The sequence below is a fragment of the Flavobacterium salilacus subsp. salilacus genome, from assembly GCF_004634195.1.
Taxonomy (GTDB): Bacteria; Bacteroidota; Bacteroidia; order Flavobacteriales; family Flavobacteriaceae; genus Flavobacterium; species Flavobacterium salilacus.
Map to the genome: position 1 here is coordinate 576,714 of NZ_SKBP01000001.1, position 50,331 is coordinate 627,044.

Here is a 50,331-nt window from a genome sequence, read left to right on the forward strand (position 1 = left end):
GCACCACCCGTTTACCTCGCCAAAACCCGAAGATATGCCACTACTGGAAACAGACCCTGCAAAAGTAAGAGCCAATGCGTATGACCTTGTGCTGAACGGTAACGAGATAGGCGGTGGTTCGATAAGAATACATGATAAAGCTACACAGCAACTTATGTTTAAATACTTAGGTTTTAGCGAAGAACAAGCCAAAGCACAATTTGGTTTCCTTATGGATGCATTTCAGTATGGCGCACCGCCACACGGCGGGCTTGCTTTTGGTTTCGACAGGCTTGTAGCTATCTTAGGAGGTCAGGAAACCATAAGAGATTTTATTGCTTTCCCTAAAAACAACTCGGGTCGCGATGTGATGATTGATGCCCCTTCTGCTATAGATGATGCGCAGCTTAACGAACTGAACATAAAACTGAATTTATAATTTTAATTTTTTTTGAGTTTAGAAATTTTATTTAGAAAAAATTCAAATACCTGTAAATCAATTTATATTTATGTAAATTTTTTAATAATTTCTTTGCAGTGTCATAATAAAGTTTACCTTTGACAATTATTAATTATTTTTTTATTACAGAATGCGAACAGGCAAAGTTAAATTTTTCAATGAGTCCAAAGGTTATGGATTTATTACAGACGATGAAACAGGTAAAGACATCTTTGTACACGCTACAGGAATCAAAACGGAGGATCTTCGTGAAGGTGACAAAGTAAGCTACGAAGAAGAAGAAGGAAGAAAAGGTAAAGTAGCTGCTCAGGTAGTAGCTATTTAAGACAATATATAAATATTATCGCTTACCTCTTGAAGATTTGAAAGCCGCCCTTTTGGGCGGCTTTTTGTTTTAAGAAAATATAGCGATTATTCATAATTAATCACAACGATTATTAACAAATACTTAACAAAACAAACCTCTTAATAATAATTTAATAAATATATAAAAACGATTTGTTTTTATTTTTATTCGTTCTAAATAAAAATTAAAACAAATAATTCAATACTAAATGCAAACCTTGATTTAGTTTAAAAATTGACGTGTATATTTGTGAATTATTATTAAAATTTAAGGTGTTATGCAAACTACTCAGGTAGATTACTTCCCGATAATTATGCAGCTTTTACTTGCTGTTGGCTTTGTAGCCGGTACTATTGCAGTTTCAAACTTTTTAGGCCCAAAAAGACATTCTGTAAATAAAGATAAAAACTTTGAATGCGGTATCGAATCTATTGGTAATGCACGTATTCCCTTCTCTGTAAAATACTTTCTTGTTGCCATATTATTTGTACTGTTCGACGTAGAGGTAATATTCATGTACCCCTGGGCGGTAAACTTTAGAGCTATGGGCTTTGAAGGCTTAGCAAAGATGGGTATCTTTATGCTCTTGCTTGTAGTAGGGTTCTTTTATGTAATGAAGAAAAAAGGACTGGAGTGGGAATAATAAAATAATATCAGTATTTAGGTATGCTTTTTGCACCTAACTATTTGATAATCAAAATTAATAAGAATAATGAGCAAAACATCAGACATACAAATAGTTAATACGCCTGAAGGAATAGAAGGAAACGGATTTTTTGCCACCAAGCTGGACGCCGTGGTAGGACTTGCACGTGCCAACTCATTATGGCCGTTACCATTTGCCACCTCATGCTGCGGTATTGAGTTTATGGCAACCATGGGTTCGCATTATGATGTAGCACGCTTTGGTTCAGAGCGAATGAGTTTCTCACCCCGCCAGGCCGATATGCTGCTGGTAATGGGTACAATAGCCAAAAAAATGGCACCCATATTACGTCAGGTTTACGAGCAAATGAGCGAGCCGCGTTGGGTAATAGCCGTTGGAGCTTGTGCTTCATCAGGAGGTGTATTCGATACATACTCTGTACTTCAAGGAATAGATAAAGTAATACCCGTAGATGTTTATGTGCCCGGTTGTCCGCCAAGACCGGAACAAATACTGGATGGCATTATGCAACTGCAGGAACTGGTAAAATCAGAATCGGTACGCCGTAGAAGCTCACCGGAATACAAAGAATTATTAGCATCTTATAATATTTCATAAAGACAATATGGCTTTAGAAACACCTGTTATACAAGACAAGCTTACAAATAAATTTGGCGACAACGTTACCCAGTTTAACCAAATAAAAGATATTTTTACATTTGAAGTTGCACCCGAGAGCATGAACGATGTGATGCGTTTTCTGAAAGAAGACGCTGAGTTGCGCTTTAACTTCCTTACTGACCTTTGCGGAGTACATTATCCCGATAATGAAAAAGACAGGCAGTTTGCCGTAGTCTATCACATGCACAACTGGGTAGATAATGTTCGCATCAGGTTTAAAAGTTTCCTTAGCGGAGATAATCCTGAAATTGATACCGTTACCAACCTGTTTTTGAGTGCCAACTGGCAAGAGCGCGAAACGTATGATTTTTACGGAATCATATTTAAAGGGCATCCGCAGTTAAAGCGTATCCTGAATATGGATGAAATGGTATCCTTTCCGATGCGAAAAGAGTTTCCTATGGAAGATGGCGGAAGAACCGATAAGGATGATCGCTTTTTTGGAAGGACAACCGATAATTTCTAATAATGAACCTGAAATAATTGTAATATAAATGTCAGACCTGTTATTACCCCCGGAGCAACGCTATGCCGAAATGATTGCCAAAAGGCAAAATGAAGACGGCAGTGAGCTTTCTATACTCAACTTAGGCCCCACCCACCCCGCTACACACGGTATATTTCAAAATATATTGCTAATGGATGGCGAAAGGGTACTGGATGGCGAAGGTACAGTAGGGTACATTCACCGTGCATTTGAAAAAATCGCCGAAAACAGACCTTTTTACCAAATAACACCGCTTACTGACAGGATGAACTATTGCTCCTCCCCCATCAACAACATGGGATGGTGGATGACTTTAGAGAAAACATTGGATATAGAAGTACCAAAAAGAGTACAATATTTAAGGGTAATTATTATGGAGTTGGCACGTATAGCCGACCATATAATATGCAACTCGGTACTGGGTGTTGATACCGGTGCGCTTACAGGATTTTTATACGTATTTCAATACAGAGAAAAAATATACGAAATATACGAAGGAATTTGTGGTGCACGACTTACCACAAACATGGGGCGTATAGGCGGTTTTGAGAGAGACTGGAGTCCGGAAGTATTCAAAAAAATAGATGAGTTTTTAGAAGAATTTCCTGCCATATGGCAGCAGTTTGAAAACCTGCTTAGCCGTAACCGTATTTTTATGGACAGAACCATAGGTGTAGGACCAATATCTGCCGAAAAAGCTATGAGCTATGGTTTTACAGGACCAAACCTCCGGGCAGCAGGTATCGATTATGATGTGCGTGTGGCAAAACCCTACAGCTCCTACGAAGACTTCGAGTTTGATGTTCCCGTAGGACAATCAGGTGATACGTATGACAGGTTCTGTGTGCGTAATGCCGAAGTTTGGGAAAGTTTAAAAATAATCCGTCAAGCATTGGATAAATTACCAGAAGGTCCTTTCCATGCGGATGTGCCCGATTACTACCTACCGCCAAAAGAAGACGTTTACAATAACATGGAAGCACTCATCTATCACTTTAAAATAGTGATGGGCGAAGTGCCGGTACCAGTAACAGAAGTATATCATGCAGTAGAGGGCGGTAACGGCGAACTTGGTTTTTATCTAATTACCGACGGAAGCCGAACACCATACAGGCTGCACTTCCGCAGACCATGCTTTATATATTACCAAGCCTTTAACGAAATGATAAAAGGTCAAATGCTTTCGGATGCGATTGCAACATTATCAAGCCTCAATGTTATTGCAGGCGAACTGGATGCTTAAAAAGAATTATGAATGATAAATTTTAAATTTTAAATTTCCACAACGTGAATATTTATAATTTATAATTCAAAATTTAAAATAGAACAATGCAAATAGCGCATATAAAACAGGAAATAAACATTACCGATGCCTTAATGGCTCGGATAAATGAATTGCTTAGCCACTACCCTGCCGATAAGAAAAAGTCGGCATTGCTGCCCGTACTTCACGAAGTGCAGGATGCGCACGATAACTGGCTGAGTATTGAACTACAGGATAAGGTAGCCGAAATACTGGAAATTAAACCTGTAGAGGTTTATGAGGTGGTTACTTTTTATACCATGTTCAACCAAAAGCCAATAGGCAAATATATGTTCGAATTTTGCAGAACATCATGTTGCGCCATACGTGGTGCGGAAGACCTGATGGATTATACCTGCCAAAAGCTGGGCATTAAGGAAGGCGAAACCACCCCTGACGGCATGTTTACCGTAGTAGGTGTAGAGTGCCTTGGTGCCTGCGGTTATGCGCCAATGCTACAAATAGGCGACTATTATAAAGAGCACCTTACCAAAGAAAAAATGGATGCGCTTATTGAAGAATGCAAAGCAGGTAAAATAGATTTACACAAACAAGACCATTATACTGAGTAACAATGGGAAGAAAGATATTATTAGAACACGCAAATGTGCCGGGGATAAAAACCTATGAAGTGTATCGCAAAATGGGCGGTTATACTTCTGTGGAAAAGGCTATAAAAAGCATGACCCCCGATGAAGTGGTGGAAGAAGTGAAAACCTCAGGACTAAGAGGTCGTGGAGGGGCAGGTTTCCCTACTGGATTAAAATGGAGTTTCATCGATAAAAAATCAGGCAACCCAAGACACTTGGTTTGTAATGCCGATGAGTCGGAACCGGGTACGTTTAAAGACCGCTACCTTATGGAGTACATTCCCCACCTTTTAATTGAGGGAATGATAACATCGAGCTATGCTTTAGGTGCAAATCTATCCTACATATACATTCGTGGCGAATATATGTGGGTGTACCGCATACTGGAAAACGCTATTAAAGAAGCCTACGCAGCCGGGTGGCTGGGTAAAAATATATTAGGTTCAGGGTTTGATCTTGACCTTTACGTACACTGTGGTGCAGGAGCTTACATTTGTGGTGAGGAAACTGCACTTATAGAATCTCTAGAAGGTAAAAGAGGTAACCCAAGAATAAAACCACCTTTCCCTGCGGTTAAAGGTTTATGGCAAGAGCCTACTGTGGTAAACAATGTAGAATCTATCGCAGCAGTGCCATGGATTGTGAACAATAGTGGCGAAGAATATGCCAAAATAGGTGTTGGTCGCTCTACAGGAACAAAATTAATATCAGCTTCCGGACATATCAAAAACCCCGGAGTGTACGAAATAGATTTAGGCTTAAGTGTGGATGAGTTTATGAACTCTGACGAATACTTAGGCGGAATGATGGATGACAGACCTTTGAAGGCTTTAGTGCCGGGAGGTTCATCGGTGCCCATATTACCGGCACACCTCATTTACAAAAATGCTGAAGGGGGTGACAGGCTAATGACCTATGAATCGCTTAGTGAAGGTGGCTTTGCCACAGGATCTATGTTAGGTTCAGGAGGTTTCATAGTATATAATGATACCGCTTGTATTGTTAGAAACACATGGAATTTCAGCCGTTTTTACCACCATGAAAGCTGCGGACAGTGCTCGCCATGTCGCGAGGGTACGGGTTGGCTGGAAGGTGTACTGCACCGTATAGAAACAGGACACGGACGCGAAGAAGATATTGACCTGCTGTGGGATATACAAAGTAAAATAGAGGGTAACACCATATGCCCGCTTGGCGATGCGGCAGCATGGCCGGTGGCAGCAGCAATTCGTCATTTCCGTGATGAGTTTGAATATCACATTCGTTTCCCTGAGAGAATTAAAAATCGCGACCACTTTGTAGCCGAACCTTTTGAGAAGGTTAAGCATTTAGTAGCGAAACAAGAGATTTAAGTCAAAAGTTTAAAGTCGAAAGTCTTAAAGCCCCGAGCTTTTCCACTTTCAAACAGATAAAGAAATGAAAGTAACAATAGACGGTCAGAGTATAGAAGTAGAACCGGGGACAACCATCCTGCAGGCAGCTCGTATGATAGGCGGCGAATCTGTTCCGCCCGCAATGTGCTATTATTCGAAACTGAAAGGAAGCGGGGGCAAATGCCGTTGCTGCCTTGTAGAGGTTTCTAAAGGTAGTGAAGCTGACCCGCGACCGATGCCTAAACTTATGGCATCATGCGTAACAGGGGTTATGGACGGTATGGAGGTGAACAGTATCTCTTCGCAAAGGGTATTGGATGCAAGAAAATCGGTTACCGAGTTTTTGCTTATCAACCACCCGTTAGATTGCCCTGTGTGTGACCAAGCCGGTGAGTGCGACCTGCAAAACCTTAGCTTTAAGCATGGTACAGGCAAAACACGTTTTATTGAAGAAAAAAGAACTTTTGAGCCTGAAAATATAGGTGACAAGATACAATTGCACATGAACCGTTGCATACTGTGTTACCGTTGTGTAATGGTTGCCGACCAACTTACAGACAACAGGGTACATGGTGTGATGAACCGAGGCGACCACTCGCAAATATCTACTTGCATTTCTAAAGCTATTGATAATGAGTTTTCAGGAAACATGATTGATGTATGCCCTGTGGGTGCGCTTACGGATAAAACATTCCGCTTTAAGCAAAGAGTTTGGTTTAACAAACCGTTTAATGCACACAGAGATTGCGATAAATGTTGCGGAAAAACCACACTATGGATGTTTGGCGATGAAATACAAAGAGTTACTGCCCGTAAAGATGAATACCATGAAGTAGAGGATTTCATTTGTAACGAATGCCGTTTTGAACATAAAAATCCTGCTGACTGGGTAATTGAAGGACCGCGTAAGTTTGAAAAAGATTCGGTTATCAACCAAAATAATTATACCCGAAAACTGGAGAAAGTGACTATTAAAACTGAAAAGAATATTCTTTTAGGCAGGGATCAGGACAGAAATAAAATAAGTATGCCTGATGTACCACTTACGGAACAAGGAAAGAAAAAACTTAAAGAAGGTAACGTATAGATTATGAACGAAGCTATCATCATAGAGAAGAGCGTTATTATTATTGCAGTATTTGCCCTTACCATGCTAATGGCGATGTACTCTACGCTTGCCGAGAGAAAAATTGCAGCCTGGCTGCAAGACCGTATAGGTCCTAACCGTGCGGGTAAAGGCGGTATATTTCAACCGCTTGCCGATGGTTTAAAACTTTTCGCTAAAGAGGAATTTGTGCCGAATACCGAAAATAAATTCTTATTTTTTGTAGGACCTGCCGTATCAATGAGTGCCGCCTTAATGACGAGTGCTGTTATCCCGTGGGGTGACAAACTACACCTTTTTGGTCGCGATATTATACTACAGGCTACTGATATTGATGTAGCAATACTTTATGTATTCGGAGTACTGTCGGTAGGTGTATATGGTATCATGATAGGCGGATGGGCTTCTAATAATAAATTTTCCTTGATGAGTGCCATGCGTGCAGCATCACAAATGATATCGTATGAAGTGGCAATGGGTCTTTCTATCATTGCGCTTATCATGATGACGGGAACACTTAGCCTTCGCGAAATTGCTGCCGGACAGGAAGGGATGAACTGGAATGTGTTTTACCAACCTGTAGGTTTCCTTATTTTCCTGGTATGTTCCTTTGCTGAAACGAATCGTACACCGTTTGACCTTGCGGAATGTGAGGCAGAGCTTATTGGTGGTTACCATACCGAATATTCTTCTATGAAAATGGGCTTTTACCTGTTTGCAGAATATGCGAGTATGTTCATATCGTCAACCATCCTTGCGGTGCTTTATTTTGGCGCATACAATTATCCGGGTATGAACTGGATGGAAGAAAATGTAGGCGTTAACATTGCCAATGTAATAGGTATGCTTGCCTTGTTTGCAAAACTGTGTTTCTTCATATTCTTTTATATGTGGGTACGATGGACGGTGCCAAGATTCCGCTATGACCAGTTGATGCGCTTAGGATGGAAAGTATTGATACCCTTATCTATAGCAAACATCATCATTACAGGTGTTATTATATTACTAACGGAATAGCCTGAAGATAAAACTGAATTACAACTACCTGTGTAATAAACAGGTTAATAAAAATAAAAATGTCAATAGAAACCATATCATTATCGGGAAGAAAAAAGGAGGTTTCCAATAAAAAGATGACTTTTATGGAAAGCCTTTACCTTGTGGCGATATTTAAAGGATTGATGATCACCATAAAGCACTTGTTTACCAGAAAGGTAACAATTAAATACCCGGAGCAAACCAGAGAGCTTAGCCCCGTGTACAGAGGGCAGCACATGCTGATGCGTGATGATCAGGGCAGGGAGCGTTGCACGGCTTGCGGGCTTTGTGCATTATCATGCCCTGCGGAAGCTATCACTATGAAAGCCGAAGAAAGAAAACCGGAAGAAAAGCACTTGTACAGAGAAGAAAAATATGCGTCGATATATGAAATAAATATGCTTCGTTGTATTTTTTGCGGACTTTGTGAAGAAGCTTGCCCTAAAGAAGCTATTTACCTTACCAAATCGAGGGTTATGGTAAAATCAGCTACAAACAGGGAAGATTTCATTTACGGAAAAGACAAACTGGTTATGCCTCTTGAAATGGCTATTAAGAACACACCTACTAACGCGGCAAACTAATATGATAACAACATTATTTTATATCTTATCGGCAATTACTTTAGCCACTGCGTTTTTAACCATTTTTAGTAAAAATCCTATACACAGTGCTATATATCTTGTGCTTTGTTTCTTCTCTATTGCAGGGCATTACCTCATGTTCAATGCGCAATTCCTAGCAATAGTACACATCATAGTATATTCAGGAGCTATCATGATATTGATGCTCTTTACCATAATGCTCATGAACCTCAATAAGGAGGATGAACAACACAAATCAATACTCACCCGTATTGCCGCAACCATTTCTTTTTGCCTTATCGCTTTTGTATTACTGGCTGCCTTTATAAAAGCACAGCCTGCAATAATAGAATATAGAAATTCGGGTGAAGATTACCAATCTATTGAAGTATTAGGACAAGTATTGCTTAACGATTACATGGTTCCGTTTGAGTTTGCTTCCGTACTGCTTTTGGTATCGATGATAGGTGCGGTATTATTATCTAAAAAAGAACACATTAACGACTAATATGGAAAATATTTTACAACAGATAGGTATCGAAAACTACATTTATCTTTCCACATTGCTTTTTTGTGTAGGGGTATTCGGGGTACTGTACAGAAGGAATGCCATTGTAATGTTCATGTCAATCGAGATTATGCTTAATGCTGTAAACCTGCTTTTGGTAGCTTTTTCTACCTACCATCAGGATGCCGCAGGACAGGTATTTGTATTCTTCTCTATGGCAGTAGCCGCAGCAGAAGTAGCCGTTGGGCTTGCCATACTGGTAGCCGTGTACAGGAACATCAAGAATATTGATATTGATAATTTAAAGAATTTAAAAGGATAACGCCTAATGGAGACTAATTTGGCTTTACTATTACTATTAGCCCCCTTAGCAGGGTTTTTACTTAACATTTTTGCAGGGAAAAAACTGAGCAGAAACTTATCAGGCACATTAGGCACTATAGCTGTAGCGGTATCTTTTGCTGTTACGCTGTTTTTCTTTATGCAGGTAAGCAGTACCAAAGAACCTGTAATGGTTAACCTGTTTAAATGGATGACGCTGGCTAACTTTGATGTTAACTTTGCTTTTCAGCTTGACCAATTATCCTTACTGTGGTTAATGTTTGTTACCGGTATTGGTACACTTATTCACGTATATTCTATCAGCTATATGCATGATGATGAGAATATCCATAAATTCTTTGCTTACCTAAACCTGTTTATCTTCTTTATGATTACGCTGGTAATGGGTAGTAACCTGCTCATTATGTTCATCGGATGGGAAGGCGTTGGGCTTTGCTCTTACCTGCTTATTGGGTTTTGGTATAAAAATCAGGACTTTAACGATGCTGCTAAAAAGGCTTTCATCATGAACCGTATTGGTGACCTTGGTTTCCTTATCGGGATTTTCATCATAGGATATCTTTTCCATAGCGTAGATTATATCGATATTCAGAATGCAATAGTTTCAGGAAGTTTTGATGTAAACGACATAAACAATATGACTTGGCTTGGCGTTGCTACACTATGCCTTTTTATAGGTGCGTGTGGTAAAAGTGCACAAATACCGCTATACACATGGTTACCGGATGCAATGGCAGGACCAACACCGGTTTCGGCATTAATACACGCTGCCACGATGGTTACCGCAGGTATTTTTATGATTACCCGAATGAATTTTGTTTTTGATCTTACACCGGATGTTCAAAATATAATTGCCATAGTAGGTGCTGTTACTTCATTAATTGCTGCCTCTATCGGGCTGATGCAAAATGATATTAAAAAAGTACTTGCCTACTCTACCGTATCGCAATTGGGGCTTATGTTCCTTGCGCTTGGTTTGGGTGCCTATGAAATAGCTGTTTTCCACGTAATAACGCACGCTTTCTTTAAAGCCTGTCTGTTCTTAGGTTCAGGTTCGGTTATTCACGCTATGAGTGGCGAGCAGGATATGCGTAATATGGGTGGTCTTCGCAAAGTAATGAAGGTTACGTTTATTACATTCCTTATTGCTACACTTGCCATATCAGGTTTACCGCCATTCTCAGGTTTCTTCTCTAAAGACGAAATATTAATGACGGCTTTCCACCATAACAAACCCTTATGGGTTATTGGGTCGGTTGCCTCTATAATGACAGCATTTTATATGTTCCGCTTATTGTACCTTACTTTCTTTAAAGGTTTCAGAGGAACAGAAGAACAGAAACACCACCTGCACGAATCGCCTTCGCTTATCACTTTCCCGCTTGTAGTACTTGCTGTACTTGCTTTAGTAGGTGGTGCTATAAGCCTGCCGGGCAGTAGCTGGCTAAACGAGTATCTTGCGCCAATCATCAGCCATCCGGCAGAACACCATGCATTAGGTACTACCGAGTATATGCTGATGGGCGTTGCAGTAGTAGGTGCACTTGTAGGTATTGGGTTGGCGTATGCCAAATACATAAAACAAGGATTTGTACCGGTGCCGGATAACGAAATAACAGGTTTTGCCAAAGTAGTATATAATAAATTCTATGTAGATGAAATTTATACCGCAATTGTTGTAAAACCCATATATGCACTGGGTGCTTTCTTTAAAAATGTTACTGAAGTGGCACTTTCAGGCTTTATATTCGGGCTTGGTAAAGTTGCCAACGCAATAGGTGCACAAGGAAGAACCGTACAAAACGGAAGCATCGGTTTATATCTGTTTGTATTTGTATTGAGCGTATGCTCTATAATAGCTTATATCTTTTTAAAATAATTCATACCTGATGGACGTATCATTTATACTCATTATTCTATTATTCGGAGCAGTTGCTACTTACTTTGTGGGCGATAAATGGGCTTCTAAAGCCGCCTTACTATTCAGCACCGCAGCGTTTGCAGCTACTCTTTATGTGATATATCGTTATAATATAGGCGAAAAAGTAAGCTATTTTCATACCTGGATAAGCAAACCTCGTATTCTGTTGCACTTTCAAGCCGATAGCCTGTCGCTGGCTATGACAGCGCTTACCACAGTGCTTACACCAATAATTGTATTGACATCTTTTGGGAATATGTTCCCCAAAACAAAATCGTTCTATGCACTTATACTATTTATGGCGTTTGCCATGGTAGGGACTTTTTTAAGCACAGACGGTTTAGTATATTATATCTTCTGGGAATTATCATTAATACCAATATACTTTATAGCCCTTATATGGGGTAGCGGTGATGCCGAAAGCAGAAAAAAAGCAGTAGTAAAATTCTTTATCTACACGTTTGCCGGCTCGCTGTTTATGTTGGTTTCGTTTATATATTTATATACCAAAACAGGAAGTTTCCTTAACACACATTTATATAATGCACATCTTACGGAAAAAGAGCAGTTTTGGATATTCCTTGGATTCTTTTTAGCCTATGCTATCAAAATTCCTATTATACCCTTCCACACATGGCAGGCTAACGTATATCAAAAAGCTCCTGCCGTAGGTACTATGTTATTATCGGGTATTATGCTGAAAATGGCATTATACAGCATCGTGAGATGGCAACTGCCCATAGCACCACAGGCAGCAGCACAATACAAGTACATCTTTATAGCCCTGTGTATTGCAGGCGTTATATACGGTTCTATACTTGCGTTAAAACAAACTGACCTTAAAAAACTATTAGCCTACTCATCATTAGCACACGTTGGGCTTATTGCTGCAGGGGCATATACACTTACTATTGACGGATTTCGCGGTGCTTTCCTGCAAATGATAGCACACGGATTTGTAGTAGTTGGTTTATTCTACGCTGCCGAAATTATCTCACGCAGATACAACACAGGAGAAATTGCAGATATGGGCGGTATCAGAATACAGTCGCCAAAATTTGCATCCATGTTTATGATATTGGTTATGGCATCCGTTGCACTACCGTTAACCTTTAACTTTATAGGAGAATTTGAAGTACTGTACAGTTTGGCGCAAACCAATATCTGGTTTGGTGTTCTTGGCGGTACTACCATTATACTCGGTGCATTTTATATGCTGAGAATGTTCCAGCAGGTAATGCTTGGCGATAAAGGTGCAAAAGTATTTGCCGATGTTACATTTGGCGAAGGCTTTGTATTTGCACTTATCATTGGGGTATTGCTGTTTTTCGGAGTATATCCGAGCCCGATTGCTGATTTTATCACACCAGACCTACAAAAGGTATTATTACACATTAACCAGATTAATTAAGCCCATAAAAAATGAATACATTAATAGCTATTGCAGGATTAGGGATTTTATGCCTTATAGCTGAAATTTTCAATTTAAGGAAAGCCATTGTTCCGGTAACCATCATCGGGCTATTGGCAATACTGGGGCTTAACGTATCTGAATATATGGATCTTGGTCTGAATACCGCCATAATGGAGCGCAACGAAGGTTTTTACAACAACATGATTGTAAACAACAGTTTCGGTATGGCATTTACAGGGCTGTTTATAGTACTAACCATATTCCTCGTGGCAATGACACCCGAATTTCACAAAGGACACAAAGCTAAACTATCTGATTTTGTCGCAATAAAATTATTCCTGCTCACAGGAGCTATTGCTATGGTATCGTTTGGTAATCTTGCCATGTTCTTTTTAGGTATCGAAGTTTTATCGATATCACTGTATATACTTGCTGCAAGCGAACCGAAAAACCTGAAAAGCAACGAGGCAGGTATGAAATACTTCCTTATGGGAGCTTTTGCATCGGGTATTATCCTGTTTGGTATAGCCCTAATTTATGGTGCAACAGGCTCGTTTGACAATGCTGTTATTTATAGTGCCATATTGAGTGGCGACCTGCCCGGTTGGTTCTTTATCGGTATTGTAATGCTTACTATAGGATTACTCTTTAAAATAGCTGCTGCACCATTCCACATGTGGGCACCCGATGTGTACGAAGGTTCGCCTGCGTTAAACACTGCTACCATGAGTACACTGGCTAAAGTAGCTTCTATGGCAGCCTTTTTTAAACTAATGCGCAGCCTTAACCACGAAGTATCGGCAAGTTATGTAGCCATCATTATAACCGTATCAATACTCTCTATGACGGTGGGTAACTTTATGGCATTAAAACAAAACAACGTTAAGCGTATGCTTGCTTTTTCGGGTATATCGCATGCCGGTTTTATGCTTATGGTACTGCTAAACCCTCCGGCAATGTCGGGCGTACTCTTCTACTACGCAGCAGCCTATGCCCTTGCGGGTATTGCAGCCTTTGCCGTAATACTATATGTTACCGCCAATAAAGAAAACGAAGATATATACCAGTTTAACGGATTGGGTAAAACCAGCCCGCTCATGGCAGCTACACTAACCTTAGCATTACTCTCTATGGCAGGTATCCCAATACTGTCAGGATTCTTTGCCAAGTTCTTCCTGTTTAGCGAAGTGCTGAAAACAGGCAACGTACTCATTGTAATAGTAGCCGTAGCCAACTCTATAGTAAGTGTGGGCTACTACTTTAAGCTGATACTTGCCATGTACACTAAAGACGCTGCCGAAAACACACAAAAAGTACCTGCGGCATACGGCATAGTAGCAGTACTGTCCATATTACTCACTATTGCTATAGGGCTTTATCCTGATGCTTTACTGGGATTATTAAAGTAATATTATCTTTCACGATACACAGGCGCAAACCTGAAAAATATACGCTATCTTTGCGCCTTCTAAGCCAAACCGCCTATGAAAATGGGCGGTTTTATATTTTGCAATACCATGAACATGAAAAAAATTGTGGAGTACAGAAAGTTACTCGACGTTACCAAAGCAGCCACCCTAAAGGAGCTAAAGACTATTTACAGGAACAGCATGAAAGAATGCCACCCCGATACCTGTACCACTGAAGAAGAAACACTGGCTGCCGAAGAAAAAAGCAAGGCTATTATAGAAGCCTACCATTTTTTGGTGAGTGTTGCGCCTGAAACTGCCGAGAAAAACCAAGCGGAATATACCAAGACTACAACTACAGCGGGGATATTGGATTTCTATATGGAAAACCAAGCCCTGTACATTAATTTTACAGATGGCAGTTGCTACGAATATTTTGGCGTACCCAAAAACATATACATCAAGATGGTAAATGCAGAGTCGCCGGCACGTTTTGCCCGTAGGCACATATATGGCACCTACCTGTACCGTAGCGCGGTTAAAATAGTAGCGGGAGAGTAATATCGCATCGATATAATACAGAAAAGGCACTGTTACAAAAGTGTAATGCTGAACGAAATGTAATGGCGTGAAGCATCTCATCATTTAGATAAGTCATAGATTCTTCCTTCGTCAGAATGACAAAAATGCTTCGTCAGAATGACAAAAGCCTCCTGATGGGAGGCTTTTGTTATTTTAGGACACTTACTATAAATACTTTTTAAGTACGGCTTCTTTTTGTTGTGGCAGTGTTGCAAGCTCTTGCTCTAGCATTTGTATTTGCTGCTCTATTGCTTCTATCTCGGCAACGATTTTTTGTTGTTCGGAAATAGGTGGTAACGGAATTTTAAAGTCTTCTAATTGCGTTTTAGTTATTGCTTCTCTTGTTGAACTATTATCTGCTAAAACAAGTAATTCACTTTTATATTTAGAACTTACTAATATTTGTTGAACATATTTAGAGAGTACATTCTCATTTGTCCTTATAATTGCTACATGCTGATTAACGCGTGCAGGCAGATAAGACTTATCAACGATACAACATCTTGCGACAGATGCTCCTGTAATATTAAATAATATGTCATTTTCTTTTACAGTAACACCATCTAATTTTTTTGCCTGTTCATTGTCTATAAAAACTAAGCCTTTTTTGACAAATTGATTATCATGAACATTTTGGCTTCGAATCAAACTTATCCCTTGTGATATATAAGAAGACTCCCCTCCGCGAGGGGTTGAGCCACTCCCTATTTTTAAAGTTACTTCTTTCAATCTTGTAATTAATCCAGATGTTAAATCAATAACTTTATCCTTACTATTATTTAACTTATCTATCTGTTCCTTTATCTCCTCCTCTCTCTTCTCTACAACCGCTATCTCGGCTACAATTTTTTCCTGTATTTCTTTGGGTGGGAGGGGGATTTTAACCCCTGCTAAATCATCTCCATATACGTGTGGCTGTGCCTGCCCTCTTTGTAAACCGTATAACTCTTTTTGAATAGCATTCAGAAAAAGATATATCAACTTAGTTTCTATTTTAGTTTCATCTTTACTAATAATAGTATTACAATCTGACGCAAATATTGGCGTTTCAAAATAATTAACATATCCTGAATAAGCCCCTGATGCACTCACTGTAATAACATTGCCCTCTCTGTTGGCTTCGTTATGAAAGTAGGCTGGTTCTTGTCCTCCTGCAACTACCGGAATAGTCCCCGATTGGGTTTTCTCTTTGGTAATAGAAGTTCCTTTCTTAATATCAGCAATATCGGAAAGAACAATTAATTTATCTGTTCCCCATATCTCATCATATCTCACTTTTTTTTTAACCGAAAGTGAAATGTTTTTTTCAAACTCCACACGGTCAAAAGTCAGCATATCTACCAGCCTGTGGCGGGTAATGTTGTTTTGCAGTGTTTCGTGTATGGGGTAGTTAAAATCGCCCTCAAAAGCTTTATGCACATAGGTACTGGCTTTTTCGGGGTTGTCAAAAATATCGGGGTCAAACATTTGGGTGCATTCTTCTATGCTCTTACCGCGCTGTATGGGGTGTATGCCCTCGCTGCCCCTTCGGTTGCTAAACTCGTAGCCCAAAAAGCGTTTTTCGGCATCTTTACTGCCGCTTTTTATCAGTACTGTTTTTTGGTTGTAGGTAAGTATAAAGTAAAATAGTTTTTCTTTCTCCTTTTCCAGTACGGCATCCCAAAAAGCGGTGTCGTTGGTGGCTTTTATTTTCTTTTTATAATCGGTGTACAGTTCGTGTGCCTGCACCACCTCGTTAGGAGTTTTGTTTACCAATGTTTGGTAATCGGCAAGGGTTAGCCCCTCCCACACATAGGCAGCATATTTTGCCATGGGTTGCTCTATACCGTTTATGGTAACATCTTTACCCGCTGCAAAAGTAGTATCGGTAAGCACGTGTATGCGTTCGGCAAGTTCGTTACTGCGCCTTCTCAGGAACAGCGTTACGGTATTGGTACCTGTTGCCATAAAGGTATTGGAGCCCAACTCGGTAATGGCTACAATATCAAAATATTTCAAAATTATTTCTCTTGCCTTAGTATAAATACCCGTGTTGCTCAAAATACTGCTGGGCAGGATAATGCCGGCTATACCGTCATTTTTCAGGAGTTGCTTGGTTCTTTCTATAAACAGGCATTCTATCTGGCTGCTTTGGTCAGTAAGCAGGTCATACAACTCAAAATCTTTTTCTACCTCCCTGAGTGTACCTTTAAATGCCGATACCGAATAGGGCGGGTTAGAAATTACAACATCAAACTGCTTGTTTTCCTGCGGATAAAATTTATCGCGGTGCTGTAACCTGCCTTTATATTCGGGGGCTGTAAAGCGTGCCAGTCCGTCGCCGTGTATTACCTGCGCCAGTCCGTCGCCATGCAGGTAGCAACCCACCTTGCCCACTTTTACCAGGCGGTAGTCTTTTTCTATACCATATACATAGTGAAAAGCCCAATCAAAATGCGCCGAGTGCCATTTTTTTAATTCGCGTGCTGTTTTATCAATATAATCATCGGGGCTAATTGTGTTAATAATGCCCTGTATTTCGTGCATACTCTCGGTTAAAAAATGTCCGCTGCCCGCTGCATAATCCATTATGGTTGGCAACAGGTCGTTGGCATCGCCGCGTTTCAGTTTTTCGTGTACCAGTTTTTGTAACGGTATGCTTTTTATAATAAACTGCGCTACGGGAACAGGTGTAAAAAACTGTCCACTCTCCTGCTTTAACCCTGTGGTAAGCAGCATCTCAAAAAAATCGGAAAGGTACTGGTGCCTTTTGGTATAGCGTATTTTGTAGCCCTGCAACAGTTCTACAATCTTTTTTACTACAATGGCATTATCCTGAAAAGAATCATCATCAAATACCTCTTTTATGGCAAACTCATTGTTTTTCTTTAAGCGCAGTTCGGTAAGCTGGTCTAATATTTTTTGCTTTGCGCCTTGGTCATGAATAAGATACCCAAATTTATCTTCAAAATCTTCATCGGACATATCGCTTACTTCTTTCTCCAAAAATTCGCGCATCCCCTTTCGGTATAAATCGGTAAGCCTTTTTTGGAAAGGAATATGATCATCCTTTCCTTCCAGCCACTGAAATTTTAGCTCTTCATTGAGGTTTGTCGATTTTTCGTCATAAATTTTACAGAGAAACAGCGTGAATATTTTATTAAACGCATTGGGTTTATCCGAGACTACATTGTGCCGTAATATTTCTAAAAACTGGTTGAATATAAAACTGCTGTCTTCCTGTTTTATTTCTTTTAATGCCTTTGGCGTTAATGCCTTGCTCTGAAACCCGTAAGGCGAAACCCAATTATCAAACACCCCGTTATTCTTAGGAATTTTGCTCCAGCGGTCATAAAAATCCTTAACATTGGTGGTTTGCCTGTAATCGTCTTCTATCTTAACTATTTCATTACGATAATGTACGGCACCTTTGGTGTCCGTTTCAGAGGCATACAGCATTAGCACATCGGCACTTCTGTCCTGCTGAAAATAAGTAAAAAGCTGTCCTCCGTCTTTATATATGCGTTTTAGTTCTTTTTCAAATTCGGCACCCCAGGTTTTGCACTCAATCATCATATAGGCAGAGCCATCGGTACGTGTTACAAGAATATCAAGCCTTCCGCTTGTGCCATGACCTGTAGCCCATGTTTTTTCAAGTACTATATTTTGAGGCTGATACCCTTTCTCTAAAAGTCGGTTTACACATTCCAGCACGACCCAATTTTCTTTTTGCGAAAAATTCAGCGTGGTTTTACTGTCCGAAATAATTAAATCGCCATAATTAAACCTTTCGTTTTCAAAATCAATTTCAATACAATAGTCATCACAGGAAGCATATTTTTTATGATATATTCCTGAAGTATTGTCTTTTGGAGAAAATCCGAGTTTATATAAAAGCGTTTTAAAAGGCATATTATTTTCTAATTGTAAACAAATATAAGGTATATATGAAATTATTTTCAATTACACAACAAAGTTTTTATCATACTTTTTAACACTCATCTGATATACAACTATTTAATTTAGATTATTTTCTTACAATCTACTTGATTAATGGTTACTCAATTCTCCTCTCCTCACACCCCGAAAACGTTTTCTTTTATTTATATTTACAGCACCAAAAAAACCATTTAGCCCATGAGTAACGCTTACAAACTTACGGTAAACGGCACTACTACTTTTGATGTTACCCACGAAGAGCTTTCACAGCTCGACGCCATCAGTACAGCACCGGATAATTACCATATTTTAAAAGACAACAAACCCTTTAAGGCAGCTATTACCCAAACCAACTTTCTCGCAAAACAATATACGGTAACCGTAAACAACAATACCTATACCGTACACATTGCCAATGCCCTCGACCAGCTTATTACAGCTATGGGCTTCGAGATAGGTGCAGCAAAACAGGTAAACGAGATAAAAGCACCCATACCAGGACTTATACTCGAAATAAACGTTACCGTAGGGCAGGAAGTACAGGAAAACGACACCTTGCTGGTACTGGAGGCTATGAAAATGGAAAACACCTTCCACTCACCCAGAGCAGGCGTTATAAAGTCGATTGCCGTGAGCAAAGGCGACGCTGTAGATAAAGGTCAGTTACTAATCGAATTTGAATAGCATGAAAAAGATACTTGTAGCCAACAGGGGCGAAATTGCCATAAGGGTAATGGAAACCGCCAAGAAAATGGGCATCAAAACCGTTGCCGTTTTTTCGACAGCCGACAGAAATGCACCGCATGTAAAATTTGCCGACGAAGCCGTTTGCATAGGCGAAGCTCCATCCAGCCAATCGTACCTTTTGGGCGATAAAATTATAGCAGTTGCCAAAGAGTTGGGAGTGGATGGCATACATCCCGGATATGGATTTTTGAGCGAGAACGCCACCTTTGCCGAAGCGGTAGAAAGCAGCGGTATTACCTTTATAGGGCCACGCAGCAAAGCCATCCGTATTATGGGTAGTAAGCTCGCAGCCAAAGACGCCGTAAAAGGCTACGACATCCCTATGGTTCCCGGTATAGACGAAGCCATTACCGATGTAGCAAAAGCACAGGAAGCAGCCGTAAACATTGGTTTCCCTATCCTGATAAAAGCCTCGGCAGGAGGCGGTGGTAAGGGTATGCGTATTGTGGAGAAAGAAGCCGATTTTGTTCCGCAAATGGAACGCGCTATCAGTGAGGCAACCTCAGCCTTTGGCGATGGCTCTGTTTTTATCGAAAAATATGTAGGCTCGCCACGCCATATCGAAATACAGGTAATGGCAGACAGCCACGGTAATATACTCTACCTTTTTGAAAGAGAATGCAGCGTACAACGCCGTCACCAAAAAGTGGTGGAAGAAGCACCAAGTGCGGTACTTACACCAGAAATCAGAAAAGCAATGGGCGAAGCTGCCGTTAAAGTAGCTAAAGCCTGCGATTACCTTGGTGCGGGTACCGTAGAATTTTTATTAGACGAAAATAAAAATTTCTATTTCCTGGAAATGAATACCCGCCTGCAAGTAGAGCACCCTGTTACCGAAATGATTACAGGACTTGACCTTGTAGAGCTACAAATAAAAGTAGCACGTGGCGAAGCACTCGATATTAAACAAGAAGATTTACAGATAAACGGTCATGCATTGGAACTTCGTGTATATGCCGAAGACGCTTTAAATGACTTTGCGCCAAGCGTAGGACATTTGGATGTATATCAAATTCCTGTAGGGAAAGGCATACGTGTAGATAATGGTTTTGAGCAAGGTATGGATGTGCCTATTTATTATGACCCTATGCTTGCGAAACTGATTACTTACGGCAAAACGCGTGAAGAAGCTATAGAATTAATGATAGAGGCTATTGCCGATTATAAAGTAGAAGGCATTAGCACTACCCTACCTTTCGGTACGTTTGTATGCGAACACGAAGCATTCCGTTCAGGAGATTTCGACACACATTTCGTTAAGAAATACTACGATGCCGAAAAACTAAAATCGCAGATGGATAACGAGGCGGAAATTGCTGCCTATGTTGCCCTGAAACAATATTTGGAAGACCAGAAAATTTTACGACTGCCAATACAGTAAACTCATGGAAGACAAAATAAAAGTATTAAACGATAAAATCGCTCAGGCACATTTAGGCGGAGGCGAGAAACGAATAGCAAAACAGCACGAAAAGAAAAAACTTACCGCCCGTGAACGTGTGGAATACCTGATGGACGAAGGTTCTTTTGAAGAAATTGGTATGCTGGTTACCCACCGTACTACCGATTTTGGCATGGAAAAAGAGCAGTACTATGGCGATGGTGTTATTACAGGTTATGGTACTATAAATGGACGTTTGGTATATGTTTTCGCGCAGGATTTTACCGTATTTGGCGGTGCATTATCTGAAACGCATGCCGAAAAAATATGCAAAGTAATGGATATGGCTGTAAAAAACGGCGCGCCTATGATAGGGCTTAACGACTCCGGTGGGGCGCGTATTCAGGAAGGTGTACGCTCCTTAGGCGGTTATGCCGATATTTTTTACCGCAATGTGCAAAGCAGCGGGGTAATTCCGCAAATATCAGCTATAATGGGTCCTTGTGCGGGTGGCGCAGTGTACTCCCCTGCCATGACTGATTTTACTATGATGGTAGAGAACACCAGTTATATGTTTGTTACCGGTCCTAACGTAGTAAAAACCGTAACTAACGAAAATGTAACCAGCGAAGAACTGGGCGGTGCCAGCACACACAGTACAAAATCGGGGGTGGCGCACATTACATCATCTAACGATGTGGAATGTTTGGAAGACATCAAAAAACTGTTGAGTTATTTACCTCAAAATAACAGAGAAACTACGCCTAAAATAGATTTTGATTTAAATGATGAAGTACGTGACGTACTTTCAGGTATTATACCCGATAGTGCCAATAAGCCTTATGATATGCATAATGTTATTAAAGGCATCATTGACGAAGATTCATTCTACGAAGTACATAAAAACTACGCCGAGAACATTCTTGTAGGTTTTGCCCGCATTGGCGGCAGAAGCATTGGTATTGTGGCAAATCAGCCTATGTATTTAGCAGGTGTACTGGATGTAAACAGCTCTACCAAAGCAGCACGTTTTACCCGTTTTTGCGACTGCTTTAATATTCCGCTATTAGTGTTGGTCGATGTACCGGGCTTCCTGCCGGGTACTAACCAAGAGTGGAACGGTATTATAGTACACGGCGCAAAACTGCTGTATGCACTTAGCGAGGCAACCGTGCCGAGAGTAACGGTTATTACCCGTAAGGCTTATGGCGGTGCGTATGACGTAATGAACTCGAAACACATTGGTGCCGATATGAACTTTGCATGGCCAACGGCAGAAATTGCGGTTATGGGGGCTAAGGGCGCGAGTGAAATTATCTTTAAGCGCGAAATATCGGAAGCGGAAGACCCTGCTGCAAAACTATTGGAGAAAGAAGCTGAGTATGCCGAGAAGTTTGCCAACCCCTACAGGGCGGCACAACGTGGTTTTATAGACGAGGTTATCCTGCCGAAAGATACCCGCAGAAAGCTGATAAAAGCATTTAGCATGCTGGAGAATAAAAAGGTAGAAACTCCTAACCGTAAACACGGTAATATCCCATTGTAATTTTTTACATAAATATAAAATACAAAACCCTCCAAAATCAATGACTTTGGAGGGTTTCTCAAAATTAACCAAACTTAACAATCAAACATTTAATTCCATCCGCCTCCTAAGGCACGGTATATAGTAACCATTGCACTCATTTGCTGCATTTTGGTTTCTATCAATTCAAATCTCGATTCGAGCGCGTCACGTTGCGTAAGCAATACTTCCATATAATCGGCTCTTGCCGAGCTGAACAAATCATTCGAAATAGCAATCGATTCGGTAAGTGCTTTTACTTCCTGCGATTTTAAATCATAGGCTTTCCCCATATTATCAATCTTAGCTAACTGATTGGCAACTTCTATATATGCATTCAAAATAGTACGCTCGTAGTTATAAATTGCCTGTATCTGCTTGGCATTGGCGCTGCTGTATGCTGCTTTTATAGCATTTCTGTTTATCAACGGTGCTGCCAAATCGCCTGCTATAGAATACAGTAACGACTCCGGTTTTACCAAATAACTTGGGTCAAAAGCACGGTAACCTATTCCTGCCGAGATACCCAATGACGGATAAAATCGTGCTTTAGCTGATTTCACATCCAGTTTTGCAGCAGCCAGTTCCAGTTCGGCTTGCTTTACATCTGGTCGGTTTTCCAATAGGTGTGAAGGAATACCTGCCTGAATAACATTGGGTACTATATCATTAAACTTCTGAGAACTTCTTGCTACAGGCTGCGGAAATCGTCCTACCAGGAAGTTAATCCTGTTTTCGGTTTCTGTAATCTTCTGCTGAATAGCATACTGAAGGCTTCGGGTATTTAGCACCTGCGCTTCAAACCTGCGTACGGCAAGCTCTGTAACCCTTGCCGATTGTTTTTGCAGCTTTACTATTTCCAACGCATTACCTTGTATCTCGATATTCTGCTTTAGGATAGCCAACTGATTATCGAGCGCCAGCAATTCATAATAAGTATTGGCAATTTCGGCAACCAAATTGGTCACCATAAAGTTCCTGCCCTCAACAGTAGAAAGGTATCGGCTCACTGCTGCTTTTTTGGCATTGTGCAGTTTGCCCCACACATCCACTTCCCAAGTGGCATAAGCTCCCACCATATAATCCTGCAACGGCTCGGGCATTTCTTTACCGGGTTTAATTTCGGTAGTGGCTTCGCTCGCTCCCCTACTGGTAAAACGTGCTACTTTATCAACTCCTGCACCTCCGTTTAAACCTACAAAGGGTAAGTATTCTCCTTTTTTGGTTTTTACCTCATTTTGAGAAATTTGAATTTCCTGTAACATAATGTTCAACTCCTGATTGTTGCTCAGTGCTGTTTCAATAAGGGTATCAAGATACGGGTCGGTAAAATAATCCCTCCATTTTACCTGAGCCGTATTAACGGTATCCTGAGAAGTGTTATACATCGCAGGAACATTAGTATTTGCTGCCCTTTGCGCTGCATCCGGAAGTTTACATCCTGTAAAGGCTAACATTACGAAGGCTATGCCTGCATATATGCCTATTCTCTTATTCAATATCTTCATCGCTTTTTTCTTTATTTTGGAAATTATCAATCATGTGTACAAATTCTTCTGATAAAGAACCGTCGTCTTCAAACTGTATTAGTTGCCTTCCGTGTGCGAGTGAGCCAAAAATAAAGTACAGTCCGGGTACGATAATTACCCCGAAAATTGTTCCGAAAAGCATCCCTCCAAGCGCAGCAGAGCCGAGTGTTTTGTTACCAATAGCCCCTGCACCCGTAGCAAGCATTAACGGAATCAATCCGGCAATAAAGGCAAATGATGTCATCAAAATAGGTCGGAAACGTACTTTAGCGCCTTCTATGGCTGCTTCAAATATGGTAGCCCCTTCATGGTGTTTTTGTACGGCAAACTCTACTATCAGTACCGCATTCTTACCGAGCAGCCCGACGAGCATGATGAGCCCTATCTGGGCATAAATATCATTTTGAAGCCCCATTACTTCAAGCAACAGGAACGAACCGAAAACTCCCACAGGAAGCGAGAACACAACTGCAAGCGGAATAATGAAACTTTCATACTGTGCCGCTAACACAAAGTAAACGAACACCAATACTATCAAAAAGATGTAAATGGATTCGTTACCTCTGTTTGCCTCATCATAAGAAAGTCCTTCCCATGCAATGTCATATCCTTTTGGTAAGGTTTCTTTCGCAACTTCACGAACTGCCTCAATGGCATCGGCAGTAGTATAGCCTTTTGCAGGAAGTCCCTGAATGGCTGCCGAGTTGTACATATTGTAACGGGTAATTTCGTTTGGCCCCTGTCGCTTTTCGAGCCTCATGAATGCCGAATACGGAACCATCTCACCATGATCGTTTTTCACAAAAAGATTCAGTACATCCGAAGGAAGCCTTCTGAATTTGGGGTCGGACTGTACATATACTTTAAAGAAACGATCAAACTTAATAAAGCCCTGCTCATAGGTACTGCCTATCAAAATATCAAGGTTTTCCATTGCCTTACCTATAGATACTCCTTTTTGCATGGCAAGGTCGTTGTCTATTTTCAGTTCATACTGCGGGTAGTTGGCTGCAAAGAAGGTAAACAGCCCTGACAGTTCTTTACGCTTACCTAAATCATCCATGAATTTTTTATTTATTTTATCAAAATCCTGATAATCGGTAGTCGTATTTTTATCTAACAGACGTAGTGAGAAACCTCCTGACGAACCGAATCCGGGGATGGCGGGCGGTTCAAAAAATTCTATTTTTGCTCCAAGTCCTTTAGATTTTTCTTCCAATTCTTCCATTATCTCGGTTACTTTGTGTTCTCTCTCATCCCAAGGTTTAAGATTGATAAGACACGTACCCGCGTTAGACCCCCTGCCCTCGGTCATAATCTCATAACCGGCAAGCGATGATACTGATTCTACTCCTTCTATTTCTTCACATATTTTTTGAAGTCTTTGCGATACCTGGTTGGTAGTTTCCAGTGTAGAGCCGGGAGGCGTTTGGATAATGGCGTAAATTGTACCTTGGTCTTCACTTGGTATAAATCCTGAGGGAAGTATTTTATTTACAAAGAAGGTGCCTGCACAAAATGCAATTAATATGGCAAATGTAACTACCCTCCTGTTCACTATGCGCCTTAACAGTTTTTCATACTTTCCTGTAAGTTTATCGAAGCTGCTGTTAAACTTGTCCAGGCCTTTAGACAGGAAGTTCTTTTTCTTTTCTTTACCGTGATTGTTTTTTAACAGCATGGCACACAGTACCGGTGTGAGCGTAAGCGCTATAATTGCCGAAATAACAATGGCGCTTGCCATAGTAATGGAGAACTGGCGGTAGAATGTTCCTACAGGACCGGACATAAACGATATGGGTAAAAATACCGATACCATAACCGCTGTAATGGCTATAATAGCCCCGCTGATTTCGCCCAATACTTTTTTCACAGCCATGTATGGCGTTATGTGCGGAAACTCTTCAAATTTGGCGTGCACCGCCTCAACGACGACGATAGCGTCATCTACCACAATACCTATTGCCAAGACCAAAGCAAACATGGTAACCATGTTGATGGAGATTCCGAAAAACTGGATGACAAAGAAGGCTCCTATCAACGATACCGGAACGGCTAATATAGGAATCAGCGTAGAACGCCAGTCGCCCAAAAATATAAATACTACTAAGGCTACCAGTATAAAGGCATCTCGTAAAGTATCGATAACCTGATCTATAGAGGCATCCAAGAACTTAGAAACGTCATAACTGATTTTATAATCCATGCCGGGAGGAAAGGTTTCTTTCATTTCCTCAAGCTTCGCTTTTACCTCCTCAATTACATCGCTGGCATTACTGCCGTAATTTTGTTTTAATACAATAGATGCCGAAGGGTGCCCGTCCAGATTAGAGTAGATGTCAAAAAACTCGCTACCCAGTTCAGCACGACCGATATCTTTCAGGCGAATTGCCTCACCTTCCGCATTCGCACGAATGATGATGTTTTCGTACTCTTCCGGTTCACTAAACCTTCCTTTATAGGTTAACACATATTCTAAGGATTGGGCATCAATACCGGAGCTTTGCCCTATACGCCCCGGACGCCCCACAATACTTTGCTCGCCCAAGGCTTCCATAACTTCATCTACAGAAACCTGGTAGGCTCTCATTCGGTCAGGGTTCAGCCAAATACGCATGGCATAGGTTCGGCTGCCTAATATTTGCGACCTTGCCACCCCTTTTATCCTGTTGATTTCGGGAATCATTTTTACGTTGGCATAGTTGTACAGGAATTTTTCATCCATGTTTTTGCCTGTTGCATACAGGTTAACATACATCAACATACTGGGCTGGATGGGGGTAATAACGACTCCTTCGCGCTGTACAAGTTCGGGTAAAAGGGGCATAACCTGATCGACCCTTGTTTTGACCCTTATAACTGCTTGATTAGGGTCGGTACCCGGTTCGAAAATTATTCTTAATGTGGCTTCTCCCGCACTGGTGGCATCTGTTGCCATATAGCGCATACCCTGAACACCGTTTATTGAGTTCTCTAATGTAATCAGTGTCGATTTTACTAATACATCGGCACTGGAACCGGGATAAGCAATAAAAATATTTACTGTTGTTGGCGCAATTTCGGGAAACTGCGAGGTTGGCAATTGCTTGATTGCCAGCGTACCCATAAAAACAATCATAATCGAAATTACTATCGCAAATACAGGTCGGTGTATGAATTTACTAAACATTTGTTGTCTTTTTAAGTTATTCGATTATTCTGCATATAGCTCCAAATGCGATATAACATATTCCGGCTTCTCCAGCTTATATTCTATTTTCTCATTTTCTTTTACTAAGCGTAAGCCTTCCAGAAGAATCTTATCATTTAAAGATAGCCCTTCACTAATAATGAAGATATGAGGCAGTTCTGCCGCAATTTTAATCTCTCTGGATTGTATTTTATTATCTTTTGTTATTACATAAACATATTTTTTGTCAAGCACTTCAAACGTGGCTTTTTGAGGAATGATGAGGGCATTTTTCAAAGGTGTTGTCAGGTGTATATTACCTGTTTCGCCATGCCTCAACAACCCATCCGGATTAGGAAATGTTGCCCTGAAAGGTATGTTTCCCGTTTCGTTATTAAAGTCGGCTTCAATTGTTTCTATCACTCCGGGATATTTAAACATTTTATTATTAGCCATCAGCAGGTTTACTTTTTGCTTGTCATGATTTTCCGCTTTGGTTTTATAATCCAGATATTCCGCTTCGGGTACGTTAAAGTAAACCCACATTTTGCTGTTGTCTGAAAAGTTGGTAAGCAATTCGCCTTCTTCTATAAGGCTGCCTAACCGTACGTGGAAACGGTCGATAATGCCGTCAAAAGGCGCTCGTATCTCCGTAAAATCCAAATGAACCTGAGTTAGCGAGAGTTCTGCTTTGGCTTTATCAAATTTGGCTTTTGCCATAGCCAGCTCGTTTGGAGCTACTACATTACTGTCGGCAAGCCTTTTTGTATTCTGGTATTCAATTTCGGCAAAGTTGGCTTCTGCCTTGGCTCTTTGCATTTCTGCTTCGTATAGCCTGGGCATAATTTTAAACAGTAGTTGTCCTTTTTTTACAAAGTCGCCTTCATCCACATAAATTTTTTCTAAGTAGCCTCTTTCCTGTGCCCTTAGTTCGATGTGTTGTATCGATCGAACCTGACAAACATAATCTTGTGTCATTGTGGTATCCATCTTTACCGGATTGGTAACCAGAAATTCCGTTTTTTCTTCTTTACCTTCTTTTTCAGTTTTGCAGCTTGTAATGCACAACAAAGCGCACAAACCCATGATCATGAAAATTCGCTTCATAATAATTTTACTTTTTTAAAAACAGTATGATTTTTTTGAGATTTGTGTGTAACTAACACACGCTTTCAGCACCCTGTAGGCTATATGCTACGGAGAATACTGAACAGTTAAAATGACAGAGAGATGGGGGGCAATATAATTGCCCTACCGGGTTTTTAAATCATAGCCTGATTACCCGAAATGTAATATATCTGCTTGAGGATATAAAATAGAAGAATTGCTTATGCAGGGATAAGCGTTTTTTTATGTGGTAAGAAAAATATTGTGAAGCCTGGGTGCAAAAAGAGGAAGTAAAGTAGTTATTGATTGCTAAACACTTCCTGAAAGAAGTCAATTTTTCCTCTTCGGTCTCGCTGTCGTCTATTGCCAGCCATTCAAAGTCTTCCTGCTCTATATCAGAGAGTACGTACTTGATAATGAAATCCTGACCTTCATAATCCGGATTAACAGTTTCGGAACTTTCAATTTTTTTTACTGAATGGTCATTACTATAACCCGTGTACACATTTGCATATAATGCACTCTTTCCTCCTAAAAGGAAGATTGTAAGTAACAGGAAAAATCTAACCAACAGTTTTTTCATATCGATGGCAAAATTAGTTAAAGTTGCTTATACCGCCAAAGAATGTGCTATTAAATAAAATATAATATCAGGAGGTAATTTTTTGTGGTTATTTTCTTGATATCAAGCAGATAATGGGTTTGCAGAATAAATATAAATACGGGTATTGAGCTAACTTTTATGCATAAAAAAGTAGGGCTGTAAATTTTTACTCGGCACTATTCTCCATTTCGCTTTTGCACCTATATTTAAACAGCTACTTCTTAAACATATGTAATGTGTAATATCCCGTTTCTTTCCATAAAAATACCCCCAAATAGTATTTAACTTTTTGGGGGCAGTTCACATTGAAGTTTTTTTCAGTACCTGGAGTGGGAATCGAACCCACACACCTAAGTACACGAGTTTGAGTCGTGCGCGTCTACCAATTCCGCCATCCAGGCATTTAGTTTATTTGTGGGTGCAAATGTAAAAATTTTTATTTAATTCAAGGAAAAATACATGATAAATTACTTCCGTACTTAAATTAAATTCCTAAATTTGCACCTCATTATAAAAAGCAACTCTAACTAACTACGAAACAACTGTTTAAAAAATGTCATACCACGAGCCCGAAGCGAAAATATTTGCATGCTCTAAAAGTGTGTACTTAGCCGAAAAAATAGCCGAAAGCTATGGAGTACCGCTGGGCAAAATTACGTTCTCTAAATATAGCGACGGCGAATTTCAGCCTTCATTTGAAGAATCTATCAGAGGGTTAAGGGTATTTCTTGTATGTTCCACATTCCCGAATTCGGATAACCTAATGGAGCTTTTACTGATGATAGATGCTGCCAAAAGGGCTTCGGCAAGACATATAACCGCTGTTATTCCCTACTTTGGCTGGGCAAGACAAGACCGGAAAGATAAGCCGAGAGTGCCGATAGGGGCAAAACTGGTAGCTAAATTGCTTGAAGCAGCAGGTGCAACAAGAATTATGACGATGGATTTGCATGCTGACCAGATACAGGGCTTTTTTGAAAAACCGGTAGATCACTTATTTGCATCAACCATATTCTTACCGCATGTTAAGGGTTTGAATCTGGAAAATCTGACAATTGCTTCTCCTGATATGGGTGGCTCTAAAAGAGCCTATGCTTACTCTAAATTCCTGCAAAGCGATGTAGTAATATGCTACAAACACCGCAAAGCTGCCAATGTGGTAGAAGCTATGGAACTTATAGGGGAAGTGAAAGGACGTAATGTGATACTGGTAGATGATATGATAGACACAGGCGGAACGCTGGCAAAAGCTGCCGACCTGATGATAGATAAAGGAGCATTGAGTGTGAGAGCAATATGTACACACGCTATACTATCAGGCGATGCTTACGAAAAAATAGAAAATTCCAAACTGTCAGAACTTATTGTGACCGACAGCATACCGCTGCAAAAACAAAGCAGCAAAATAAAAGTAATAACCTGTGCCGACTTGTTTGCAGATGTAATGCACAAAGTACACCTGAACAACTCGATAAGCGGGAAATTTTTAATGTAATTTATTATTTATTAACTATATTTTATTTCAATGAAATCAATTACGATCAACGGATCTGAAAGAGAAAGCGTGGGTAAAGCGGCAACGCGTACGGCACGTAATGCTGGAATGGTTCCTTGCGTGTTATACGGAGGAGAACAACCAGTACATTTTACTGCAGAAGAAAAGGCTTTTAAAAACCTTGTTTACACTCCAAACGTGCACACTGTAGTAATTGACCTTGCAGGAAAAACGTATAACGCTATCTTACAAGACATACAGTTTCATCCTGTATCAGATAAAATCCTTCATATGGATTTCTATCAATTACATGAAGATAAAGAAATCACTATGGAAGTTCCTGTTAAAATCAAAGGAACATCTCCGGGTGTACTTGGTGGTGGTGTACTTCGCCTTAACCAGCGTAAACTTAAGGTGAGAGCATTACCTGCTAACCTTCCTGATTATGTTGAAGCTGACATTTCGGGACTTGAAATGGGTAACAAACTTTATGTTACTAAAATTGAAACTGACAATTTCAAATTACTTCACCCGGATAACACCGTGGTTGCACAAGTAAGAATTTCACGTGCTGCTATGAAGGCTGCACAAGAAGCTGCAAAAGCGGAAAAAACAGCAGGAAAGAAAAAATAATTCCTCCTTTTTCAAGATACAAAAGCGCACCGAATGGTGCGCTTTTTTTATAAATCAATTTCTAAAATCTATACTTAAAGGTCATTAAAACATAGCGGGGTAATAGCCTGTAAGAGTTTGTCGAATAACCAATATCACTTACACTATAGGTAGTAAAAACATTAGTATCAAATAAATTGCGCCCATCAAGACCTATTGAGTACTTTTGTTTTTCAAAAGAATACAAGGCTTCTAAATCAGCAAAAAAGTAGTTGTTATAGCTATCGACACCGCCAAAATTATAATGTTCTGTTTTTAACTGAACGTTGAAATTCTCGCTGATAACGTATTTTAAATCCAGGTAACTGAATTTGGATGTGTTTCGGAAAGTATTGTCTGATTTTACCTGAGAGAAGTCCCACTCTGTAGCGATATTAAAATTAAAGGCAGATTTAAAATTACTTCCCCAACCAAGAGTAAAAGACTGATGATAGGATGTATTCTTTCTTAGTCCTGAATTGTTGTACTGATTATAATAAATCGCGCGACCTGCATCACCTTCCAGTTTTACCGTTCCTTTTAACTTTCTTATTACGTAATGTGAACTAAACCTAACCCCAATTCTGTCGCCTCCCCTTATTATAAAAGCATCAGAGAGAGATGTATTTTGATCCAGTTGGCTGCGGTATGTTACAACATCGTTTTGCCTGGAGTAACTTAACCCTGCTGAGAACTGATAGCGATTTAAGTAGTGTTTTGTGGTAAAATCTAAACTCGCATTTGAACTTTCCCACTGATTAAAATAACCCAACCCTCTACTAAAACTACGTGAAGAGGTTAACAAATAGCTATCGTTTACCTGTAACAAATCACTATTAGTAACATTATAGCTGTACATAGCACTGAATATGTTATCAGGATTTAACCGCCACGAAGCATTGAGTGTCGGGTTTACAATAAAAGGATTTTGAGTTTTGGTATCGCCTTCACTGTTTTGAAAACGATTAAAAAGCTGGTGTATGTTTACAGTGCCTCCTAAAGAGAACTGCTTAAATTTAAATGTATAGCCACTTCTGGCATAGAGGTCGCCCACACTGTATGAAATGTCTGATTGGAAATCGGCTGGATTTGTGGTGTTATTACCTGCAAAGAGGCTAAAGCGGGTAGTAAGATCATCGTTATTATAGTCGTAGCCTACTGCAAAACTTATAAGATCATCATTTTTTTGTTTAAGCCGAAAATCTGCCTGTAAGCCTGCATATTCTTTGTTACTTTTAACATCGTTGCCTACCGCATCAACAGTATCAGAAGCAAACAAATCCCCTAATAAATAATCATTGATGCCATAATTTTGCGGTAGCTTGTCCGTAAAAAAGCGAGTTTTTAGTAATACGATATTCCGGTCGTTCCATTTATGAGTATAAGTTGCCTTTTGGTCAAAATACGTATTCTTAGTCTCTAATGTTTCGCGGGTACTTGTCCCGTTGAAGGTATAATCGTTTTTATAGTCTGATTTTCCGGCATTAAAAGTAGTGGATGATTGTACCATTTGAGTTGCCGAAACATCGTAATTAAATAAAGCGTTTACATAACTCCGGCTCAATTTATCACGAGAGTTATTGATCTCACTATTTTCAAAAAACGTTCCTTGAAAATCGGTTACACTATACGAGTTGTGAAAAGCATCCTGCTCATCAAAACCTAAAAAGCCAATGAGTTTCAGTTTGGCGTTATCACTCAGCGGAAAAATAGTACTCAATGTCGCCACTTCGGCATTGTTAAAGCGGGTACGATCTTCGCCCAGTCGTGATGAGCCGATACCCATGCCCATTATCTTTGAGGCACGATACCCATGACCGATAGATTCTAAATCTACCGAGTTAGAAACCATTGCATCGACATTACCCGTTTTATCATACCCGGCATTGTTGAAGGATGTGGTCAAAAAGGTTTTATATTTTTCGGCAAAATGCATCAGATTACCTGTCGCCAGGTAACGGTTGCGCTCGCCATATCCTATTTCAATATTGCCAAACCATAAATTTTTATACGCTTCATCTATGGTCAGGTTAAGTGCTACCGCGTTACTATCCTCAATCCCTTTGAGTAATTTATTGTTGGAATAGTTTTGTAACACCTCCACTTTATCCAGTGGTTTGTTGGGCATGTTTCTGGTAAGGAGTGAGTAGCCTTTATTAAAAAGGTCATCTCCGTCAACCATTACTTTTTCGATAGGTCTATCGTTATATTTTATCGTGCCATCTTTTTCTATAACGATACCCGGTATGTTTTTAAGCAGGTCTTCGACCACTACTTCTGAGCCAGTACTTAGTGCTTTAGCGTCAAAAACCAACGTATCGCCGCGCAATACTACAGGCTGTTCATATTTAATAACAACTTCTTTAAGTTCTTCGCTGCGAAGTTTGAGCGTAAAATTTTGAACCCGTTTTTCCTTGTCTTTTAGTAGTATGGTAAGACTTTGTTTTTGATACCCTAAGTAGTTTGCTTCCAGGGTATAACTTCCTGATTCAACTTCAAGAGTATAGCCTCCATCCTTATCGGTAATGGTATAGGTAATGATTTGACCAGTCGTACTTTTTAAAAGTATAGATGCGCCTGACAGGGTTTCGGTAGATTCATCACTAACCTTACCGTTAATTGTAGATTGTGAAAATGCTGAGATTGCACAGAGAAATAAAATAAAAATGTATTTCATTCATATAGCTATTCTTCCCATTCGTATTTCGTTTCCATACCATTATTCGGCACAGGAACATCTTGAAGGTCAGGGTTGTTTTTAACAGCTTCTGCATGAATATTATCACGATATTCTTGTGTATCTATTAAAAATTGCCTGTAGGATATGGGGTTTTTGTTTTTTGTTTTTATTAAAGTATTAAAGTCTTCCTCAAAAATAGCATTTTTTTTAAATTCTATTTTAACTGCTCTGTATGTATATCTATTTGTTGCATCATAAGCCTCAAGAATTAATCCCGGCAGCCCATACAATTTCCAAGGACCAAAAGGCAATGGCACTTCTGTAGTAAACCAAGCAGTCCATTCTCTGCCACGAAAAGAAACCGTAGCTTTAGTACAAGAAAAGCCTTCTATTGTTTTACTCTCGTTGGTTATAGTCCAGTCTAGATTTTGATAATCATCCTGTATTAAAAACCTATTAGCTCCGATTGATTCAAAAAATAATATTTCCTGTTTATTGCGATTAACCTTTAAGTAAGGCTCAAGAAAATGCGTTTTGGTTGAAGTACTGAGTGACTCATACACAAGACCATCGTTAGTATTGACATCACTTCTTGTAGCATTTTCGTTTGGTTTTTCATGAAATAAAGAAATATCTTTATCAATATATAACGTAGTATAATATGACGTAGGAAAATCTGAATTGCTAAAAAAACGATATTCTACCTGTGCGCTGGCAACTTTTTGACTTTGACCAAAAACAGGATAGCATAATAAAGCAAAAAAATATAAAAATAGTCTCATAGGCAATATTGATTAAAACGCGAAGGAATAAACCTCCTAATCAATTAAATCCAATGATAGGAAATAATAGTTAAAAGTAGGTGTTGTTCCGCTATTCTTCCCATTCATATTTCTTTTCATGAGGAAGTCTATACCTTACACGGGATTTAACAATCTTTCCGTTAGGAAGTGTAATGTCTTGATTTGAACTCATGTTAATACCTTTACTACGTAACTGAGCATTAGCATTTTCAATGAATTCTTCTTCCATCTCCAAAAGTTTTCTAATAAAAATAGGCTCTTTATTTTTTGTTTTTACTAATGTTTTAAACTCTTGATTAAAAATTGAATCTTTTTCATATTTTATTTTCTCCATACGGAATACATTTTCTTTTTCATCATCGTAAGCTTCTATAATCAAACCAGGTAATCCATATAGTTTCCACGGGCCGTAAGGTAATGGTATTTCCGGAGTAAACCATACTATCCAGTTTGTATCACGAAAAGTCATGGTAGCTTTGGTACATTCATATCCCCCTATGTTTTGGGTTTCGTTGCTGATATTCCAATTATGTTTATAATAAGTATCTTCTACCAAGAATTTATGCCCTCCAGCCCTGTCAAAAAAAAGTATTTCTTGCTTTGAATGGTCAATTCTCATGAAATACATATTATCTACATCCTTAGTCATAACTCTTTGATCTTCTTCGCTTTTATAAACTTTTGTATTCGTTTTAGGATTATATATAGTAATTGTATTATTTACAAAAACTGTTGCGTCCAGCGTATTTGGAAAAAAGCCATTGTTATACTTTTTGTATTCTATTACTGCATTGAGTATATTCTGACTAAATAGAGGATAAGATAATAAAGCAAAAAAATATAAAAATAATCTCATAGGCAATATTGATTATAACGCGAAGGAATAAACCTCCTAATCAATTAAATCCAATGATAGGAAATAATAGTTAAAAGTAGGTGTTGTTCCGCTATTCTTCCCATTCATATTTTAGCTCCATACCATTACGAGGTGCTTTTTCTCTAGTTATTGAAAGATTTCTTTCTTGGCTTAGTTTTTTATACATATTCTCTATACTTTCTTCTCTATCAGCTAAGTACTGCTGATATGATATTGGCTTAGAGTTTTTTGTTACCATTAAAGAAGTAAATTCTTTATTTAGTATCTCATTTTTAGTGTACTCTACTTTAACTGCACGCATAGTGTATCTTTCTGTGGTATCATATGCCTCTAATATTAACCCTGGTAACCCATGTAATTTCCATGGGCCAACGGGAATAGAGATATCCGAAGAAAACCAAGCTATCCATTTTCTTCCCCTGTAAATAGTACTAGCTTTCGTACAAATAAAATTAGCAATAGTCTTTCTTTCTGCACTAACAATCCAGTCAAACTTGTGGTAGTTATCCTCGATAAGATAAAAATTATTATTATTTAGTTCATCAAAAAAAAGGATTTCTTTTTTAGTCCTATCTATTTTTAATATCGGGTCAAAATAACTCTGAGAAATATTAAAATCAAGACCTGCTACTTTTGGAGAATTCTCTCGTTCTTCCCATTTTTGAATAGTACTATATTTCTCAACATATATTGAAATATCATTAGTAGCGTATAAAGTTGCATACAATTTTGTAGGAACATCTGTATTGTTAAATAGTTCATACTCTACTTGTATGGTAGAATTTATATCTTGAGAGAAATTGAATGTTGTATAAAGAGCAAATAAAAAAACTATAGCTAATTTCATTCTTTTAATTATAAATAATTATTAATACTAATAAAGCCAAGATGTTCCAGCCCATAAAACAGTACCAGATTGGTAGGCTGCTACCGCCGCCAGCGCTGTAGCTCTCAATGCTAGAGCACAATCGTTTTCAGTAGTGGCATTGGACATCCCATAAACTGTCTCAAGAATATTTCCTTGACGATCTGTAATAATAAATCTAAATCCGCAAGGGGCAGCTACAGCTTCTTGCTTTAAAATTTCTTCAATACTTTTTTGGTTTATAACTTTACCGTTCTCTGCAAAAGTTGAACCAGCAAATGCCAAACAGGCAGCTACACTAAAAATTACTTTTTTCATAAAAAATTAAAATTAAATGGTTAATAAATATTTAAAACAACAAGCTTGTTCAGTATTAATGCTAAACCAAGTTCACTTAACTCCTTTAAGAAACCAAGCGACTATTTTTAATATGAAAAAATGCTTCTTGGGGTATGAATAACGTAATTTTCATAATTTTCGGTTTAGTTGGATAACCAATATTAGTGATTAAAATTTAAACACGCGACAATAAAAATGTTAAATATTTAGTATTGTGGTATTTAAAAAATCAACTATGCTTTATTAAATATTTTAATTTTGCTTCTATAGCATAATTACCATCATTACCTGTAATAGTATGGCTTACAATTTTATCATCGGCATTTTTTATAATAACCGATGCGCCTGCAAGTACTTCTTTAGATATATTGGTTATTTTACCGTTAATTGTAGATTGTGCAGATGCTGCGATTGTAACAAAAAATAATAATAAAATGTATTTCATTTATATAGCTATTCTTCCCATTCAAACTTTAGTTCTTTTGTTTTTCTTGGAGGTGTAGGAAGAAACTTAATGTGTTTCATTTCGCTTTGTATCTCCGCACGTGTGTTCTCAAGATATTCTTGATAATTCTTCAGAAACTCTTTATATGATATAGGCTCGTTATTTTTAGTTTTATAGAGCTTTGTAAAATCTTTATCAAAAATATTATCTCTTTTAAATTCTATTTTAACAGCCCGCATTGTGTAAACACCTTCTATATCATATGCTTCAATTATTAAGCCTGGCAAGCCATGGAATTTCCATGGTCCATAAGGCAATGGTATTTCAGGTGTAAACCACGCTACCCATTTCCTTCCTCTGAAATTTGTTGTCGCTTTTACACATTCATAGGCAGCAATTTCTTTTGTCTCATCACTAATCTCCCATTCAAGCTTTGTATAATTATCTTCAACTAAATAATTAATACTGTTGATAGGTTCGAATAAAAACACTTTTTTATTTATGTGATCGATTTTTGTATAAGGCTCAAAAAGATTCAGAGGTTTTCTTGTAACAACCCCTTCAGAATTTTCTAAATCAAAAGCTTGCGTACTGTATTTTTCAAAAAAAATGGTAATCTTTTTATCCGTAAAAAGTGTCGCAAATAAAGTATTTGGTGAATCTGTATTATTGAATATTTGATATTCTACCTGAATATTCTCCTTATTTTGAGCATTTAAACAAAGTGACAGATTACAATATAATATTATAATTAAAAAAAATTTATTCATACATAATTTATTTTGAAAAATACAGTAATACAAGCAAATAAGTTTAAACTCAATATCTCGAAACTATAGTTAAGCTATAATCGGGCCATTTTGCAGCTAATCTATCAGCCGCCATTAATGCTAATCCAAGACAAGAAGTAGCATCTGTTGTTTCTACTACACCATCAGCCCAGTCAACCATGTTTCCATTTCTATCAAAGACTTGCACTAAGTAAAAACACTCCCCTGCATCTTCTTCAATTAAGGTCTCGGTATTAATATTTTCCTCTTGTATATCTTTCGCGTGAGTTGCAAAAGTAAAGCCAAGTACTAAGAAACTAAAAATGATTTTTTTCATAATGATTAATTTTAAAATTATAAACGACTAAAATTTGACTATTAAATGAGAATTTTATGTTGCGAGAAATTCATAAGAAACTTCAGCTTCTGGATATCTATATTCCATAAACGAAACCTCTGCTAAAATTCCTCTCAAACAATCTATGCTTCCTAATTCTGGGTCATGTACAGAATATCCAGTTATAACATTACCATCTCTGTCTTTTACCCAAATTGTATAGGAACATCCCACGGCAGTGGTTTGGGCATCAAAAAAATTCAAATTTTCACTTTCTTTTAAACCAACTTCGGAATTTACAGAAAGAACTGAGCCACTGAAAGCAACACAGGCAATTACACTAAAAATTACTTTTTTCATAAAAAATTAAAATTAAATGGTTAATAAATATTTAAAACAACAAGCTTGTTCAGTATTAATACTAAACCAAGTTCACTTAACTCCTTTAAGAAACCAAGCGACTATTTTTAATATGAAAAAAGTTTTTGCGGGGTGGTAATAAAATGATTTTCATAATTTTCGGTTTAGTTGGAAACACAATATTAGCAAATAAAATTTAAGCATACAAGAGTAAAAATGTTAAACCCTTAGTATTGTGATATTTAAAAAAATAAACATGATTTATTAAAAATTTTATCTTTGCCGTTATGAAATGGCTTACTAACCTTTTTACCGCTAAAACAGCAACAAAAGAACTTACGAACCCCATGAAAAAATTTCTTATCGCGGGACTTGGCAACATTGGTGCCGAATATGTAAACACACGCCACAATATAGGGTTTAAAGTACTCGACAAACTGGCACAACAGGAAGGACTTGATTTTACTACGGCAAAACTGGGTGCAGTAGCCGAGTACAAACTGAAAGGACGTACCCTGATATTATTGAAACCTAACACCTACATGAACCTGAGCGGTAAGGCCGTAAAGTATTGGTTGGAAAAAGAGAATATTCCTTTAGAGAATTTACTTGTAGTTACTGATGACCTCAACATTGCTTTTGGCACTATTCGTATTAAAGCGAAAGGCAGCGATGGCGGGCATAACGGGCTGAAAAGCATACAACAGGTATTGAATACTGCCGACTATCCGCGTTTTCGCTTCGGGATAAGCGATGAGTTTAAAAAAGGTAAGCAGGTAGATTATGTACTTGGCGAATGGAGTGAGGAAGAAAAGGTAAAACTTCCTGAAAGGCTGGAAACATCGGCAGAAGCCATAAAATCGTTCGCATTGTCAGGGCTTGCTAATACCATGAATACTTATAACGGGAAGTAACATTAATTAGGAATAAAAAAAGGCTGTATCAAAAATGTCATTCTGAACGAAATGTAATGGAGTGAGGAGTCTCAATCATTTAACAAACAAGAGATTTTTCCTCCGTCAGAATTGCAAAATGTTTATTTAATGCTTTTTAATACAGCCTCTTTTCTTTACTGTACCATTATCTTTTTCGTTATCCTATTACTGCCATCTTGTACAGTTACTAAGTAAACTCCGGCTTCGGCTGCGCCCAGTGAAAGGTTTTGTTCAAACAATCCTGTGTTGCTGTACGTTTGGCTGAGCAGTTGCCTTCCCCGTATATCATGTACCACTACACTTATATCGCTGCCTGTGGCAGAAGTATAACGCACAGTAAAATTGCCGTTATTAGGGTTCGGATACAATGTAAAGTTGGTAAATGCATTATCCTCAATACCCGATACAGCTTCCTCAGTAGTACAAATAGTAAGACTCCAGCTATTGATGGTCCCGCCATCCTGATTAAAACCATCCGACACTTGCAGTACCCATGTACCTTCGGGCAACTCACCATTAAATGTTGAAAGTGCCTCGTCAGGCTGTATTGTCCCGGTTAAAGCAGGTGTTTCATCACAAACAGAAGGCTCGCCACTATCGTCAAAGGTAGCTTGTACATTATCTTGGTCACCACACTCATCACTGAAAAGCTGCACTTCGGTTCCTTGCGGACTAATGAGGGTAACGGTAAGATCGGATAACCAAGTATGGCTTATATCAACAGCTACACTTACTTTGTGTATAGTGCCGTCTCCCGAAACTGTAACAGTGCTGGTAACGGTATCCTCGCTATCATCCGGTATGGTTACGGGTATATCAGTCGCGTTATAACTATTACACTCGGCAATACCTGTAATAAATCCGTTAACATTACTGGAGCTTCCGGCACAGGCCTCGCCAATAGGTGTTACCCTCCAGTAATACTGCCATGATTCCTCTAACAGTGCTGTGTAGCTGCTTTCTGTTACAATAGCATCTATTATTATATTTGTAAAATCTTCATCTCCGGCTATTTCTATTTCATAACTTGTGGCATCGGCAGCGTCACTCCAGTCAAAAAAAGTTTGGTTGAATACTGCCGTAGCATTATCCGCAGGAGAAATAAGGTTTATTGTTCCAAAAGCAGGATCTTCCAAGTCCAGATATACATTTATTATTTTAGCGGTAGCTCCTGAAGTTGCCACTATTTCGATAGTATAAAAACCGGGAGTTGTACTATCTGTTGTAACTACCGTCATAACTACTTCGCCGGTAGCTGTGGCAGTTTCGGGGCTGAATGTTACCGTAGAACCGGCAGGATTTCCTGTTGCTGAAAATGTAGTGGTACCGGTAAATCCGGAATAGGCATTATGGCTTAAGGTATAACTAACTTGGTTACCTACACAGTTGGCAATATTTTGGTCGCCATTTACGGCTATTGCCATGGTAGTTGCGGGTGGTGTAATAGTAAAGTTGGTATTTGAGATATCGTAAAAAATATTTTCATAGCCTTTTACCATTATCCTGTTAGTATTACCCGGCACATTGGGTACACTAATTACTTCGCTGCCGTCATTAGGCACTTTGGCAGCCAACACAATCGGGTAGGTAAAGCCGCCGTCGGTAGAAAGAAATATATCTACATATGGAGTATCAACACCATTTGCGGTAGTACCTGCCACATCCCACTCTACATCTTTATTTGTTCCTGCCTGCCATGATACGGCAGTATTAGGAGTGTTTACTATAAATGGTCCGGCATCTCCCGATACATTTACTTTCATTTCATCAATTACTACCTGACCGCCAAGAATATTGTTATCCCTTACGGTAAATGCAAAGTTAAACTCCCTTTCTACAAAAGAGATAACCTCCCAGGTTGGGGCAAGGTCGTTATTGATTACGCTTTCAATATCCGGCATAAATCTTTCCGGTACTTCTTTACTGGGTAATGAGCGAAAGTTAGGCCCATCAACAGCCACAGCCACAGGGGGCTGTTCGGATATCTCATTATCCATTTGTTCCCAGTTATACGTCATTTCGTCGTCATTAGCATCAGTGGCTTTGCCCGAAAGTATAAATGGTGTACCATAGGGTATAGTATAATCAGGTCCGGCATCTACTACGGGCGGTACATTTCCGGTAACAGTACTTTCGGCACAATCACCCCAAGTTGTTATAAACTCTGTCATCTCTGCAATACTGTTAGCATGAAAATGCGCATCAGAATTATTCTGTACATTGGGGGGGCATATCCCGGCATATGCCATAATAGTACTTCCGCTTCCCGGTTCATAGGCATTAGCGTCACTTCGGTTACCGCCACATGAATTATTAAAACTGTGATTACCGCCAAACTGATGCCCCATTTCGTGAGCCACATAGTCAATATCAAAAGGGTCGCCTACGGGAGAGGGCAATCCTGTAATGCCTCTTGCCTTACTATCGGAGCAGGGCGAAAATAACTGGGCTACGCCACCCCCACCGGTACTCACGGTATGACCAATATCATAATTATCAAAGCCTATTATATCGTCTATTTCATTTTGACTCTGGTTGAGTAATACGTTATCGGTATTGGCATTATCAAAGTTGTCGCTGTCTATAAAAATAACATCCTCGTTATTGGGTATCAACTGTAATGTTATAGAAAGGTCGCGTTCATAAACACTGTTTACACGGTCAACCGTAACAACCATAGCTGCCAGTACGGCTGCTTTCTTTTCTGCCGGCGTGCCATCGTTAAGGTCGGCGGCATTTACATGAAAAGCTGCATATTCTATAGTACATGCCATAGCCAAACGATAGGTTCTTAAAACACCATCTGTAGAAGCAATGCTTAACGGCTGGGGTATGCTTTTTTGATTATTGTGAGTATCGTTATCCGTAACACCACAGTAAAAAGAATGATGGGTAGTAAGCCCCTCTCTTTTATACACTATATAGGTTTGTAAATCTTTGGTATAAGGATCGGTATACGATGTACCTTCAACCGACTGTAGCATATTATGGAAACCAAACGGGGTAATGCTGAAGTGTATTACGGAGGATGCATCATCCACATCCTGCCCTACATACGTTTTAATATCAGGATGTTTTGCCGATAGTTCCGGATGCATTACCGAGGTTTCATAAATGCGATAGTAATTCATATCTCCGTTACCGTCGGGAAATGGCAATATAAGGGCGGACACCTGTCCTTGCTGCCTAATTGGGGCTTGCTGCAATTGCGCTTTCAAATTTTCAAGGTTAAGACTGTAAAGTTGAAAAGTAGCCGGCTGTGATGTTCTGTCCAGTTTTTCATGACTTTCAATGTCTTTGGGGACACGATTCCATATAGCATTTTGGGAATAGCCCGACAGGGTGACCATCAGGGTAAAGATTGATAAAAATAGCTTTTTGTTCATGAGTTTAGTTAGTTAATTTTACGAATATACTAATTTATAGCATAAAATTTTAAGCATTATAGTGTTACACTATTACTATTACGTATTAAAAGCATGTTTGGCTTTAAATTTGTACATTCGTAATTACATAAACAAAACTAATTAATAATGAAAAAATTTGCTCTGATACCAACGCTTCTCATACTATTTAGCTGCGGAAGTACAAAAAGTTTACAGGAAGCATCAGACCCCGCATATAGTGAAACTTCGTGCCCCACTGAAGGGGGCTGTACTTTTGAAGTTTTAAAAAACAAAAGCCTCGTTATTAAAAAAGATGGTATTGACAAGCTATATTACAGTATTGCTGATAACCCTGCCACAAGTGTTGTAAAATACCGTTATGATAAAAAAGCCAATCCCAGACTGCCCGATTCGGGGTATGCTGAAGAGGTGGTATTTGAAATCGCTAATGACAGTAAAGCTTTGGATTATAAGGATAGTGATATAGCGCAAACCAAAATGCTTTTTGGAGTGATGTGTTTTTGCAAAGGCAAAGCCGGGTTTTATCCTGTTACGTCAGGAACACTGGCTTATAAAAACAACGTGCTGCATATTGCGCTGCCTGAATTGGTAGATGCACAAAAACTTAAAGATATATCGATTACTTTTAAATAAAAAAGGGAACACTAAGTGTTCCCTTTTTTATACTATTCTACAATAATTTTTTTCAGTGCTTTTCTGTCGCCATCGGTTACTGTTACCATATATATACCTGATTGTAGCTCATGCAGGTTAATATTAGCAGTAAACGCTCTCGTATTTTTGTATCGGTTGCTATATACCTCTCTGCCTCTCATATCGTGAACTGCTATATTTACATCATTAGTATTCTCTGAGTTGAATGCAACGGAGAAAGAGCCGTTATTAGGGTTAGGATATAGTTTAAAGCTTTGTAAACCAAAGTCATCCGCAGCGTTTGTTGAACTGATTTCGATTTCAATGCTGTTTACGGCATAATATATATTACCTGCCGCCTCTACCATTATTCTGCATGTTGTTGAATTTATATCAGCAGGTACTGTTATAATTTCCGAACCGTCATTAGGCGTGTTTTCTGCAAGTACAATATCAAAGTTCTGTCCGCCGTCAATAGACAAAAGTATATTTACATTTTCAGTATTAACATTGTTTGCCGTTGTTCCTGCCACATCCCAGGTTATAGTTTCTTGTTCATCAGCTACCCATATAATATTGTTGGTATTTTGAGAAGTTACTGCAAATGGTCCTGCACCGCTAACCACTACAACCGAAACATTTTCCCTCGCAGTCTGCCCGCCATTTGGGAGTTGATTATCGCGCACTGTTAATGCAAAATTCAGGGTACGTCCTACAGAGGGTACTACCTCCCACGTTGGTGTAAGGTTACCCGCCAATACATCCGAAAGTTGCGGCATATACCTGTTAGGCGAATCTGAAGGAGGAAGTGATCTGAAGTTAGGGCCATTCGTACTGAATGCTGAGGGAGCACTATTTTGTGTAGAGGAACTTCCGTTGGCGTTTGTCTGCTCCCAACAATAGGTCAGTACATCGCCATCTACATCCGTAGCATTTCCTTTTAATATAAATGCGGTTCCTCTTGGTATATTATAGTTAGTAAGAAAACTTATGAATGGAGCCGAATTGTCATTAGGTGTCTCGGCAGCACAAGTGCCACCTGCACCGTTAAGGAATGTTTCCATCTGGTTGATACTAACAGCATGGAAATAATCATCTGAATTATTTTGAACATTTGGGGGGCTTATGCCCGCATAAGCCATTATAGTACTGCCGCTACCCGGCTCTACAGCAGTAGGGGCATTACGCTGAAAAGAGTTATTAAAGGTATGTGATGCACCAAACTGGTGTCCCATTTCGTGAGCCACATAGTCAATATTAAAAGGATCTCCTACCGGAACGGCAGAACCTGTAACTCCTCTGGCTTTGTTAGAGGTACACACACTTTGAATATTGGCAAGACCACCTGCACCGGTGCTTACCACATGCCCAATATCATAATTACTTGTACCAATTGCGCCATTAATAACCGATTGTATTTGTGATATAAGTACATCAGCATCATCATTATTAAGGCTGTCAAAATCTACAAATATAATATCTTCATTATCCGGCACTATTTGCATTGTTATAGCCATATCCCTTTCATACACGCCGTTTACACGAGTCATAGTAACATTCATTGCCGCAAGTACGGCAGCTTTTTGTTCTTCCAAAGGAGCTGTATTCAGCAAAGCTGCATTTATATGATATGCTGCATACTCTATAGTACATGCCATAGCAAGCCTGTAGGTGCGCAATATTCCGTCGCTTGCCATAACAGAAGGCGGAACAGGTTGCTCCTGAGCTTCCTGTGTTACACCGCAAAAAAATGAATATGGGTTACGTAAATCAGTTTTTTTATAGATAAGATAATTTTGTAAGTCCTTAGTATAAGGGTCTATATAAGATGTACCCGCTGTGGAGAACATCATAGAGTGCAATCCGAAAATAGTGATGCTGAAACGAACGGAAGATGCGGGATGCTCTATACCCTGCCCTATATAACTTTTTATGTCAGGATGTTGTGCAGCAAGGTCAGGATGTAAAACCGGAGCTTCATATATCCTAAAATGTTCTATTTCGCCTTCGCCATTAGGAAAAGGGATGATAACCGATGATGGTTCTGTATAATTTTCACGTGAAGGAGCAACCTGTAAAGCTAATTGTAAAGCTTGAAGATCTAAACTAAATGTATGGCTCTTTACAGGTATTGAAACCCTATCCGTTTTCTCTAAATGATCCAGTCGGCTAGCCGGGACAGCAGTCCAAAATTGCTGTGCACTACCCGACCCAAAAACGGCAATGGTAACAAGTAACAGTAAAATTCTTCTCATGATTTTTTATTTTTTTGGATAATTATGGGCTACTAATTTACTAATTATATACATCAGGGGGTATTGTATAATCAACATTTTAAAGTTAAAATAACATATTTCAGAATTTAACCCAGTAGTTCATTGCAATAAAAGGGAAATTTCATTATTTATTTAACCCTCAAAAAAGGGAAAAATAACCCCTTGTGAGATTAAAATTTTTAAAAACAGTCATAATACTATTCTTTTTAAAAACAGATAATTAAATTTGCTCTTTATAATTGCATCTTTTGAAAATATATAATTCCATACAGGAGTTTGGCAGTACAACCAAAACCATCGTTACCTTGGGTACTTTTGACGGAGTGCACAAAGGGCATAAAAGTATTCTTGACAGGCTTTTAAAAAGCAGCCAATCGTCAGACTGCGAAAGCGTTGTACTAACTTTCTTTCCGCATCCACGCATGGTATTACAGCAAAATAATGATATTAAATTGCTTAACACCATGAACGAAAAAGCCTATTTGTTGGAACAACAAGGTATAGATCACCTTATAGTGCACCCGTTTGACCATGCCTTTTCCCGGCTTACTGCCGAAGAATTTGTAAAAGACATTTTGGTTGACAAACTGAATATCTGTAAAATAATCATTGGGCACGACCATCGTTTTGGGCGTAACCGTACGGCAACTATTGACGATCTTATACACTTTGGTACAGTGTATGATTTTGAAGTCGAGCAAATATCGGCACTTGAAGTAAATGAAGTTTCTGTAAGCTCGACAAAAATAAGAAATGCACTGGACAAAGGAGATATAACTACAGCAAACGAATTTTTAGGATACAATTATTTTTTATCGGGCACAGTTGTAGAGGGCAAAAAACTGGGCAGGACTATTGGCTTCCCTACTGCCAACATTCATATTGAAGAAGATTATAAACTAATTCCTGCCGATGGCGTATATGTCGTATCGGCAACAATAGAAGGAAAAACCATACAAGGGATGATGAATATTGGTACAAACCCGACAGTAGGTGGTACTAAGCAAACAATAGAAATTAACTTTTTAGATTTTGACGGAAATCTGTATGGTAAAGAACTGAGAATAAACCTGCACAAAAGACTGCGGGGCGAAGTTAAGTTTCAATCGATAGATGTACTCAAAGTACAGCTTGCCGAAGACAGAACCGCCACTTTAAATTACTTTACGGAAAAAGGAAATGAAAAATCGTCTCTTTAAAGAAATTGACAATGCCCCTCTTATCCTTTTCAGGATATTTTTTGGGTTTTTGCTCGCCTGCGAAACCTTTGGTGCTATAGGAACAGGCTGGGTAAAGGCAAACTTTATCGAACCTCAGTTTACCTTTTCCCACATTGGTATGGACTGGCTGCAACCCCTGCCGGGCAATGGTATGTATTATTATTTTGCCATCATGGGAACATTAGGGCTCTTGGTAATGCTGGGATACAAATACCGCTTTACACTGGGGCTATATACTATTATGTGGGCAGGTGTATATTTTATGCAAAAAACATCCTATAATAATCACTATTACCTGCTATTACTGGTATGCCTCATTATGTTTTTCCTTCCGGCAAATCGTTACGCCGCAATAGATGCAAAACAAAACCCCGCACTTAAAAAACTTACTATGCCTGCCTGGTGTTCGGGAGTAATGATACTACAGGTTGCCATAGTATATTTTTATGCCACAGTAGCCAAGTTTTACCCCGGATGGCTGGATGGTACTTTTACCAAAAATTTGCTTGCCATGCATAGCGGCGAAGGTTTTTTTCATGAAATTGCCACCCAAAAATGGTTTTATATGTTTATTGCCTATGCCGGCATAATATTCGACTTATTCATAGTACCACTCCTTTTATATAAAAGAACACGAACAATAGCCCTTATAGCATCAGTAATATTCCACATATTCAACTCAATAACATTACAAATAGGCATTTTCCCTTTCTTTGCATTAAGTTTTGTTGTTTTCTTTTATCCGCCGGAACGCATCAGGCAAGTATTTTTCAAAAAAAAGCCCGCTGTTACCCATTATAATATAACTGCCGAAAAACGAAATATACTGCTGTATTTCTTTATCCCTTACTTCATTATACAACTGCTATTGCCCATAAGACACTATTTTATAAAAGGCGATGTGCTATGGACGGAAGAGGGACACCGCCTGAGCTGGAGAATGATGCTGCGCAGCAGGAACGGCTATACTACTTTCAGGGTAATTAATAAAGCTAATAATGAACCGCTGCCGTACAGACCTTTAGACTACATGACCCGTAAGCAACTTGGCTCTATGCAAACCAAACCCGATATGATATGGCAAAATGCACAGCGCATAAAGAAACATTTTAAAGACGAAGGACTGGATGTTGCTGTATATGTAATCAGTAAAGCAGGTATAAACGGAGCACCATTAAAGACATTGATAGACGAAGGTACTGACCTTGCTGCAACGGAATGGAATTATTTTTTCCATAACGACTGGATATTACTCTATGATTCCGAAGGCAACCTTGTTAAATAGGTTAAAGAAATGTTTTTATAGCTGTATTTCTATTAAAATTTTACTAATTATTCTTCATCTATTCTTTATTATAGCTAACTTTATATGAGTAAATTACCTTTTTTATTTAAAAAAAGGTAGTGGTATGCAGTAGTATTTGCCCTATGCAATACCTCGAAAATTTCAGATATAACTTAGTAACCAAAAAACAGCATTATGAATATTTCAAGAATTATCATCAATGGAATTATTATTTTTATTGGTATAGCATTATTTTTCCTTTTAATGGAAGTTTTAAATCTTACAGACCAGATATACCTCAGGCTTCTTAACTTTGTATTCGTAATATATGGTGTAAACCTTACCCTAAAACAAAATCATAAAGACCACATTTATGGCTACTTTACCAATATTTCAGCAGCCTTTTTAACCGCTTTTGTAAGTTTGGTAATTGGTATATTCAGTTTTGTTGCCTATGCAGGGTATAAAGGCGGCGAGTCGTACATAGACAGCCATGCTGAAGGTTATATTTTTGGTGGCGACCCTTCATTACCCCAGTTTGCAATGGGATTACTTTTAGAAGGTGTGGCATCATCGTTAATTATATCCTTTGCCCTGATGCAGATATGGAAAAATAGAATAGAACGAATTGATGCCATAGACGATGCAGCCCATAATGAGCATTAATTATAACTGCACTTCCCTAACTTAACGGAATTTGTTACTTTTGGGGCAACAATAAATTTCGTTACTGATGATTAAGAGGCACGACTGGACTAAAGAAGAAATAATAGCCCTGTATAATAAACCTTTGATGGACTTGCTGTATGAAGCAGCGTCCGTACACAGAATACACCACGATCCAAACGTGGTTCAGGTATCTACACTGCTTTCCATAAAAACAGGCGGATGCCCCGAAGATTGTGGCTACTGCCCTCAGGCTGCACGCTACCATACCGATATAGAAGGTAACGACCTCATGTCGGTACAACAAGTAAAAGCCCAAGCGCTACGTGCCAAAGCCGGAGGCTCATCACGCGTATGTATGGGTGCTGCATGGCGAAACGTTAAAGACGGACCGGAGTTTGAACAGGTATTGGAAATGGTGCGTACCATAAACAAACTGGATATGGAAGTATGCTGCACACTGGGCATGCTTACCGAAAACCAAGCCAAACGCCTTGCCGAAGCAGGACTGTATGCCTACAACCACAACCTCGACACATCCGAAGAATATTATAAAGAAGTAATCTCTACACGTGGTTATGAAGACCGCCTGCAAACGATAGACAATGTCAGAAAAACCAATGTTACCGTATGTAGCGGTGGCATTATAGGTATGGGTGAAAGTGTGGCGGACAGAGCCGGCATGCTGGTAGCTTTAGCCTCTCTAAATCCACAACCCGAATCAGTACCCATAAATGCATTGGTAGCCGTAGAAGGCACACCAATGGAAGACGAAAAACCCGTTGAAATATGGGAAATGATACGCATGGTAGCTACTACCCGTATTGTAATGCCCGAAACACAGGTAAGGCTTTCGGCAGGAAGAACACAAATGAGCCGTGAAGGTCAGGCTATGTGCTTTTTTGCAGGAGCCAACTCCATTTTTGCAGGAGATAAACTACTTACCACGCCTAACCCGGATGTTAATGAAGACATGAAAATGTTTGAAACACTGGGCATGATACCCCAAAAACCGTTTACAAAAATTTCGCAGCCAAAAACGGTAGAGGCTGCCGATTCACAATATGCTCCGCTGGGTGAAAAACCAAGGTGGACTCGCCCAGGGCACACTATAGAACGTAACCTTGAAGCAACCGGTAAAAAAGTATAACGCCGAAATATATAAATAATTGAAGCTCTCCTTCTGCAGAAGGGGAGCTTTTTTAATTGTTTATTATCAAATCATCACATAAAGAAGCTATTTTATGAAAATTTTGAACAGAATAACCTGAATGTTACAAAAATAATTATCTTTATCCGACACAAAGCCGAGCTTTTGTTAGCATTGCCAATAACCGCTTGGCATTTTTATGCCCACAAATTAAAGCCTATACTAATGAGAAGAATTTACTTAGCATTATTTATCACCCTTTGGGGCTTGAGCGATATCAATGCCCAGCAGGATCCTCACTACACACAGTACATGTACAACATGAATGTCATCAATCCGGCGTATGCCGG

The 50,331-nt window shown here is 39.1% G+C and carries 45 protein-coding genes and 1 tRNA gene (1 of these 46 cut by a window edge); 29 read left to right on the top strand and 17 right to left on the bottom strand.

Translation table 11 applies throughout. The annotated features are described in order from the left end of the window. From aspS to E0W68_RS02865, 17 genes are all read left to right on the top strand, one after another. A protein-coding gene (aspS, locus tag E0W68_RS02785) for an aspartate--tRNA ligase (protein WP_135217874.1) crosses the window boundary here: on the top strand, nt 1–418 show its 3' portion. It extends 1,331 nt beyond the left edge of the window; 418 of the gene's 1,749 nt are visible here — the last part of the coding sequence; its start codon lies beyond the left edge, outside the window; its stop codon occupies nt 416–418. A 151-nt stretch (nt 419–569) separates the two neighbouring features. Beyond that, on the top strand, nt 570–764 hold the full coding sequence (locus E0W68_RS02790; RefSeq protein WP_135217875.1) for a cold-shock protein: 195 nt from the start codon (nt 570–572) through the stop codon (nt 762–764). Nucleotides 765–1,062: 298 nt separating this feature from the next. Further along, nucleotides 1,063–1,428 carry an NADH-quinone oxidoreductase subunit A gene (locus tag E0W68_RS02795; RefSeq protein WP_135217876.1) on the top strand — a complete coding sequence of 122 codons (366 nt, stop codon included), beginning with the start codon at nt 1,063–1,065 and terminating at the stop codon, nt 1,426–1,428. Between the two features lie 69 nt (nt 1,429–1,497). Continuing rightward, nucleotides 1,498–2,049 (top strand): NADH-quinone oxidoreductase subunit B, encoded by a 552-nt coding sequence (locus E0W68_RS02800; RefSeq protein ID WP_135217877.1) that lies wholly within the window; start codon nt 1,498–1,500, stop codon nt 2,047–2,049. A 7-nt stretch (nt 2,050–2,056) separates the two neighbouring features. Continuing rightward, nucleotides 2,057–2,578 (top strand): NADH-quinone oxidoreductase subunit C, encoded by a 522-nt coding sequence (locus E0W68_RS02805; RefSeq protein WP_135217878.1) that lies wholly within the window; start codon nt 2,057–2,059, stop codon nt 2,576–2,578. A gap of 28 nt (nt 2,579–2,606) precedes the next feature. Continuing rightward, nucleotides 2,607–3,842, top strand: a complete 1,236-nt coding sequence (locus tag E0W68_RS02810; protein ID WP_135217879.1) for an NADH-quinone oxidoreductase subunit D — start codon at nt 2,607–2,609, stop codon at nt 3,840–3,842. 86 nt (nt 3,843–3,928) lie between these two features. Further along, nucleotides 3,929–4,474: an NADH-quinone oxidoreductase subunit NuoE family protein gene (locus E0W68_RS02815; RefSeq protein WP_135217880.1), complete on the top strand. Its 546-nt coding sequence runs from the start codon at nt 3,929–3,931 to the stop codon at nt 4,472–4,474. 2 nt (nt 4,475–4,476) lie between these two features. Next, nucleotides 4,477–5,844 (top strand): NADH-quinone oxidoreductase subunit NuoF, encoded by a 1,368-nt coding sequence (gene nuoF / locus E0W68_RS02820; protein ID WP_135217881.1) that lies wholly within the window; start codon nt 4,477–4,479, stop codon nt 5,842–5,844. A 64-nt stretch (nt 5,845–5,908) separates the two neighbouring features. Beyond that, nucleotides 5,909–6,952 (top strand): 2Fe-2S iron-sulfur cluster-binding protein, encoded by a 1,044-nt coding sequence (locus E0W68_RS02825; RefSeq protein ID WP_135217882.1) that lies wholly within the window; start codon nt 5,909–5,911, stop codon nt 6,950–6,952. A gap of 3 nt (nt 6,953–6,955) precedes the next feature. Then, the gene (gene nuoH / locus E0W68_RS02830; RefSeq protein ID WP_135217883.1) at nt 6,956–7,987 is read left to right on the top strand and encodes an NADH-quinone oxidoreductase subunit NuoH; all 1,032 of its coding nucleotides are present in this window, start codon (nt 6,956–6,958) and stop codon (nt 7,985–7,987) included. Nucleotides 7,988–8,046: 59 nt separating this feature from the next. Then, on the top strand, nt 8,047–8,592 hold the full coding sequence (locus tag E0W68_RS02835) for a NuoI/complex I 23 kDa subunit family protein (protein WP_162845789.1): 546 nt from the start codon (nt 8,047–8,049) through the stop codon (nt 8,590–8,592). Nucleotide 8,593: 1 nt separating this feature from the next. After that, entirely contained in the window at nt 8,594–9,100 is a 507-nt protein-coding gene (locus tag E0W68_RS02840; protein ID WP_135217885.1) for an NADH-quinone oxidoreductase subunit J family protein, read from the top strand. Nucleotide 9,101: 1 nt separating this feature from the next. Continuing rightward, a complete protein-coding gene (nuoK, locus tag E0W68_RS02845; protein WP_135217886.1) occupies nt 9,102–9,422 on the top strand; it encodes an NADH-quinone oxidoreductase subunit NuoK in 321 nt (106 codons plus the stop codon). 6 nt (nt 9,423–9,428) lie between these two features. Then, nucleotides 9,429–11,321 (top strand): NADH-quinone oxidoreductase subunit L, encoded by a 1,893-nt coding sequence (gene nuoL / locus E0W68_RS02850; RefSeq protein WP_135217887.1) that lies wholly within the window; start codon nt 9,429–9,431, stop codon nt 11,319–11,321. Between the two features lie 10 nt (nt 11,322–11,331). Beyond that, nucleotides 11,332–12,774, top strand: a complete 1,443-nt coding sequence (locus tag E0W68_RS02855) for a complex I subunit 4 family protein (protein WP_135217888.1) — start codon at nt 11,332–11,334, stop codon at nt 12,772–12,774. A gap of 11 nt (nt 12,775–12,785) precedes the next feature. Continuing rightward, the gene (locus tag E0W68_RS02860; RefSeq protein ID WP_135217889.1) at nt 12,786–14,186 is read left to right on the top strand and encodes an NADH-quinone oxidoreductase subunit N; all 1,401 of its coding nucleotides are present in this window, start codon (nt 12,786–12,788) and stop codon (nt 14,184–14,186) included. A 114-nt stretch (nt 14,187–14,300) separates the two neighbouring features. Beyond that, nucleotides 14,301–14,747, top strand: coding sequence for a KTSC domain-containing protein (locus tag E0W68_RS02865; RefSeq protein ID WP_135217890.1), 447 nt, complete (start codon nt 14,301–14,303; stop codon nt 14,745–14,747). A gap of 186 nt (nt 14,748–14,933) precedes the next feature. On the opposite strand, the gene E0W68_RS02870 is transcribed toward E0W68_RS02865, so the two are convergent. Next, the gene (locus tag E0W68_RS02870) at nt 14,934–18,659 is read right to left on the bottom strand and encodes a restriction endonuclease subunit S (RefSeq protein ID WP_135217891.1); all 3,726 of its coding nucleotides are present in this window, start codon (nt 18,657–18,659) and stop codon (nt 14,934–14,936) included. 225 nt (nt 18,660–18,884) lie between these two features. On the opposite strand from E0W68_RS02870, the gene E0W68_RS02875 reads away from it, so the two are divergent. The 3 genes from E0W68_RS02875 to E0W68_RS02885 are packed head-to-tail and all read left to right on the top strand — an operon-like array spanning nt 18,885 to nt 22,360. Beyond that, entirely contained in the window at nt 18,885–19,370 is a 486-nt protein-coding gene (locus E0W68_RS02875) for an acetyl-CoA carboxylase biotin carboxyl carrier protein subunit (protein ID WP_135217892.1), read from the top strand. Between the two features lies 1 nt (nt 19,371). Continuing rightward, on the top strand, nt 19,372–20,814 hold the full coding sequence (gene accC / locus E0W68_RS02880; RefSeq protein ID WP_135217893.1) for an acetyl-CoA carboxylase biotin carboxylase subunit: 1,443 nt from the start codon (nt 19,372–19,374) through the stop codon (nt 20,812–20,814). Nucleotides 20,815–20,818: 4 nt separating this feature from the next. Continuing rightward, nucleotides 20,819–22,360, top strand: coding sequence for an acyl-CoA carboxylase subunit beta (locus tag E0W68_RS02885; RefSeq protein WP_135217894.1), 1,542 nt, complete (start codon nt 20,819–20,821; stop codon nt 22,358–22,360). Between the two features lie 89 nt (nt 22,361–22,449). Here the strand turns inward: E0W68_RS02885 and E0W68_RS02890 are convergent, their stop codons facing one another. The 5 genes from E0W68_RS02890 to E0W68_RS02910 form a co-directional block, all read right to left on the bottom strand. After that, complete coding sequence (locus E0W68_RS02890) at nt 22,450–23,886, bottom strand: TolC family protein (protein WP_192824542.1); 1,437 nt, start codon at nt 23,884–23,886, stop codon at nt 22,450–22,452. After that, complete coding sequence (locus E0W68_RS02895) at nt 23,870–27,076, bottom strand: efflux RND transporter permease subunit (RefSeq protein WP_135217895.1); 3,207 nt, start codon at nt 27,074–27,076, stop codon at nt 23,870–23,872. The genes E0W68_RS02890 and E0W68_RS02895 overlap by 17 nt, the downstream gene beginning before the upstream one ends. Nucleotides 27,077–27,100: 24 nt before the next feature. Further along, the gene (locus E0W68_RS02900; protein ID WP_135217896.1) at nt 27,101–28,183 is read right to left on the bottom strand and encodes an efflux RND transporter periplasmic adaptor subunit; all 1,083 of its coding nucleotides are present in this window, start codon (nt 28,181–28,183) and stop codon (nt 27,101–27,103) included. Nucleotides 28,184–28,343: 160 nt separating this feature from the next. After that, nucleotides 28,344–28,766, bottom strand: coding sequence for a hypothetical protein (locus E0W68_RS02905; protein ID WP_135217897.1), 423 nt, complete (start codon nt 28,764–28,766; stop codon nt 28,344–28,346). Between the two features lie 342 nt (nt 28,767–29,108). Continuing rightward, nucleotides 29,109–29,188 (bottom strand) — tRNA-Leu (locus E0W68_RS02910). A 152-nt stretch (nt 29,189–29,340) separates the two neighbouring features. On the opposite strand from E0W68_RS02910, the gene E0W68_RS02915 reads away from it, so the two are divergent. Together E0W68_RS02915 and E0W68_RS02920 are read left to right on the top strand one after the other, a co-directional pair. Further along, a complete protein-coding gene (locus E0W68_RS02915) occupies nt 29,341–30,282 on the top strand; it encodes a ribose-phosphate pyrophosphokinase (RefSeq protein WP_135217898.1) in 942 nt (313 codons plus the stop codon). A gap of 30 nt (nt 30,283–30,312) precedes the next feature. After that, nucleotides 30,313–30,915, top strand: coding sequence for a 50S ribosomal protein L25/general stress protein Ctc (locus E0W68_RS02920; RefSeq protein WP_135217899.1), 603 nt, complete (start codon nt 30,313–30,315; stop codon nt 30,913–30,915). Nucleotides 30,916–30,976: 61 nt separating this feature from the next. Here E0W68_RS02920 and E0W68_RS02925 read toward each other — a convergent pair whose 3' ends face one another. From E0W68_RS02925 to E0W68_RS02965, 9 genes are all read right to left on the bottom strand, one after another. After that, nucleotides 30,977–33,610 carry a TonB-dependent receptor gene (locus E0W68_RS02925; protein ID WP_135217900.1) on the bottom strand — a complete coding sequence of 878 codons (2,634 nt, stop codon included), beginning with the start codon at nt 33,608–33,610 and terminating at the stop codon, nt 30,977–30,979. 8 nt (nt 33,611–33,618) lie between these two features. Then, nucleotides 33,619–34,395 carry a GLPGLI family protein gene (locus E0W68_RS02930; RefSeq protein ID WP_135217901.1) on the bottom strand — a complete coding sequence of 259 codons (777 nt, stop codon included), beginning with the start codon at nt 34,393–34,395 and terminating at the stop codon, nt 33,619–33,621. A gap of 91 nt (nt 34,396–34,486) precedes the next feature. Next, a complete protein-coding gene (locus E0W68_RS02935; protein ID WP_135217902.1) occupies nt 34,487–35,272 on the bottom strand; it encodes a GLPGLI family protein in 786 nt (261 codons plus the stop codon). A 91-nt stretch (nt 35,273–35,363) separates the two neighbouring features. Continuing rightward, entirely contained in the window at nt 35,364–36,140 is a 777-nt protein-coding gene (locus tag E0W68_RS02940) for a GLPGLI family protein (protein WP_135217903.1), read from the bottom strand. Between the two features lie 27 nt (nt 36,141–36,167). After that, nucleotides 36,168–36,476, bottom strand: a complete 309-nt coding sequence (locus E0W68_RS02945; RefSeq protein ID WP_135217904.1) for a hypothetical protein — start codon at nt 36,474–36,476, stop codon at nt 36,168–36,170. A gap of 250 nt (nt 36,477–36,726) precedes the next feature. After that, on the bottom strand, nt 36,727–36,942 hold the full coding sequence (locus E0W68_RS02950; RefSeq protein ID WP_135217905.1) for a carboxypeptidase-like regulatory domain-containing protein: 216 nt from the start codon (nt 36,940–36,942) through the stop codon (nt 36,727–36,729). Nucleotides 36,943–36,950: 8 nt separating this feature from the next. After that, nucleotides 36,951–37,712: a GLPGLI family protein gene (locus tag E0W68_RS02955; RefSeq protein ID WP_135217906.1), complete on the bottom strand. Its 762-nt coding sequence runs from the start codon at nt 37,710–37,712 to the stop codon at nt 36,951–36,953. Between the two features lie 49 nt (nt 37,713–37,761). Then, nucleotides 37,762–38,049 (bottom strand): hypothetical protein, encoded by a 288-nt coding sequence (locus E0W68_RS02960; protein WP_135217907.1) that lies wholly within the window; start codon nt 38,047–38,049, stop codon nt 37,762–37,764. Nucleotides 38,050–38,103: 54 nt separating this feature from the next. Next, the gene (locus E0W68_RS02965) at nt 38,104–38,409 is read right to left on the bottom strand and encodes a hypothetical protein (RefSeq protein ID WP_135217908.1); all 306 of its coding nucleotides are present in this window, start codon (nt 38,407–38,409) and stop codon (nt 38,104–38,106) included. 287 nt (nt 38,410–38,696) lie between these two features. Here E0W68_RS02965 and pth point away from each other — a divergent pair, with 287 nt between their 5' ends. Then, the gene (gene pth / locus E0W68_RS02970; RefSeq protein ID WP_192824541.1) at nt 38,697–39,323 is read left to right on the top strand and encodes an aminoacyl-tRNA hydrolase; all 627 of its coding nucleotides are present in this window, start codon (nt 38,697–38,699) and stop codon (nt 39,321–39,323) included. Nucleotides 39,324–39,478: 155 nt separating this feature from the next. On the opposite strand, the gene E0W68_RS02975 is transcribed toward pth, so the two are convergent. Further along, the gene (locus E0W68_RS02975; RefSeq protein WP_135217909.1) at nt 39,479–42,730 is read right to left on the bottom strand and encodes a zinc-dependent metalloprotease; all 3,252 of its coding nucleotides are present in this window, start codon (nt 42,728–42,730) and stop codon (nt 39,479–39,481) included. Between the two features lie 147 nt (nt 42,731–42,877). On the opposite strand from E0W68_RS02975, the gene E0W68_RS02980 reads away from it, so the two are divergent. Beyond that, the gene (locus E0W68_RS02980) at nt 42,878–43,384 is read left to right on the top strand and encodes a hypothetical protein (RefSeq protein ID WP_135217910.1); all 507 of its coding nucleotides are present in this window, start codon (nt 42,878–42,880) and stop codon (nt 43,382–43,384) included. Nucleotides 43,385–43,416: 32 nt separating this feature from the next. On the opposite strand, the gene E0W68_RS02985 is transcribed toward E0W68_RS02980, so the two are convergent. After that, nucleotides 43,417–45,639, bottom strand: a complete 2,223-nt coding sequence (locus tag E0W68_RS02985; protein WP_135217911.1) for a zinc-dependent metalloprotease — start codon at nt 45,637–45,639, stop codon at nt 43,417–43,419. 269 nt (nt 45,640–45,908) lie between these two features. Between E0W68_RS02985 and E0W68_RS02990 the strand changes: the two genes are divergently transcribed. The 5 genes from E0W68_RS02990 to E0W68_RS03010 form a co-directional block, all read left to right on the top strand. Continuing rightward, nucleotides 45,909–46,859 carry a bifunctional riboflavin kinase/FAD synthetase gene (locus E0W68_RS02990; RefSeq protein ID WP_135217912.1) on the top strand — a complete coding sequence of 317 codons (951 nt, stop codon included), beginning with the start codon at nt 45,909–45,911 and terminating at the stop codon, nt 46,857–46,859. Then, nucleotides 46,840–48,165: an HTTM domain-containing protein gene (locus tag E0W68_RS02995; RefSeq protein ID WP_135217913.1), complete on the top strand. Its 1,326-nt coding sequence runs from the start codon at nt 46,840–46,842 to the stop codon at nt 48,163–48,165. The genes E0W68_RS02990 and E0W68_RS02995 overlap by 20 nt, the downstream gene beginning before the upstream one ends. Before the next feature lie 195 nt (nt 48,166–48,360). Continuing rightward, nucleotides 48,361–48,831 (top strand): hypothetical protein, encoded by a 471-nt coding sequence (locus tag E0W68_RS03000; protein ID WP_135217914.1) that lies wholly within the window; start codon nt 48,361–48,363, stop codon nt 48,829–48,831. A gap of 67 nt (nt 48,832–48,898) precedes the next feature. Beyond that, nucleotides 48,899–49,981, top strand: a complete 1,083-nt coding sequence (bioB, locus tag E0W68_RS03005) for a biotin synthase BioB (protein WP_394346278.1) — start codon at nt 48,899–48,901, stop codon at nt 49,979–49,981. 225 nt (nt 49,982–50,206) lie between these two features. After that, nucleotides 50,207–50,331: type IX secretion system membrane protein PorP/SprF (locus tag E0W68_RS03010; protein ID WP_135217916.1), on the top strand; the 125-nt coding region annotated here is incomplete at its 3' end.

Coding starts and splice junctions, on each gene's coding strand:
- E0W68_RS02865 (WP_135217890.1), top strand. CDS start 14,301: ATGAAAAAAATTGTGGAGTACAGAAAGTTACTCGACGTTACCAAAGCA.
- accC (WP_135217893.1), top strand. CDS start 19,372: ATGAAAAAGATACTTGTAGCCAACAGGGGCGAAATTGCCATAAGGGTA.
- E0W68_RS02940 (WP_135217903.1), bottom strand. CDS start 36,140: ATGAAATTAGCTATAGTTTTTTTATTTGCTCTTTATACAACATTCAAT.
- E0W68_RS02805 (WP_135217878.1), top strand. CDS start 2,057: ATGGCTTTAGAAACACCTGTTATACAAGACAAGCTTACAAATAAATTT.
- E0W68_RS02875 (WP_135217892.1), top strand. CDS start 18,885: ATGAGTAACGCTTACAAACTTACGGTAAACGGCACTACTACTTTTGAT.
- E0W68_RS02825 (WP_135217882.1), top strand. CDS start 5,909: ATGAAAGTAACAATAGACGGTCAGAGTATAGAAGTAGAACCGGGGACA.
- E0W68_RS02895 (WP_135217895.1), bottom strand. CDS start 27,076: ATGTTTAGTAAATTCATACACCGACCTGTATTTGCGATAGTAATTTCG.
- E0W68_RS02810 (WP_135217879.1), top strand. CDS start 2,607: ATGTCAGACCTGTTATTACCCCCGGAGCAACGCTATGCCGAAATGATT.
- E0W68_RS02960 (WP_135217907.1), bottom strand. CDS start 38,049: ATGAAAAAAATCATTTTTAGTTTCTTAGTACTTGGCTTTACTTTTGCA.
- nuoK (WP_135217886.1), top strand. CDS start 9,102: ATGGAAAATATTTTACAACAGATAGGTATCGAAAACTACATTTATCTT.
- E0W68_RS02935 (WP_135217902.1), bottom strand. CDS start 35,272: ATGAGATTATTTTTATATTTTTTTGCTTTATTATCTTATCCTCTATTT.
- pth (WP_192824541.1), top strand. CDS start 38,697: ATGAAATGGCTTACTAACCTTTTTACCGCTAAAACAGCAACAAAAGAA.
- E0W68_RS02815 (WP_135217880.1), top strand. CDS start 3,929: ATGCAAATAGCGCATATAAAACAGGAAATAAACATTACCGATGCCTTA.
- E0W68_RS02945 (WP_135217904.1), bottom strand. CDS start 36,476: ATGAAAAAAGTAATTTTTAGTGTAGCTGCCTGTTTGGCATTTGCTGGT.
- E0W68_RS02950 (WP_135217905.1), bottom strand. CDS start 36,942: ATGAAATACATTTTATTATTATTTTTTGTTACAATCGCAGCATCTGCA.
- E0W68_RS02860 (WP_135217889.1), top strand. CDS start 12,786: ATGAATACATTAATAGCTATTGCAGGATTAGGGATTTTATGCCTTATA.
- E0W68_RS02790 (WP_135217875.1), top strand. CDS start 570: ATGCGAACAGGCAAAGTTAAATTTTTCAATGAGTCCAAAGGTTATGGA.
- E0W68_RS02980 (WP_135217910.1), top strand. CDS start 42,878: ATGAAAAAATTTGCTCTGATACCAACGCTTCTCATACTATTTAGCTGC.
- E0W68_RS03000 (WP_135217914.1), top strand. CDS start 48,361: ATGAATATTTCAAGAATTATCATCAATGGAATTATTATTTTTATTGGT.
- E0W68_RS02920 (WP_135217899.1), top strand. CDS start 30,313: ATGAAATCAATTACGATCAACGGATCTGAAAGAGAAAGCGTGGGTAAA.
- E0W68_RS02975 (WP_135217909.1), bottom strand. CDS start 42,730: ATGAACAAAAAGCTATTTTTATCAATCTTTACCCTGATGGTCACCCTG.
- E0W68_RS02835 (WP_162845789.1), top strand. CDS start 8,047: ATGTCAATAGAAACCATATCATTATCGGGAAGAAAAAAGGAGGTTTCC.
- E0W68_RS02890 (WP_192824542.1), bottom strand. CDS start 23,886: ATGAAGATATTGAATAAGAGAATAGGCATATATGCAGGCATAGCCTTC.
- E0W68_RS02985 (WP_135217911.1), bottom strand. CDS start 45,639: ATGAGAAGAATTTTACTGTTACTTGTTACCATTGCCGTTTTTGGGTCG.
- E0W68_RS02870 (WP_135217891.1), bottom strand. CDS start 18,659: ATGCCTTTTAAAACGCTTTTATATAAACTCGGATTTTCTCCAAAAGAC.
- bioB (WP_394346278.1), top strand. CDS start 48,899: ATGATTAAGAGGCACGACTGGACTAAAGAAGAAATAATAGCCCTGTAT.
- nuoF (WP_135217881.1), top strand. CDS start 4,477: ATGGGAAGAAAGATATTATTAGAACACGCAAATGTGCCGGGGATAAAA.
- E0W68_RS02840 (WP_135217885.1), top strand. CDS start 8,594: ATGATAACAACATTATTTTATATCTTATCGGCAATTACTTTAGCCACT.
- nuoH (WP_135217883.1), top strand. CDS start 6,956: ATGAACGAAGCTATCATCATAGAGAAGAGCGTTATTATTATTGCAGTA.
- E0W68_RS02965 (WP_135217908.1), bottom strand. CDS start 38,409: ATGAAAAAAGTAATTTTTAGTGTAATTGCCTGTGTTGCTTTCAGTGGC.
- E0W68_RS02915 (WP_135217898.1), top strand. CDS start 29,341: ATGTCATACCACGAGCCCGAAGCGAAAATATTTGCATGCTCTAAAAGT.
- E0W68_RS02900 (WP_135217896.1), bottom strand. CDS start 28,183: ATGAAGCGAATTTTCATGATCATGGGTTTGTGCGCTTTGTTGTGCATT.
- E0W68_RS02885 (WP_135217894.1), top strand. CDS start 20,819: ATGGAAGACAAAATAAAAGTATTAAACGATAAAATCGCTCAGGCACAT.
- E0W68_RS02800 (WP_135217877.1), top strand. CDS start 1,498: ATGAGCAAAACATCAGACATACAAATAGTTAATACGCCTGAAGGAATA.
- E0W68_RS02995 (WP_135217913.1), top strand. CDS start 46,840: ATGAAAAATCGTCTCTTTAAAGAAATTGACAATGCCCCTCTTATCCTT.
- nuoL (WP_135217887.1), top strand. CDS start 9,429: ATGGAGACTAATTTGGCTTTACTATTACTATTAGCCCCCTTAGCAGGG.
- E0W68_RS02925 (WP_135217900.1), bottom strand. CDS start 33,610: ATGAAATACATTTTTATTTTATTTCTCTGTGCAATCTCAGCATTTTCA.
- E0W68_RS02795 (WP_135217876.1), top strand. CDS start 1,063: ATGCAAACTACTCAGGTAGATTACTTCCCGATAATTATGCAGCTTTTA.
- E0W68_RS02905 (WP_135217897.1), bottom strand. CDS start 28,766: ATGAAAAAACTGTTGGTTAGATTTTTCCTGTTACTTACAATCTTCCTT.
- E0W68_RS02855 (WP_135217888.1), top strand. CDS start 11,332: ATGGACGTATCATTTATACTCATTATTCTATTATTCGGAGCAGTTGCT.
- E0W68_RS02955 (WP_135217906.1), bottom strand. CDS start 37,712: ATGAATAAATTTTTTTTAATTATAATATTATATTGTAATCTGTCACTT.
- E0W68_RS02930 (WP_135217901.1), bottom strand. CDS start 34,395: ATGAGACTATTTTTATATTTTTTTGCTTTATTATGCTATCCTGTTTTT.